Genomic DNA, 49,737 nt, shown 5'->3' on the forward strand with positions numbered 1-49,737 from the left:
TGAGCTGCACAGACGGGTCGCTCAGGCGGCGACGTCCTCGACGGCCTCGTGAAGGCTGCTGCGGGTCTCGAAGTGGCGGTCGAGGCTGGTGATCGCCAGCAGGCGGCTGATCATTCCCGAGTCCACCACGAGGATGAGACGGCCCTGGACGTCCCTCGTACCGGAGAGCGCGCCCACCAGCACGCCCAGGCCCACCGAGTCGCAGAACGGCACCCGGGTCAGGTCCAGTACAAGGCAGGGATGCTCAGAGCTCTCCAGGATCCGGTCGATCTCGGCGGTGAGCCGGGGGGCTACCACCATGTCCAGCTCCCCCTCGGCGCGGACCACCGTACAAGGGCCGTCCTGCCACGTCTGGATGTCGAATGCCGGAACCACGATCATCACCTCCGCACCGTTCCACCTGCCCGGCGGTCCGGAGGTTATGCAATCTGAATCATTTTTTACAGATGTTCTGGGTGGCGGTCCTGGCCGTCGGCGAGGCGGTCGGGGAGGGCGCGGGGGTGGCCTGCCCCGCGGGCTCGTCGACGGTGACCTTCTTGACCCCGGAGTATTCCTGACCGGCGATGACCTCGATCCGGTCGCCGAGATCGTCGATCAGGCGGAGGTCCGCGTCCGGGAGGGCGGCGGCCAGCGTCCTGGCGGAGTCCGCGCGGCCGGGGCCGTACCGGATGACCGTCCGCTTGTGGTCCCTGCGCTGGGTGTCCCCGGCGGACTCGGGGACGAGGAAGCCGGCCTTCAGCAGGTCGTTCCTGGTGCGCGCGCCGAGGCCGGTGATCAGGGTGCCGTTGAGCACCTTGACGGCGATCCGCGAGGGCGGCACGGTCAGCGCGGTGGCCGAGGGGGTCGGCTTCGCGGTGGCCGTCGCCTTGGGCTTGGCGGGCTCGGTCAGGGCCTCGTCCGCGGCGATCCTGCGGAACAGCTCCCGGGCGGCGGGCTTGTCCCACAGGACGGCGGACTCGCCGGTGGGCGTCCGGTAGTCGACATCGGCGATCGGGACGGTGGCGAAGGCCACGTCGTCGGTGGAGACGTCCTTGAGCTGGTCGGCCAGGCCGAGCAGGTCCTTGCGGAGCGCGTCGTCCACCCGCAGCGTGCCGAGGGTGGTGTCGACGAACCGGGCGAGCTTGACCGGGTTGGTCAGGGTGTCGCCGCTCAGCGCCTGGTTGAGCAGGGCGGAGATGACCTGCTGCTGGCGGTCGATGCGGTCGAGGTCGGAGCGGGCGGTGGCGCGGGTGCGGGCGTAGGCCAGGGCCCTGACGCCGTCGAGGGAGTAGGTGCCCGGCTGCAGCGACAGGGCGGTCTTCGGGTCGTTGATCGCGACGGGGGTGCAGACCGAGACGCCGCCGAGCGCGTCGACCACGTTGATGAAGCCCAGGACGTTGACCTCGACGTAGTGGTGGATCGTCAGCCCCGTGACGTTCTGGACGGTGCGCGTGGTGAGCTTGGGCCCGCCGAGCTGGTAGGCGGAGTTGATCTTGTGCTCGCCCTTGCCGGGGATCGTCGTCCAGGTGTCGCGGGGCAGGCTGACCACGGTGACCTTGCGGTGGTCCTCCGACAGGTGGATCACCATCATGGTGTCGGTCCGCTCGCCGGTCTCACGGCCGAGCTTGAGCTGGTTCTGCTGCTTGCGGGTGAGGTCGTCGCGCCTGTCCACGCCGACGAGCAGGATGTTCATCGCGCCGGTGGACTGCGCTCCGGGCACGCCCGCGTCGACGGAGCGGACCTTGTTCGCCGCGTAGCTGGACAGCGACCACGCGGCGCCGGAGCCGGCCAGGACCACCGCGGAGAGCGTGCCCGCGACGATCAGGTTGCGCCGCCGGGAGCGGGGGTTCTTGAGGGGTCTGCGAGCGCGCCGGGGAGTCACCCGGACGTTGCCGTAGGCGTCGCCGCCCACGTGCACACCCGAGTCCTCGTCTTCCGGGTCGCGCATCAGCCCCCCTAGGCTCCATCTGGGTCGATGAGGTACCCGTTCGTACAGTAGCGTGAGCGACGCCATGAAGCAGTTCCCCGACTCGCCCTCGCCGGCGCCGTCTTCCGAGACCCGCGTCTGGCCCCCCATCTCCGTCGTCATCCCGGTGCTGAACGAGGAGCGCCACCTGCGGGAGGCGGTCAGCCAGGTCCTGTCGCAGAAATACGCGGGACCGATCGAGGTCGTCCTCGCGATCGGCCCCTCCAAGGACCGCACCCAGGAGGTCGCCGACGCGATCGCGGCCGAGGATCCCCGGGTGACCGTGGTCCCCAATCCCACCGGCCGTACGCCCAACGCGCTCAACGCCGCCATCGCCGCCTCCCGCAACGGGATCATCGCGCGGGTGGACGGCCACGCCATGCTCCCGGAGGACTATCTCCGGGTCGCGGTGGAGACGCTCGAGGAGACCGGCGCCGACAACGTGGGCGGCGTCATGGCCGCCGAGGGCGTCACGTCCTTCGAGCGGGCCGTGGCCCGCGCGATGACCTCGAAGATAGGCGTCGGCGGCGCGCGGTTCCACACCGGCGGCACCGCGGGCCCGGCCGACACCGTCTACCTGGGAGTCTTCCGCCGGGAGGCGCTGGAGCGGGTCGGCGGCTACGACGAGCACTTCCAGCGGGCCCAGGACTGGGAGATGAACCACCGCATCCGCGAGACGGGCGGCCTGGTCTGGTTCCAGCCCCGGATGCGCGTCTCCTACCGGCCGCGGCCCGACCTCAGGGCCCTGGCCAAGCAGTACTTCCACTACGGCCGCTGGCGGCGCGTGGTCGCCCGCACCCACGAGGGCACGATCAACATGCGCTACCTGGCGCCGCCCACGGCGGTGGTGGCCATGCTGGCCGGGCTGGCCGTCTCGCCCTTCTTCTGGCCGGGCCTGCTGGTGCCGGGCGGTTACGTCGCGGCGATCCTCGCGGGGTCGGCGGTGACCGGCAGCGGCCTGCCCCCGGCCGCGCTGGTACGGCTCCCGCTCGTCTACGCCACCATGCACATCTCGTGGGGCTGGGGCTTCCTGACCAGCCCGTCGAGCCTGGGCAAGTCCGGCTCCTAGGGAGCGCGCCCCGCCCGGCGGGCGGGGCTCCGGCTCTCGGCGGCTCTCGGCGGTCCCGGGCGCCCTGCTGTTCGGTGCCCTGGTGTCGTGGGAAGCCTGATGCTCGGGTGCCGTGGAGCGGGCCGGTGTCGTGGGCGGCCCGCCCGCCGTACCACCCTCCGCTGCTCCGGGACCTACTCCTCCAGCCCCGCGCCGGCTGCCAGGAGCGTCTCGGCGACCAGGACGTCCACGGGGTGGGTGACCTTCATGTTGCGCTCGCTGCCCGGCACGATGCGGATCGGCACGTCGGGCAGATAGCGCAGCACGACGCCGCAGTCGTCGGTGGCCTGCCGCCCGGCGAAGGCGGGGTCGGCGAAGGCCCGCTCGTAGGCTTCGCGGATCACCGGCAGCCGGAAGCACTGCGGCGTCTGGGCGCGCCAGATCCGCGCGCGGTCCGGCACCTCGCTGACGATCTCGCCCTCTCCGCGCGGTCCCGGTGCGGTCACCACGACCGTGTCCGAACTGGGGATCGCCACCTCCACCGCCGGGTGGACCCGCAGCGCCGCCACGCAGTCGGTGATGATGCGCGGCTCCAGCAAGGGCCGGGCGGCGTCGTGCAGGAGCACGTCGCAGTCCTGCCCGTCCAGCGCCCGAAGAGCCCGCCAGGTGGTCTCGGTACGGCTGGCGCCGCCTTCCAGGACCCGGCCGACCTTCGTGAACCCGCTGCGGGCGACGAGCCGCTCCACCTCTCCGGTGAAACCGGGGGTCATCAGCACGAGGACCTCGTCGATCTCCGGCGCGCCGTCGAACGCGGCGATCGCGTGCTCGATGATCGTCCTGCCGCCGATCTCGATGAGCTGCTTGGGCGTGTCCCGGCCGACGCGCTGGCCGACCCCGCCGGCGAGGACGACCCCGACGGAGCGGCGGCGTGGTTCGGGCGAGGCCGGCGCGGAAGAGGCCGGTTCGAGAGAGGTCAAGGCGGGCTTCCTCCGAGCGGGTCCGTGTAGGGCGAGGGTAACGGGTGATCGCCGAGGCCCCGGGCGGAGGCGCCGCCGGCGCCGGACGCGGCCGTCCTCTCCCCGGTCGCGACGCCGTACGGTCTCACTCCCACGGCGCCGTACGGCCGCACTTCCGCGGCGTCGTACGACGCACTCCACATGCCGTACGGCCGCGCTCCCGTGATATCGCGTCAGGATCTCGCTACGCTGGGTGCGCACTCCCCGATTCGCGCGGCGATTTCGCCGGATGCGAAGGAGACACGCTTGCATGACACCACATCTTCCTTATCCGTCCCTCCCGAGTCCGGCACTCCTCGGACGGCCGTCGTCGTGCTCGCCACCACCGCCGCGGCGAAGCTGCGCTGCGCCGACGGCACCCTGCTCGACCGGCTGACCGGCCAGCTCGCGGCCTTCCCGATCCGGGACGTGCACGTGGTGGCCCGCTCCGGCGACTTCGTCCGCTCCGCCGACGGGTCCTACCTGATCGGGTCGGACGGCTCGCAGGGGGTCGCCGACGACCTGCGCAGGATCGCCCGGGTGGCCAGGACGGCCAGCGGCCCGGTCGCCGTGCTGGTGGGCGACCTGGTGGCCCACGACGGGGCGCTCGCGGCGCTCCTGGCCCATCCGTCGCGCGGCACCGGCGCCGTGGTGGCCGCCGACGGCGACGACTCCGGCCCGCTGCGCCCGCCGGTCCGCGTCGAGGGCGGCCGGGTGGTCGCCGCGGGCAGCTCCTTCCACCAGGTCACCGGGGCCAACGGCACCTTCCGGGGTGTGCTGCAGATCGGCGAGACGGACCTGGGCAGCCTCGCGCTGATCGCGGACAGGCTGGCCGGGCTGGCCGACGCGAGCGACCTCGGCGTGATCGACGGCGCCGAGGCCGGGGACCTGCTCCTGGTCGGGCTGGTGCGCGCGGGCGTGACCGTCCGCGCGGCGGGGCTGGGGCGGCTGCACTGCGACAGGGTGGCCGGGCAGGTCGCCGCGGACGCGGCCCTGCAGCGGGTGGCCGAGGTCGACGAGACCCGCGCCCGGCTGGACGAGGCGATCAAGTCCGACGACGGCTTCTTCACCACCTACTTCGTCAGCTCCTGGTCCCGCCACCTGGTCGCGCTGGCGGCCTGGCTGCGGCTGACCCCCAACGCGGTCACCGGGATCTCCGCCGGGCTGGCCCTGCTGGCGGCGGTCTGGTTCTCCGCCGGCACCCGCGCCGCGCTGGTGGCCGGGGCGATCCTGCTCTACCTGTCCTTCGTCTTCGACTGCGTGGACGGCCAGCTCGCCCGCTACACGCGCACCTTCTCCCCGCTCGGCTCGTGGCTGGACGCCACCTCCGACCGGGTCAAGGAGTACACCGTCTACGCGGGTCTCGCCTTCGGCTACGTCGCCGCCGCGGGCCCCGGCGCGACCACGGAGATCTGGGCCCTGGCCGTGGCCGCGATGATCCTCCAGGCGCTCCGCCACATGATCGACTTCTCCTACGCCGACGCCCGCGCCGACGTGGGCCGGGCGCGCGCCGCCCGGACGGGGGCGGCCGTCCCGCTGACCGCCCAGGGTGACACCCGCGGCCCGCTGGTCCCGGCCCAGGCGCAGTCCGCCGAGCAGGAGCACTCCCCGCCGCCCGCGCCGGAGGCCCCCGGCCGCACCGGTGTCGTCGTACGGCTCTCGCGCCGGCTGGAGCAGGACGCCTTCACCCGCTGGATCAAGAAGATCGTCATCCTGCCCATCGGGGAGCGGATGGCGCTGATCGCGGTGACCGCGGCGGTCTTCGACGCGAGGGTGACCTTCGTCGCCCTCCTGGGCTGGGGCGGCCTGGCCGCCCTCTACACGCTGGCCGGCAGGATGGGCAGGTCGTTCGGGTGATGGCGGAGTTCTCCGGGACGCCCAAGCTGTCGGTGCACATGACGCCGGTGCCGCGCGGCGCCGTGGTGGCCTACCGCGACGACGGCGTGGCCTCCCGCGCGATGGGCGCGCTGGTGGCCGGGCAGCTGCCGCCGCTGCCGCCGGTGCTCGTCGGCACCTTCGTGACCGCCGTGCTGCTGAGCGTCGGGGTGGCCGGGACCGACGACGGGCTGGCGGTGTTCGCCCCGGCCGTGGCGCTGCTGCTGGCCGGGCCCGGCAGCTCCCACCCGCACGACGGGCGGCTCGACTGGATGATCCCGCCGATCCTGCGCCTGACCGAGTACGGCTTCGCCGCGATGGCGGGCTTCGCGCACGGGGTGCCGCCGTGGTTGATCTTCCTGTTGCTGGGCGCGCTGGTCTTCCACCACTACGACGTCGTCTACCGGGTGCGCCAGCACGTCTACCCGCCGGCCTGGCTGGCCACGGCCGGTCTCGGCTGGGACGGGCGGATGCTGGTGCTCGCGCTGGGCGGCCTCACCGGGCAGATGACACTGGTCTTCGCCCTTCTCGCGCTCTACCTGTGGGCCCTGTTCGGCTGGGAGAGCCTCACCTGCTGGCTGGCCACTCCGCGCTCCGGAGTGGACTCCGCCGAGCTCGGCGCACACGATTGAGAACGCCCGGCAAACCCCGGATTACACGATCAGGGTCCAAAGGCAACTAACCTTTGGGGCCAGGAGTGCCCGCCGAGGGGCTCATTCGAACGAGGAGTGCACGTTGCTGGGAATGGTGCTGGCCGCCGGGGCCGGACGACGCCTGCGGCCGTACACCGACACGCTGCCCAAGGCGCTCGTGCCGGTCGACGGTGACACCACGATCATGGACATCTCGCTGCGGAACCTCGCGGCGGCCGACCTCCGTGACGTCGTGGTCATCGTGGGCTACCAGGCGCAGGCCGTACACGAGCGCAAGGCCGAGCTGGAGCGGCGGCACGGTGTGAAGCTCACCCTCGTGCACAACGACAAGGCCGAGGAGTGGAACAACGCCTACTCCCTGTGGTGTGCGCGCGACTACTTCGACCAGGGCGTGCTGCTGGTCAACGGCGACACCGTGCACCCGGTCTCGGTCGAGCACACGCTCCTGTCGGCGCCGGCCACCAGCGACATCCTGCTCGCGGTCGACGACGTCAAGAAGCTCGCCGACGAGGAGATGAAGGTCACCCTCGACGGCGACGGTCACCTGCAGCGGATCACCAAGCTGATGGACCCGGCCGCCGCCGCGGGTGAGTACATCGGCGCGACCCTGATCCGCCCGGGCATCGGCGGGCGCCTGGCCGACGCGCTCCAGGCCACCTTCGAGCGCGACCCGCAGCTGTACTACGAGGACGGCTACCAGGAGCTGGTCGCCCGCGGCGAGAAGATCGCGATCGCCCCGATCGGCGATGTCTCCTGGGTCGAGGTGGACAACCACGACGACCTCGCCAAGGCGCGGGAGATCGCGTGCCGATACTAGCCAGGATGCTGCCCGCCCCGCTGACCATGGAGGTGCGGCGGGGCGCCATCGCGCAGCTGGGCTCGCTGCTGGCCGACAGCCGGGTGGCGACCTCCGGCCGGGTGGCGGTGGCGGTGGGCGCGGGCCAGGGCGACCGGATCGCCTCGGTGATCGCGCCCTCCCTGGGGGAGGCCCAGGTCTTCCGGGTGCCGGACGGGTCGGTCGACGCGGCCGTGACGCTGGGCGCCGATCTGCGCAAGGGCGCCTACGAGGCGCTCGTCGGCATCGGCGGCGGCAAGACGATCGACGCGACGAAGTACGCCGCCTCGCTCGCCGGGATCCCGATGGTGGCGGTGGCCACCAACCTGTCGCACGACGGGATCTGCTCGCCGGTGGCGTCGCTGACCCACGAGAGCGGCAAGGGCTCCTTCGGCGTGCCCATGCCGCTGGCCATCGTGGTCGACCTCGACTTCGTGCACGACGCGCCGCCGTCGCTGGTCCGCTCCGGCGTCGGCGACGTGGTGAGCAACCTGTCGGCGATCGAGGACTGGCAGCTGGGCAACGCCGAGCGGGGCGAGCCGATCGACGGCCTGGCCTGTTCGATGGCCCGCACCGCGGCCGAGGCGGTGGTCGGCAGGCGCGACTCGATCGAGTCCGACGCCTTCCTGACCGTCCTGGCCGAGGCGCTGATCCTGTCCGGGATGTCGATGGTCATCGCCGGGTCATCCCGTCCATCCAGCGGCGGGGATCATGAGATCCTTCATGCCGTGGACCAGCTTTTCCCCGGCACCTCCAACCACGGCGAGCTCGCCGGGATCGGTGCCGCCTTCTGCTTCTTCCTCCGCGAGGACCAGCGGAGGCTGACCCAGGCCGTCGACTGCCTGCGTCAGCACGAGCTGCCGGTCACCCCCGTTGACGTCGGGCTGACCGCCGAGCAGTTCACCCAGGCCGTCATGCTGGCGCCCTCGACCCGCCCCGGGCGTTACACGATCCTGGAGCACCTGCGCCTGTCGGAGTCGGAGATCAGGGATCGGGTGGAGGACTATGTCCGGGCCGTCGGTCGCTGAGCTGCGCGCGGTCGCCCAGCCGCCCTCGACCATGGAGCGCGGCAGCGGAGAGCACTGGGCCGGCGTGCTCTACATGCGCAAACTGTCGATCTACGTCACCTGGTTCCTCGCCAAGACGCCGATCACGCCCAACCAGGCCACCTGGCTGATGATCCTGTGCGGCCTGGCGGCGGGCGGCGTCATGGCGCTGCCGGGCCTGTGGGCGGCGGTGGGCGCGGCCCTGCTGGTCCAGCTCTACCTGCTGCTCGACTGCTCCGACGGCGAGCTGGCCCGGTGGACGAGGCGGACCTCCATCACCGGCGTCTACCTCGACCGGGTCGGCCACTACTTCGCCGAGGCGGCCCTGCTGATCGGGCTGGGCTTCCGGGCCTCGGAGACCCTGCCCGACTGGTACACCGTGGCGGGCTTCGCCGCGGCGCTCGGCGCGATCCTGATCAAGGCCGAGACCGACCTGGTCGACGTGGCGCGGGCCCGCTCCGGGCTGGTGGCGGCGACCGAGTCCTCGGCCGAGCAGTTCCGCTCGCGGGGGCTGGGCCTGGCCAGGAAGGCCGCGGCGGCGCTGCGCTTCCACCGGATCGTCCAGGCGGTGGAGCTGTCGCTCCTGGTGGTGGCGGCCGCGGTCTGGGACGCCGTCGGCGGCGGGCTGACCGCGACCCGGGTGCTGACGGTGGCCTGCGTGGCGGTCGCCGTGCTCCAGATGGTCCTGCACCTCGTCAGCATCCTGGCGTCCCGGCGGCTCTCATGAGGAACCGGACGGCGTCCCGGCGCGTCGTAAGTGCGAACATCCCTCGCAGTTCACTGTTCGGTGGGTGTTCGTTGACGGTTCCGATACGCTTGTCCTCTGGTAAATCAGAGACCCGCACCTCCGCCAGCATTTCCCGATCCAGCAGACTCGGTGATCATGAAAGTATGTTCCGCACGTGCTCTCGACGCGTCAAGGCGATGACCCGTTGAAGATCTCGTGCGTCATCCTCACCATGGGCAACCGGGTCCCCGAGCTGGGCCGGGCGGTCGAGTCCGCCCTGAACCAGGACGACGGCGACGTCGAGGTGGTCATCGTCGGCAACGGCGCGGACGTCCCGGAGCTGTCGGTCTCCGTGCCCCCCGGCTCCTCGGCCTCGATCAAGACGGTGCGCCTGGCGCACAACACCGGCATCCCGGCCGGCCGCAACCGCGGCGTCGAGGAGTGCTCCGGTGACGTGGTGCTCTTCCTCGACGACGACGGCTGGTACGGGGCGATGGACGTCGTCTCCCACCTGCGCGAGCGCTTCTCCACCGAGCACGACCTCGCGGTCGTCTCCTTCCGGGTGATGGACCCCGACGGCGGCGTCGGTCAGCGCCGCCACGTCCCCCGCCTGCGGGCGGGGGACCCCGAGCGCTCCTCCCCGGTCACCACCTTCCTCGGCGGCGCCTGCGCGATCAGGCGCTCCGCCTTCCTCCAGGTCGGCGGCCTGCCCGAGCGGTTCTTCTACGCCCACGAGGAGACCGACCTGGCCTGGCGGCTGCTCGGCGAGGGCTACCGCATCGAATACGACGCCCAGACCGTCATGTACCACCCGCAGGTCCCCCCGACCCGCCACGCCGATTTCTACCGCCTCAACGCGCGCAACCGCGTATGGCTGGCGCGTCGTAACCTGCCCTGGTCCCTGGCGGTCCTCTATCTTCTCAACTGGGTGGTCCTCACTCTGCTGCGCGAGCGCTCCCTGCCGGCCCTGCGGGCCTGGTTCAAGGGCTTCGGCGAGGGACTGCGCGAACCCGCGGGGGAGCGCCGGCCCATGGGCTGGAAGACGGCTTGGCGCATGCTCAGACTGGGCCGGCCACCCATCGTCTGAATCGGGTACGGCCGGCGCGAAAGGGTCTCGGCGTGGACGTCTACACCCTTGGCGAGGCTTTCGGCGTCGTCACCAGCGGCCGGATCCGCCACGAGCACGAGGCGCGACTGGATGTGACCGGGGCCGAGCTGCCCGTGGCCGTCGGGATGGCCAGGCTCGGGCACACGGTGAGCTGGCTGGGCAAGGTGGGCGACGACGAGCTGGGCTGCCGGATCCTTTCGGCGCTGCGCGGCGAGGGCGTGGACGTCTCCGACGCCCGGGTGGAGGAGGGCTCCCCGACCGGGATGATCCTGAAGGAGTCGCGCACCGGGCAGGCGGCCAGGCTCACCTACTATCCGACGGCCGTACGGCTGGCGCAGGGCAACGTCCCGGTGGACCGGGTCACCCAGGCCTCCATCCTGCACGTCAGCGGCATCACCGCCGCGCTGAACGCGCGTGACGCCATGAACGCCGCGGTGCGGACCGCGCGGATCGCCGGGGTGACCGTCTCGGTGTCGGTCGACTACGACGAACGGCTCTGGCCCGACCTGCGGGAGGCCGAGGAGGTCCTCAACGTGCTGGCCTGCGCCGCCGACGTCCTGTTCGTCCGGCAGAGCGAGCTGGACCTGGTCAAGCCCGCGCTCACCGGCGACCGGGAGGTCATCGTGAACCGGGGCCTCCGGGGCGCGAGCGTGCGGGTGAACGGCGTGCGGCACGACGCGCCCGGCCTGAACGCGCCCGTGGTCGATCCCGGGGGCTCCGGACCGGCCTTCGTGGCCGGCTATCTCAGCGCGCTGCTGGAGCAGCTGCACCCGGCCGACCGCCTGCGGCGCGGCGCGCTGGTGGCCGCCTTCGCGGCCTCGGGCCCGAGCGACTGGCAGTCGCTGCCCACCCGGGAGGAACTGCCCCTGCTGGAGGTCGACCGATAGCGACCCCGGGCCCCCGGCCCCCGGTCACAGCTCCTTGGCCTCGCCGAAGGACATCGAGGTGCGCGAGACCGTGGCGGACACCAGGGCGCGCTTGGGCAGGCCGAGCTCGCTGAGCTCCTTGGCGACGGGGTGGTTGCCCAGGCGGATCAGGGCCCCGCCGGGGCGGGCCCGCACCCCGCGCGGGGAGAGCGACCAGGGGATGCGGCGGGTGACGCCGTCCAGGTGGCTGTAGGCGTCGAGACGGGCCGTCCTGCCGAGCACGGGGACGCCGGGCTTGATCAGCAGGTCCAGCACCAGGCGGCCGTCCTTGCGCACGATGCAGCGCTTGTACGGCGAGGCCAGGCGCAGGTCGATGCCGGCCATCTCCTTGGGGAAGCCCCAGATGGTCCGGCCGGCCTCCAGGGTGAAGCCCTGGTCGACCGGGAGCCAGTGGACGAAGGTCCCCGCCCCGGCCGTGCGCAGCTCGGACAGGCCCGCGAGCAGGCCCCTGCGCGGCGCGGGACCCGCCTCGGGCGGCCGGACCAGGAAGGTGACCCCGAACTCGTGGTAGGCGTCCAGGTCGCCGTCGGCGTAGTCGATGAACGCCAGCGCGCAGACGGCCCGGCCGGGCAGGACCTCGGCGACGTCCAGTCCCGAGTAGGCGATGACCGCCCGTGCCGCGTCGGCCCGCACCAGATAGGAGGCGGTGCAGACCGTGGCCTGCCGGACCCGCACCGGGATGGTCACGTCGCGGCCTTGGATCAGATGGCGTGCCATGGTTCAAGTAGACCAATCCCACGGCCCGACGTCACGGTTTTACCGGCCCATTCCTCCAGCAGGGCGACGAACTCCCCCGCCTGCTCGGGCCAGTCGTAGCGCTGCGACGCCTCGGCGTGCCCTCGCGCCCCCATCGCCGCGGCGGCCCCGGGATCCTCCCGCAGTCCCAGCACCGCCCCCACCGCCGCGTCCACGTCGCCGAAGGGCACCACGAGGCCGCAGTCCGCCCCGCCGACCAGGGCGGCCGCGGCCGGGAGCGGGGTGGTGACCACCGGCACGCCCCTGGCCATGTACTCCACGACCTTGGCGGGCATCGCCTGCCGGTGGGCGGGGGTGTCGTGCAGGAGCGAAAGGCCGGCCAGGGCTCCCTCGGCCATCCGGAGGGCGTGCCGGTTGGGGACGTACCCGTACCAGTCCAGCACGCCCTCCCGCTGCGCGTCCCGCAGCAGCGGGCGCACGTCCTCGTCGGCGGCGCCGACGAGGTCCAGCCTGATCCCGTGCGGGAGCAGCCGCCGTGCCAGCTCGACCAGCTCCGCCGCGCCCCTGGCCCGGGAGACGCGGCCCACGTAGATCACCCGGTTGCGGCCGGGCACGGCGGGGAGGCGGCGGGGCACGTAGGTGGTGTTGGGGACGACGGGGTGGGGCAGGGCGAACCGCTCCCGGTGGGCCTCCTCGGCCAGGATCAGGTGCAGGCGGCGCTCGGCGCGGGTCTCGGCCCGGCGGACCAGCGCGGACAGCGCCCGCCGCAGGACGGGCGGCAGGCCGGGGTCGGCGGCGATCACGGCGGCGGTGTCCTCGTGCACGTCCCAGACGGTGGCCGGGCGGCGCCTGGGCAGCCGGGACAGCAGCTCGATGTCGTGGACGACCAGCAGGTCGGCGCCCTGGACCCCGCGCTTCAGCGCCCCGCGGGCGGCGTTGAGCGCGCGGCGCCGGTGGCGTCCCGTCGCGCGGGGCACGTCGACGGCCCGGATCCCCGGGTCGGGGGTGACGTTGCAGTCGGTGAAGGGGGCGACGTAGGTGATGTCGTGCCCGGCCTCCAGGAGCGTCCGGATCTGCCGGTGCATGATCCGGGCATCTTCCGGGTGATGAACGATCGTCCCGACACATACCCGCATGCGTGAACCTGCCTTCCGGAAGGGGTGCGGTTCAGCAGCGATGCTAGGTGTGAGCTGGCACGACGGGCGGAAGCGGAAGTGTCGCCCATATGAACGACTCCAGTCCTTTGAGGGGCATCCCGCCCGCCGGGCCCGGTCACCGGGTGGATCCGCCGCCGGAGGACGGCCCGCCGGGGCAGGAGGCGTCGGCGGCGGGCAGGACGCCCCCGACCAGATAGCGGTCGACGAACCTGTCGATGCAGGCGTCACGGGGGGAGAACAGCCCGCCGTACACGGTGTGGCGGAAGGCGCCCCGCAGGGTGACCATGCGGGAGCCGGTCAGGGCCCGGTGCGCGGCCAGCTGCCCCCGGTAGACGGCGCCCGGGTCGCCGGTGGCGCCCACCATCAGGAGCGGGACGTCGTTGCGGACCTCGGTGGGCGGTTCGGCGGGGGAGACCGGCCAGAACGAGCAGGGGGTGAGGTTGCGGGTCAGCGGGCCGAACAGCGGCTCGTCGGCGCGATGGGCCCGGATGTCGCGGTAGTGGACCCGCGGGTCGCGGGAGGCCGCCCGGTCCGCGCACATGATCGCTGTCTGGACTGCGGCGGTCCCGTCGTCCGGGGCGGACAGGCCTTCCAGGACCGCCTCCAGGGTCGGGGTGGGAGTGACCGCGCGCCCGCGTGCGGCCTCGCGCAGAACCCGGACGTCGGCGGCGAAACCGGCGTAGACCTGCGGGCTGTCCCCGGCGGTGATGTGGAACAGCGCCATGGGCAGCAGGCGGCTGTCGACCCGGTGACGGCCGACCCGCAGCGGGGCGCGGCCGGCCGCCCGGTTGATCCGGTTCACGGTGGCCAGCACCTCGGCCGTGGTGGCGCCCAGGCCGTAGCGGCCGTGGCGCGCGGCCGTCCAGGCCGCCCAGTCCCTCAGGAGCGCGTTCAGGGCCGGGCCCTGCGTCCGCGTCAGGCCGGGGCCGTAGCGGGCGGGGTCCAGGACGCTGTCGAGGACGACCCGGTCGGCGCGCCGGGGGAACAGCTGGAGGTAGACCGCACCCAGATAGGTGCCGTACGACGAGCCGAGATAGGAGATCCTCTGTTCGCCGAGGGCGGCCCGGATCACGTCCATGTCCCGGGCGGTGTTGCGGGTGGAGATGTGCGGCAGCACGTCCCGGTGCGCGGCGCAGCGCGACGCCAGGTCCCTGGCCACCGCCGCGCTCCGCTCGAAGGTGCGCCGGTCCGGTCCGGCGGAGCCGACGACGCCGGTGGGCCACCGGCAGTTCAGAGGGGTGCTGCGGCCGACGAACCGGGGGTCCATGCCGATCAGGTCGTAGCGGGCCGCGACGGCGGGCGCGGCCCTCTTGACCTGGAGCACGAGGGACATCGCGGGGACGCCAGGACCTCCGGGGTTGTACAGCAGCGTCCCCCGGCGGCGCCCGGAGTCGGCCGCCTTCAGGCGGGACACGGCCACCGTGACGGTCCGCCCGTCCGGACGGCCGTAGTCCAGCGGTACGGTCACCTCGGCGCACCGGGCCTTCGCCTCGTCCAGTTCCTTGCCGGCGGCGTCGTCGGGACCGGTCCGGCAGCGGTGCCAGGTGATCTCCTGCTCCAGGAACCGCTCCAGCCCCCTGTCCCCGGCCGCCGCCGGCACGCCGTCCCCGCGGGCCGCCCCGGCGACCGCCGGCACGCCGTACCGGTGGGCCGTCCCCGCGGAGGCGGGCGCACCGCTCACGGTCGCACCCGTCAGGGCCGCCACCGCGACCCCGGCCGCGGCCATTCTCCGTCCACGCATCGAATCCCCTTCTCGTACTGTCCGGAACGCGACCGGATCACGGCGCGCGGGCGCCTTCCCGGCCATCCGCACGACCCATGGACCGCGGGCCGCGCGACGACCCGTACGAAGTTAGGCGGCACCGCCGGCCCGGCGCGTCAGCCTCCGGTCGGGTTCACCGGACCCGTGCGCGTCCCCGGGCCCGCGCCGTGCGCCGTCGGCCCGCACGCCTCTGATCAGCGCTTTCTCCCCGGGAGAGTGCGCCGGAGGGGAGGAGGACCTACGACTCCGGGGGGATGCGGCCCGGCGCCGCGCGGGTTCGCGTCCCGCCCGGAATGTCGGGAGCCGACTATCTTGTCGCCATGGTCCGAGCACACCGTCTCCCGCTCGTGCGCGGCGGCACATGAGATACGCCGCCTTCGCCTCCGCGCAGACGACGCGACCGGTACGGAGCCTGCTGCGGGAGGGCGCCCGGCTGCCGCCCGTGGTGTTCGACGCGCTGCTGGCCGTTGTGATCTTCTTCCTGGGCGTCGGCCTCAACGGCGCGGTCTACCAGGGCCCGCCGGGGCCCCTGATCCTCCACACGGCGCTGGCGGTGCCGCTGGCGTGGCGGCGCCGGGCGCCCCTGACGGTGTTCTGCGCGGTGGCCGCCGCGGCCTTCGCCCAGTGGCTGGCCGACATCCAGCTGCTGACCGACGTGGCGCTGCTGGTCGCCCTGTACACGGTGGCCGCGCACTCCACCTGGCGCCGCACCCTCGCCGCCGCGGCCGTCGTCGAGACCGGCATCCTGCTGGCCGCGGCGCGCTGGGCGGCTCCCCAGGGCGGGTTCCTCACCAGCGTCGTCTTCCTGACGGCAGTGGCCGCGGCCGTCGCCGTCACCGGTGTGAACACCCGGATCAGGCGCGCCTACCTCGCGTCCCTGGAGGATCGCGCGGTCCGCCTGGAGCGCGAGCGCGACCAGCGGACCCGGCTCGCGGTCGCCGAAGAGCGGGCCCGCATCGCCCGCGAGGTGCACGACATCGTCACCCACAACCTGTCCGTCATGGTCGCGCTCGCCGACGGGGCGGTCTTCGCGCAGCACAGCTCTCCCGACAGGGCGAGCGCCGCCATGCGCCAGATCTCCGGCACCGGGCGGCAGGCCCTCACCGACATGCGGCGCTCCCTGGGCGTCCTGCGGGCCGACGAGCCGGACGCGCTGCGCCACCCGATGCCGGGCATCGCGCAGCTGGAGTCCCTGGCCGGCCGCATGCGCGCGGCCGGGCTGGCGACCCGCCTCGGCCTGGAGGGCGATCCCGCCCCCGTACCCGCCGCCGCCCAGCTCACCGTCTACCGCCTGGTGCAGGAGGCCCTGACCAACACCCTCAAGCACGCCCCGCCCGGCACCCGTGCCGAGGTCCGGGTCCGCTGCGCTCCCGGCGCGGTCACCGTCGAGGTCACCGACGAGGTCACCGACGACGGCCGTACGGCACGAGCCGCCGGCCCGCCGCCCGGGCGCGGCGTCTCCGGCACGCGGGAGCGGGTCCCCGGGCACGGGCTCTCCGGCCTGCGGGACCAGACCTCCGGGCGCGGCGTCTCCGGCACGGGGGAGCGGGTCCCCGGGCACGGCATCGCGGGCATGCGCGAACGCGCCGCCGCCTATGGCGGGACCCTGGAGGCCGGTCCTCTGCCGGGAGGCGGCTGGCGGGTCTCGGCCACCCTCGGCCTCGGCTCCGTCGCGGACGGTGCCGCGTGACGATCCGCATCCTGCTCGCCGACGACGAGCCCCTGCTCCGCATGGCGTTCACCATGGTCATCGAGGCCCAGCCGGACATGGAGACGGTCGGCGAGGCCGGCGACGGGGCCGAGGCCGTACGGCTCGCCCGGCGGCTGCGCCCCGACGTCGTCCTGATGGACGTGCGCATGCCGGGAACCGACGGGATCGAGGCGACCGGCCGGATCGTCCGGGACTGCCGGCGGACCCGGGTCCTGATCCTCACCACCTTCGACCTCGACGAGTACGCCTTCGCGGGGCTGCGCGCCGGGGCCTCCGGGTTCCTGCTCAAGAACGCCCTGCCGGAGGAACTGCTGGCGGCGATCCGGAACGTCGCCGCCGGCGACGCTGTGGTCTCCCCGCGGATCACCCGCCGCCTGCTGGAGACCTTCGCCCACCAGATCCCCACCGGAGCCGCCCCGGCGGACGACGGGCGGCTGGAGCGGCTCACGGCCCGCGAGCGGGAGGTGCTCGTCGAGGTGGCCCGCGGCCTGTCCAACGCCGAGATCGCCGCCGGGCTGCACCTCGCGGAGGCCACCGTGAAGACGCACCTGGGCCGGATCCTGCTGAAGCTGGGCCTGCGCGACCGGGTGCAGGCGGTGGTCTTCGCCTACGAGAACCGGCTCATCCGCCCGGCGTGAGAGGCGGCGGGCGGGACGAACCCTACCGGGGGAACCGCAGGCTCTCCCCGGCCGGAGGCACGGCCGCCGGCGCCTGAGCGGGGGAGCCCTGCCCCTGGGAGGGGGATGTCTGCGTGGGGGACGTCTGCGTGGGGGACGTCTGCGCGGGGGACGTATGCGCGGGGGACTCTGAGGGACGCCGGTAGAGCCAGACCAGGCGGGGCTCCAGCAGCCACTTGAAGAGCGTGCGGGTCTCCGGCAGGCACAGCACGATGGCCAGCGCCACCGAGCTCGACATGATGGCCATCACGCCCAGCGGCCCGTGCAGCCAGGAGAAGCTCAGCCAGCCCTGGTCCTTGGCGATGAGCACCACGACGCCGTGGAGCAGGTAGGCGTAGAGCGTGCGGGTGCCCAGGTCGGAGAACCAGGTCTCACGACGGGGCACCAGGGCCAGCAGCGCGAACGTCAGCACCAGGGCCGCCACCAGGATGGCCCCGCGCACGCCGAGCCCGATCCACCAGTCGACGCCCATCTTCTTGAAGCTGTAGCGGAAGTAGACCGGCTTGAGGCTGATGTGCGGGGCGATGAAGATCGCCACAGCCACGGCGCCCGCGACCACGACGCCCGAGGTGATCCGTACCCAGAGCGGCTTGAGCAGGTCGAAGTGCTCGGGCTTGAGCATCATGCCCAGCACGTAGAACGGGAGCAGGCCGAAGAAGCGGTCGAGACTGAAGTCGCCGGAGATCTCCGAGAACCCGGCCATCATGTAGATGACCACCGCGACCAGCAGGGGTTGCCGCATCCGGGTCCAGATGGGCGAGGAGATCCGCCACAGCACCAGGGCCAGCAGATACCAGTTCAGCCAGGCCGGGTCGATGATCGTGAGCGTCCACTTCTGGCCCAGCGCGTAGCGGAGCAGCGCGTAGCCGATCTCCACGATCACGTACGGCACCAGCATGGTGTCGACGAGCTTGTTGATCTTCGCGTTGGAGTTCCAGAAGTTCCGGCCCAGATAGCCGCTGATCAGCACGAACGCCGGCATGTGGAAGGTGTAGACGAACAGGTACGCGGACTTGGCCGAGTGCGTGTCCAGCGTGGGCACCAGCGAGTGCCCGACCACCACCATGGCGATCAGGACGAACTTCACGTTGTCGAGGTACGGCTCGCGCTTCTTCCTGACGGGGGGAGCCGGGGGCTCCTCCTCGGGAAGACGGCCGTCGCCGGCGGGGCGCTCCGGCTCGTGCGGCGCGCTCCGGGGAGCGGGCGCCGCCTGCCACTCCTGGCTGCTCTCCCAGTAGGAGAAGGGCCTCTCGCCGGACGGCGCCCGGCCGGGCGCGGGCTGCGGGACCGGGAGCCCTCCGAGATCCAGCGGACCGGACGGCTGGGGCTCCTGATAGGGCGGGTATCCCCACGCGGTGACCTCGCCCGGGGCCTCCTCCTCGCGCCGCCTGCGGCCGCGCCCGGAGACCGTCGGCCCGGAGCCGGGCAGCTCCGGCCACGAGGGCTGGGGCCCGGAGGGGTGGGCGGGCTCGGGTGGCTCCGGCCACGAGGAGTGGGGTCCGGAGGACTGCACGGGATCGGGCATCGGCCACGGGGCGGGCTTCCGGTCCTGCCGGGCGGCGGACCAGCCGGAGACGTCGCCGGGGACGTCGTCGCCGTTGGAGGCCGGGACCGAAAAGGGGGATCGGGTGTCGCTCACGAGGGGAATGCTCAGCTATCTGTCGGAGGCGGAACAGGTCGTCGGACACACTGGCAAGATCCCCGGGGCGCGGCCGTGTGGGACTCGCCTCACCGACCTGCCCACCCTAAACCGCTTCCGCACCACCTGTCGCACGAGCCGAGATGTTTGACCGGGTTAGCGGGAAATTGTGACTCTCCGGTGCCGCGGGCCGCCCGGAGCGGCCCGCGGCACCGGAACCCGTCACTGGCAGGGGTTGGTCGTGTGGTCGATGACCTTGTCCTTGAGCGAGGTGGGGATGCTGGGCACCCGGACGCCCTTCCAGTCGGAGCCGATGACCAGCTGGACGACCGGGCCGGTGAGGGTCGAGGCCGTCGGGGGCGCGGCGGGGTAGGGGGTGATGTCGCCGGGCTTCGTCTTGCCCGCGGCCGGGGTGAGCCGCTCGCCGGAGAGCCGGAGGGTCAGGGTGTCGGCGTGGACGGTCCCGTCGGCGGCGTCCTTCTTGGCGTAGCGCACGCTCGTGGCGGGCACGGGGCCGCCGCCGGCCGCGGAGGCGTTGCCGACGTGGGTGACCACGAAACCCTGGGCGGCCAGCTTGCCGGCGACCTCCGTGGCCAGGCCGGGCTTGCCGGTGCCGTTGATGACCTGGACCCGGACCTGCTCGTTCTTCACCGTCGGCCGCGCCGGGGCGCTGGCGCTGGCCTTGGGGGCGGGGGTCACCTCGACGTCGGTGCGGATCGCCTCGAACAGCTCGTTGGCCTCGGGCTGCTTCCACTCGACCTGCGCGGGCTTGGGCTCGTACGGCTTCCAGGGCACGGTGACCGACGTCATGCTCTTCTCGGTCAGCGACCCGGCGCTGCGGGCGATCTCCAGGATCCGGCTGGTGTCGAGGTTGCGGTCCATCGTCACCGAGGCGGTGGCCGCCTTCAGGAAGTCGTTCAGCTTGCCCAGGTCGGTCAGCAGGGAGGAACTGGTGGCCTGCTTCATCACCTGGGTCATGAAGACCTGCTGCCGCTTGATCCGGTCGGTGTCGCTGCCGTCGCCGAGTGCGTAGCGGGCGCGCACGTAGGCCAGGGCGGTCTCGCCCTTGACGATCTGCTTGCCCTTCTTCAGATCGAGCTTGGCCTTCTTGTCGAAGACGTCCTTGGGCAGGCAGATCTCGACGCCGCCGAGGGCGTCGACGATGCCCTTGAACCCGGAGAAGTCGACCTTGACGAAGTGGTTGATGTGGATCTGGGTCAGCGTCTCGATCGTCTTCCACGTACAGGCGATGCCGCCGTCGTTGAAGGTCGCGTTGATCTGCTTGAGACCGGCCGGGATGATCGCCCCGGTCTTGGGGTTCTTGCACTCGGGGGCCTGGACCATCGAGTCACGCGGGAAGCTGACCAGGGTGACCTTGTCGCGGTTCGGCGAGACGTGCAGCAGGATGATCGTGTCGGTCCGCTCGCCCTGCCCCTGCATGTGCTGGCCGTACCTCTTGTTGTCGTCGCCCTCACGGCTGTCGGATCCGACCAGGAGCACGTTGAGCGCGCCGGTCTCGGGCGGGCGGTTGGCGCCGAGGTCCTTCTCGACGTCCTGGCGTTTGATGTTGCCTTCGATGTCCCGGTAGAACTTGTAGCCCGCCAGCGTGCCGACCACCAGGACGCCGGTCATCACGATGCTGACCCATCCGCCCGCGCTGATCGCGCTCTTGCGCTTGCCGCCGCGGGGCCGCCTGCCGCCCGGCTGTGCAGGCGCCGGTGGCTCGTCGTCGCCCGCGCGCCGCAGGGCCCTGCGACCCGGGTCGGTCGGCTCGATCCGGCGGTCCTTCACGGCGACATGCCGGTGGTCGCTCATGCGATCTCCTCGCTTGGCGGCAACACGCTGCGCTGGTTCAGCTGGCTCATTGCGCCCAAAGAGTAGGTCACGTGGCGAGTGCGGGGAGCCGTGATGAACGGAATTTGGTCATGACCGCCCCCTGCTGCCGTCGTGATAATCCGGTCGCCCAGCATACTCAAATTCGGACATTTCATGGAATGTTCTTGAAAGAAGCCCCCCGGGCCGCCAGGGCCAGGGCCAGGCACGCGACGGGCACCGCGGGCAGGACGTACCGGTAGTCGAACTGCGCCACCGCCGGCGGCATCACGAGCAGCGCCACCGCCGTCGCCCACGGCATCACCCACGGCGCGGGACCCCCCTCCGCCCTGCCCTCTCCGCCGCCCCGCCGCCGCCGTACGGCCGCCAGCACCGGCGGGGCCGTCAGGATCACCAGCAGCACCGTGCCGGGCAGTCTGATCATGTCCTGGTAGGTACGCAGCAGACCGGCGTACGGTTCGACGATCACCGTGGCGATCGGCCCCTGCTCGTAGCGGTGGGCGAACTCCGCCCCCACCGTGGCCGGATAGCGGCCGGGCGGGGGCGGCGGCTGCGCGGGGAAGCGGTAGTAGCCGTAGATCTCCGCGTCCGGATAGACCGGGCGGTTCCAGCTGAAGGTGCGGGCCAGCTCCGACAGCACCGAGCCCGCGTAGTCGAGCGGCTGGCTCCGGATGGCCAGCGACGCGAAGCGCCCGGCCAGCGTGTCGCTCTCCTCGGTGAAGGTGATGCCGGGCAGCTTCACCAGGGGGGAGTCGGCGCTCCAGATGTACTCCTGGGCGGGCGGGCGCCGCTCGGGCGGCCGGGGGTCGCACAGCACGGCCACGTCCGCCGGGGGCCTCATCACCGCGCAGTCGGCGAACGTCATCGTCTTGGAGTAGAGGAAGACCCCGTTCGCGCCCACGATGCCGGCCCGCTCGTAGGTCGCGTAGAACCACGCGCCGTATCCGAGGACCGGCAGCATGGCCGCCGCCAGCGCCACCCCCGCCGTCAGGACCCGCCCGCGCGCCCGGTAGAGCAGCCAGGCCGCGAAGAGCACGATCAGGGGCAGGCCGACGGTCCTGGTGAGCGTCGCCGCCGCCAGCAGCAGCCCGATCCCGGCCGCCCCGGCCACGGCCGCCCGCGACCGGCCTTCGAGGCGCGGGGACACGGCGAGGCAGACGGCCCCCAGGACCAGTACGGTGAACAGGGTGTCGGAGACCAGCAGGTGCTCCAGCTCGATCTGGTAGGCGTCCAGCAGCGCGGGGACCGACGCCGCGGTCGCGATCCGGCCGGGCACGCCCAGCCGCCGGGCGGTCAGATAGACCAGAACGCCCGCGAGGAGGCCCAGCAGATGCTGGACCAGGGCGACGACGGCGAAGCTGTGGAAGGGTTCGAGCAGCCGCAGGAGCATGGAGTACCCGGCCGGGCGGACGAGGTCGGGACGGGGCTTCAGCGCGGTGACCACGTAGGTGTAGGAGTCGGGGAACCAGATGGCCGGCCGGTAGCCCAGCATCGCGACCGCCCGCAGGAGCGTCCCGATCCCCAGCACCGCCAGGAACCACCGGTGCTCCCGGAGCAGCGCCGGGAACCGCCGGTGCTCCCGGACCCGCCACCGCCGTCCCCGCCCGCCCAACCCCGCCCCTTTCGCACGTTGCGCGTACGCTATCGGCTCCGGCCGCCCCCGCGGACCTTCCCGGTGGCCTGCGGCCCCGGCTTCACCGCCGCCTCCGGGCCGGTCACCCCATGGGACCTTCGCCTCCCCGGGACCTTCGCCTCCCCGGGACCTTCGCCTCCCCGGGGCCATCACGGCGGCGGGTGCCGCTACCCTCGGTGGGATCATGACAACCGGCCGGCTGGATCGTGTGCGCGGGCTCTCGGCGGGCCGGGTGCTCGCCGTGGCGTCGGCCGTTCCCGCGCTCGCGCTGGCGGGCTGGCTGCTGGCCGGGCTGCCGCTGCTCATGCTCGGCTGGTTCCGGCCGCAGGTCGTCGTCCCGCTGGGCCTGGCCGCCGCGATCCTTTTGTGCCGGTACGGCCTGCGCCGACTGCCCGAGCCCGCCCCGGCGACCGGGTGGCAGACGGCCGGGGTGCTCGCGATCGCTCTGGGCTCGGGAGTCTTCAGCGCCGTCCTGCACAGCGAGCAGCTGATCGTCCGTCGCGACCCCGCGACCTACGCGCAGTACGCCACCTGGCTGGCCACCCGCGGCTCCCTGCCGATCCCGTACGGCGAGGCGGCCTTCGGCGGCCGGGACCCGGCGCTGCGCTTCGGCAGCGTGGGCTTCTACGACCACGCCGGCGCGGTCGTGCCGCAGTTCATGCCGGGCCCTCCGATGCTCCACGCGATCGGCCACTGGCTGGGCGGGCTGCCGGGGCTGCTGCTGACCCCGCCGGTCCTGGGCGCCCTCGCGGTCCTCGTGTTCGCCGGAACCGCCGCCCGCCTGGCGGGGCCCCGCCTGTCCCCCCCGGCCGCCCTGGCGTTCGCGGTCGGCCTGCCGATCCTGTACACCTCCCGGGCCTCCTTCAGCGAGATCCCGTCCCTCATCATGATCTTCGGCGGGATGTCCCTGCTGCTCGACGCCCGCGCCCGTTTGCGCGCGGCCCGGGACGCCATGGTCGCGGCGGCCCTGGCCGGGCTTGTCTTCGGACTGGCCGTCCTGGTCAGGATCGACGGCCTGCGGGACGTGCTGCCCGTGCTGGTGTACGCCGGACTGCTGATCGCCCTGCGCCGGATCGAGGGCCGGGAGGAGGCTCCCGGTCTCCGCCGGGACGGACTCCCGGAGGGGCCCGGTCTCCGCGGGGACGGGAGACTCGGGGTGCCGTTGCTGGCCGGGCTGCTGGCGGGCGCCGGGCTCGGGCTGCTCGCAGCCGTCGTGCTCGCCGCACCGTACCTCGACTATCTCTCCGGGTCCCTGCTCCCCCTGCTGGCCGTCTGCGCCGCCGTCCTGCTCCTCACCGCGGTCGCCGCCGCCCTCGCCCCCCGGCTCGCGGGCCCGCTCGGGCGCCTGGCCCGGGTCCGGCGGCTGCCCGGCCTGGCGGCGGGCGCGGTCGTGCTCGTCATGGGCCTGTTCGCGGCCCGGCCGTGGCTGCAGACCGTGACCCGCCACGCGACCACCTCCGAGGACCTGCTGACCTCGGACTTCATCGAGAAGACCCAGGCGGCCAACGGGCTGCCGGTGGACGGCTCGCGGCTGTACTACGAGGACGCGCTGCACTGGGTGGCCTGGTACATCGGACCTCCGGCCGTGGTGCTCGCCACGCTCGCGGGAGCCGTACTGGTCCACAGACTGCTCAGGGGGACCGCCTCCGAGTGGCTGCTCCCGCTCATGATCGTCGGCTGGACGACGGTCACCACGCTCTACCGCCCGGCCATCACCCCCGACCACCCCTTCGCCGCCCGGCGGCTGGTCCCGGTGATCATCCCCGGCCTGGTCCTGCTCGCGGTCTGGGGGCTGCGCTGGATCGGGGAGAAGGCGCGGGAGCGGGAGGCCGGGAGGAACGACCGCGACGCCGCCGAGACCACCAGGAAGGACCACGAGGCTGCCCGGACCGAGATCGCCGGGCGCGGGGACCGGTTCGCCGCGCCCCTGCTCCGGCTCGCCGCCTCCCGGACCGGGGCCGTCCTCGGGGTGGTCCTCCTGGTCGTCCCACCGGCCGTGACCTCCATCGGGACCGCCTTCACCCCGGTCGGGCGAGGAGAGCGGGCGGCGGTCGAGGCCATGTGCGCGGCCCTGCCGGAGAACGCCTCCGTACTGCTCGTGGAGCGGGTCACCGCCGACCGGTTCACCCAGCTCGTCCGGGGCGTGTGCGGCCTCCCCGCCGCCGGGGTCGAGGTCCCCCACGGCGAGGACACACCCGCCCCCGCCGACGTCACCCGCCTGATCGGCCGCATCCGGGAGGCGGGCCGCGTCCCCGTCCTGCTCGCCGCCGAGCCCGCCCAGCTCACGCCGTACGGCGCGCCCGTCCAGACCTTGGCCCTGCGCACCCGCCAGGACGAACGCTCCCTGGTCAAGGCCCCCGACGGCACCTGGTCCCTTTCGATCGACGTGTGGATGACAGTCGCCTGAGGGATTTGGGATAGTCGGCTCATGCCGTTTCCCGATCATGGCGAGTCGTCCTCGGGGTATGAGGGGTATGAGGAGCTCTCTTCCGGTGGTGGCGATCCCGATCGGGAGTCGCGGCTCCAGGTGTGGTTGAGGACGCACACGAGGTTGCTGACCGCGTGCGCCGCGGTGCTGGTGCTGATCGGCGCGTCCGTGGCGGGCGGGCGTCATCTCTATGAGCGCTCCCGGGAGCCGTTGCCCCCGCCCGAGGCGCGGGACTCCGGGCAGGTGCGCGTCGTGGTCCACCTGTGCGGGCAGCGGGTGGAGGCGTGGAGCTGCCTGCGCAGGGGCGAGGTCACGGACGCCGACGGTCAGGCGATCGCGGCGCGCATGCGGGCGATGCCCGAGCTGGCGGACGTCACCTTCGTGAGCAAGGAGGATGACAGTCGCAGGTCGCTGGCCTACTACGCGGCCATCGGCGAGCCGGAGCTGGCGGACGAGCTGTTCTTCCACGCCAGCGTCGAGGCCGTGCTCCATCGCAGGGAGGACTTCAAGGGGGTGGCGGACCGGCTGAAGGAGATCCCCGGCGTCGTCGCCGTGTTCCGGGAGCTCCCGGACGCCTGGGAGGGGAAGGCCGATCTCGCCGTCGCGCTGTGCGCGGAGGGGGAACGGCCGGCGCGGGGGTGCCAGGAGGGCCGGACGGCCAGGAGCGGGGCCCCGGCCACCGAGGCGGAGCAGAAGGCCATCCTCGACCGGCTCTGGGACCTGCCCGGCGTCGAGACGGTCTACCTGCAGAAGCGGGAGGACTTCATGCGGCTGAAGCGGCAGTACGAGCCGCAGGACCCGGCCGAGCACACCACCCCGCGGGCGGACCGCACCCGCGCGACCTTCTACGTGAAGCTCGCCGACCCCGCCGGCCGCGCCGCGGTCGCGGAGGCGGTGAAGGGCCTGCCCGGGGTCGGGGGCGTGTACCCCGTCGGGTACTCCTGGTGATGCGGGCGGGCGGTTTGGGATAGTCGTCGCATGTCCTTCCCCGATCACGGCGAGCCGTCCCCGCGGCATGAGGAACTCTCCTTCGGCGGCGGGGACCCGGACCGGGAACCGCGGCTGCGGGCGTGGTGGAGGGCGCGTCCCCGGCTGGCGGCGGTCTGCGCCGCGGTGGCGGTGCTGCTGGCGGCGGGCGGCGCCGGGGGCTGGTACCTCCACCAGCGCTCCCGCGAGCCGCTGCCCCCACCGGCGGTGGCCTTCCCCGAGCAGACGCGGTTCACGGTCCTGCTGTGCGGCGGCTACGGCCCGGGGGAGGGCCTGTGCCCCGGACGGCCGAAGGCCGGCGAGGCCGAGCACCTGGCGGTGGCGGCGCGCATGCGGGCGATGCCCGAGCTGGCCGAGGTCGCCTATGTGAGCGAGGCGGACAACCGCAGGGAGACGCTGGCCCTGTACGCCGCCAGGGGTGAGCCGCAGGAGACGGAGGGGGTGACCTTCACCGCCTATCTCCGGGGCACGTTGCGCCGGAGCGACGACTTCGCCGCGGTGGTCGCGAAGATAACGGCGTTCCCGGAGGTCAGGAGGGTGATCCGGGTGCCCGTGGACTTCTGGGCGGGCAAGGCGGACGTCGCGGTCCATCTGTGCGCGGCGGCGGAGGCGCGGGAGGAGGGGTGCACGGAGAACCGGCCCGGCGGGGTCGAGGGGGCCGCGACCGAGGCGGAGAAGGAGGCGGTCCTGGACCGGATCCGGGAGCTGCCCGGCGTCGAGGCGGTCTATCTGCAGGACCGCGGCCATCTGGCCCGGCTGCTGGGACACTACGGACCGGCGGTCCCGGAGCAGGACCAGCCCATCCCTCCGGAGCGGCTGTACGAGAGCTTCTACGTGAAGTTCGCTCGCCCGGTGGGGACGGCGGAGATCGTCAGGGCGCTGGAGCCCCTGCCCGGCGTCCACAGGGTGTTCCCCGTCCGGAACGACCTGTAGCGCCCCGCGGGCGGCCGGCCGGGAACCCCCGCGGACGGCCGAACCGGACGATGTGGGTACGGTCGCGAGCTGGGCAGAGTATCCTCGCCCGTCGTGAGCACGCCCGAGACCCCCGAGAGTGGACCAGCTGTGGACGCAACGCCGTACGTCACGATCGTCCTGCCCTGTTACAACGAGCAGGACCACGTCATCGACGAGGTCGAGCGCATCTGCCGGGCCATGGACGAAAGCGGCTACACCTACGAGCTCGTGGCCGTGGACGACTGCTCCACCGACCAGACCCTCGCCCGGCTGCAGGAGGCCGCGCCGCGCTTCCCGAACATGCGGATCAGGGCCTTCCACCGCAACGGCGGTTCGGGCACCGTGCGCAGGATCGGCACGCAGGAGGCGCGCGGCGAGATCGTCGTGTGGACCGACGCGGACATGACCTACCCGAACGAGCGCATCCCCGAGCTGGTCAGGATCCTGGAGAAGGACTCCGCGATCGACCAGGTCGTGGGCGCGCGGACCACCGAGGAGGGCTCGCACAAGTTCCTGCGGGTCCCGGCCAAGTGGTTCATCCGCAAGGTCGCCGAGCGGCTGGCCGGGCAGAGGATCCCCGACCTCAACTCGGGCCTGCGGGCCTTCCGCAAGTCGGTCGCCAGGCCGTACCTGCGGCTGCTGCCGCCCGGGTTCTCCTGCGTCACGACGATCACGCTGTCGTTCCTGTCGAACCAGCACGACGTCTACTATCTGCCGATCGAGTACAGCAAGCGGGCGGGCAAGTCGAAGTTCAGCTTCGTCTCCGACGCCTACCGCTACATCCTGCAGGTGCTGCGGATGGTGATGTACTTCAACCCGCTCAAGGTCCTCATGCCCCCCGCGATCTGGCTGGTCGGCATCGGCATCGCCAAGGGGGTCTACGACAACATCAAGAACCCGTTCTACCTGGCCAACAACACGATCATCATCTTCGTGACCGGCCTGCTGATCGGGTCGCTGGCGCTGCTGGCCGACCTCATCGTGCGCTCCAGGAGCGAGTGACCCATGCGGATCGCGATCATCGGGCCGACCTACCCCTACAAGGGCGGCGGGGCCGCGCACACCACCGAGCTGGCCCACCGCCTGGCGGCCGCCGGGCACGAGGTGGTCATCGAGTCGTGGAAGGCGCAGTACCCGTCGTTCCTGTATCCCGGGCAGCAGACCGCGGCCAGCCCCGACGGCGAGCCGTACCCGCGCTCCTTCCGGCGGCTCGACTGGCGCCGCCCGGACGGCTGGGCCGAGTGCGGACGCCGGCTGCGCACCGCGGACCTGGTGATCCTCGTGGTGCTCAGCCCGGTGCAGGTCCCGCCCTACCTCGGCATCCTGTACGGCCTGCGCCGCCGGACCCCGGTGGTGGCGCTGTGCCACAACGTGCTCCCGCACGAGCGCAAGCCGTACGACGCGCCGCTGATGAGGGCGCTGCTGCGCCGGGTGGACGGGGTGCTCGCGCACTCGGAGGAGCAGGCGGCGCTGGCCCGCGAGCTGGCGCCCGCGCCGGTGACGGTGGCGCAGATGGCCCCGCACCTGCCGGCCGGGGCCGCCGCGGGCGTCCTCGGGCGGACCCGGCCGCTGGGGGCTCGGGGCCGGCTGCTGTTCTTCGGGCTGGTCCGCCCGTACAAGGGGCTCGACCTGCTGATCCGCGCGCTGCCCGCGGGCGTCTCGCTGCGGGTGGCCGGGGAGTTCTGGGGCGGCCTGGCGGAGACGGAGGCGCTGATCGCCGAGCTGGGCCTGACCGGCCGGGTGGAGCTGCGGCCGGGATACGTCGCCGCCGAGGACGTGCCGGGGCTGTTCGAGGACGTGGACGCGCTGGTGCTGCCCTACCGGAGCGGTACGGCCAGCCAGCAGGTGTGGCTCGGTCACGAGCAGGGCGTCCCGGTGATCGCCACCCGGGTCGGCACGCTCGGCGACCACGTCACCGACGGTGTGGACGGGCTGCTGGTCGAGCCTGGGTCGGTGGAGGCGCTGCGCGCGGCGCTGGCGCGCTTCTACGAGCCGGGCGAGCCCGAGCGGCTGCGCGCCGGGGTCAAGGCCGTGGACCCCGAGCCCTACTGGGCGGCGTACGTCGAGGCGCTGCTGGGCTCGGCGGGCCCCGCGGGCCCGGCCGCCGGGCGCTGACGGCGGCCCAGCAGGAAGCCGATCCCGGCCCAGGCCACGTCGGTGAAGGTGAAGGCCAGCCGGGAGATCACGGCGGCGACGAGGGCGTTGGCCGTTCCGATCGTCGGCGCGAGGACCAGGACCATCGCGCCCTCGCGCACGCCCACCCCGGCCGGGATGAACGCGAACAGCAGACCGGTGGCCCAGGCGAAGGCGTAGGCCCCGGCGCCGAGCAGATAGAGCGAGAAGTCACCGGTCAGATCGCCCAGGACCAGCCACAGGTGCAGGCCGTACACCAGCCAGCCGATGATCGTCCAGGCCGTGACCTCCAGCAGGGTCCGGCCGGAGAGCACCTCGTCGAAGGGCTCCCGGCGGGCGATCCGCAGCGCCAGGTTCAGGCCCCAGGTGAGGATCCGCGGGTGCAGGCAGACCAGGATCACCGGGATGATCAGCGCGAGGTACCACGTCTCCTCGGCCACCGCCCGGGCGGTGAACGGGAGCGTGGCGGCGGCCAGGCCGACCGCGCAGCCCAGCGAGATCACCAGGCCGATCGAGGTGCCGCCGAAGGTGCGCCGGGGCGGGCAGCCGTGGTCGCGGCCCAGCTCCATCATCGCGGCGTAGGCCCAGACCGATCCGGGGACGTACTTGCCGAGCTGGCCGACGAACAGCACGCGCGCGGCCGTGCGCATCGGGAAGGCGGAGCCGAGCCCGGCCAGGACCCGCTGCCAGGCGATCATCATGATCCCGGCCCCGGCCATCACGACGGCGAAGGCCCCGGCCACCGACCACCAGGACAGCCGGGTGAGCGCGGAGACGGCGTCGTCCCAGTTGCGGGCCAGGCCGTAGCCGACGAAGGCCAGCGCGACCAGCGCCAGCAGAACGCGGAGCAGGCGGCTCGATCGCAGACGGCTGAGCATTGGCCAAGACTACGACGTGGACATTACTCGGCGGTAGGGTTCGGCCGCGCCGGTAGCCTAGGGCCCCGTGAGCACGAAACGAGTGGCGCAGCTTGAGTACTCCGAGTTCCAGGCGGCGATGCTGGACGAGGACAAGCGCCGCAGGAAGGCCGCGAAGATCGTGGCCGTCCTCGGCCACTTCCTCGGCCGGGACGAAGACGTCCTTTCGGGGCTGACCGTCGCCGACATCGGCTGCTCGGCCGGGTTCATCGCCGACGAGCTGGCGAACGCGGGAGCGGCCCGCACCTTCGGCGTGGACATCGACGTGCCCGGCCTGCGCAAGGCGTCCGCGCGCTTCGGCGAGCGGGTCACGTTCGTGTGCGCCGACGGCACCGCCCTGCCCTTCCCCGACGGCTCGATCGACGTGCTGGTCTTCAACCACATCTACGAGCACGTGGTCGACCCCGACGCGATCATGGCCGAGATGCGCCGGGTGCTCAGCGACGAGGGCGTGCTCTACCTGGGGCTGGGCAACCGGCTGGGGATCATGGAGCCGCACTACAGGCTCCCGTTCCTGTCCTACCTGCCGCCCGCCCTGGCCGACCGCTACGTCCGCCTGTCCGGCCGGGCCGACAGCTACTACGAGCGCTACCGGACCCGGCGCGGGCTGCGGAGGATGGCCCGGGGCTTGCGGGTGTGGGACTACACCTTCCCGGTGCTCGCCACCCCGGCGGCCTTCGCCGGCTCGGAGCTGTTCCCGGGCGTGATCGGCCGCGTGGCCGAGGGCGTGCTGTCCCGGCTGCCCCGCGCGGTGCTGCGCGCGCTGCTGCCGGTGGTGCCGACCTACCTGTGGGTGGCGGCCAAGAGCACCCGCCGCCCGGCCGGCCGGCGCCTGCCCCAGCCCCCCGACCCCGTCCAGACCCTGTGAAGCGGCTGATCCGCGTCGCGTTCCTGCTGGTGGCCCTGGGCTTCGGGGCGTGGGCGGTGGCGAGCCAGTGGGACGCCGTGCGCTCCGGGTTCGCCCGGCTGTCGTGGCCGTCGCTCGTGCTGTCCCTGCTCGTGGTCGTGGCGGCGCTGGGCGGCGGGATGATGACGTGGCGGTCGCTGCTGGCCGACCTCGGCTCGCCGCTGCCGCCGAGGCCCGCGGCCAAGGTCTTCTTCGTCGGCCAGCTCGGCAAGTACATCCCCGGCTCCCTCTGGCCGGTGCTCGCCCAGATGGAGATGGGCCGCGAACTGGGCGTCCCCCGCCCGCGCAGCGCCGCGGCGTTCTTCCTGACGATGCCGGTCCAGCTCGGCAGCGGGCTGCTGGTCTCGGCGGTGACGCTGCTGGCCGCCCGGCCGGGCGCCGCGGCGCCGTACGCCTGGATGTTCCTGCTGATCCCGGTGCTCGCGGTGGCGTTCGAGCCCAGGGTGGTCAACGCGGTGATCGGGTTCGGGCTGCGCAGGCTGGGCCGCGAGCCGCTGGAGCGCCCGCTGACCCGGCGCGGCATGCTCACCGCGCTGGGCTGGGCGCTGCTCGGCTGGGCCGCCTACGGCCTGCACCTGGCCGCGATCGTCAACCAGCTCGGCCCCTCGGGCGCCTCGGCGGTGGTGTTCTCCGTCGGAGCGTTCGCGCTGTCCTGGTGCCTGGGGATCATGACGTTCGTGGTCCCGGCCGGGGCGGGGGTGCGCGAGGTGGCCATGGTGGCCGTGCTGGCGCCCCTGATGGACCGCGGATCCGCCATCGCGGCGGCCCTCTGCTCACGCGTCGTGATCATCCTGGGCGACCTCGTCTGCGCGGGCGCGGCGGGTCTGGCGGCCCGGCGCGGCACCCCCACCGGGGACGACGCGGGGAACGATGCGATCCCGGGAAAAGCCGTGTGATTCACCTCACGCTCCGGGGGATTCTGGCAATAGGGTGAATCGCAGAGGGGACTGCCGGTCCCGCGTGCTCGTTGAGGGGAGCGATCCTCCGTGACGCCTCGTGTGCTCGTCGACGCGGCCGCCGTCCCGGCTGATCGCGGTGCGCTGATCAGATACGTCGACGGGCTCCTGGCCGCGCTCGCCCGCGCCGGGGCCGACCTGGCGATCGTGTGCCAGCGCGCCGACGCCGAGCGGTACGCCCGGCTGGCGCCCTCCGCCCGCATCATGTCGGGCCCTCCGGCGATCACCAACCGGGCCGCCCGGCTGGCCTGGGAGCAGACCGGGGTCCCGGTCCTCGCCCAGCAGGCCGGCGCCGACGTGATCCACGCCCCCTACTACTCGATCCCCCTGCGCTCCGGCGTGCCGACCGTGGTGACCGTGCACGACGTCACCTGGTTCACCGACCCCTCCCAGCACGGCTCGGTCAAGGCCTCGTTCTTCCGCAGCGCGACCCGCAGCTCCGTACGGCGCGCCTCCCGGGTGATCGTCCCGTCCAAGGCGACCAGGGACGAACTGGTGCGGGTGCTCGGAGCCGACCCCACCCGGATCGACGTCGCCTACCACGGCGTGGACCCGGCGCTGTTCCACCGGCCGACCCCGCAGGAGATCGGCCACGTGGCCGACCGGCTCGGCCTGCACGGCACGCCGTACGTCGCCTTCCTGGGCGCGCTGGAGCCCCGCAAGAACGTGCCGAACCTGATCCGGGGCTTCGCCAGGGCGGTGGAGGACCTCCAGGACCCGCCCGCGCTGGTGCTCGGCGGCGGCATCCACGACGCCGACGTGGACGCCGCGGTCGGGGAGGTGTCCTCGGCCGTGCGCGTGGTCAGGCCCGGCTACCTGCCCTTCGGCGACCTGTCGGGCTTCCTCGGCGGGGCGCTCGTGGTGGCCTTCCCCTCGCGGGGGGAGGGCTTCGGGCTGCCGGTCCTGGAGGCCATGGCCTGCGGCGCCCCGGTGCTCACCACCTACAGGGCCTCGCTTCCCGAGGTGGGCGGCGACGCGGTGGCCTACACCGAGCCCGACGCCGCCGGCATCGCCGAGGCGCTGCGCGAGCTGCTGACCTCCCCCGAGCGACGGGAGACGCTCTCGGCGGCGGGGACGGCCCGCGCCAGAGAGTTCACCTGGGAGACATCGGCCGAAGCGCACATGCTCGCCTACCAGCGAGCCGCCGAAGAGTGAGCTAACCTCGCGGGATGACGGAGACCTCTTTGCCGGAGCTGGAGGCGATCCTCCTCGTCGGAGGGCGGGGAACGCGCCTGCGTCCGCTGACTCTCGGCACGCCCAAGCCGCTGCTGCCCACGGCGGGAGTGCCCTTCCTCGCCCACCAGCTCACGCAGGCCCGGCAGGCGGGCGTGCGGCGGATCGTGTTCGCCACGTCCTACCGGGCGGAGATGTTCCGCGAGGCCTTCGGTGACGGCTCGGCCTTCGGCCTGACCCTCGAGTACATGACCGAGGAGACCCCGCTGGGCACCGGCGGCGCGATCCGCAATGCGGCCCAGGCGCTGACCTGCGGGCCGGACGCGCCCGTGCTGGTGCTCAACGGCGACATCCTGTCGGGGCACGACACGGCCGACCAGGTGGCCCGGCACATCGCCCGGCGGGCGGCCGTCACCCTGCACCTGACCGAGGTCGAGGACCCCTCGCGGTTCGGCTGCGTGCCGACCGACGACGAGGGCCGGGTGACCGCCTTCCTGGAGAAGACGCCCAACCCGGTCACCAACCGGATCAACGCCGGCTGCTACGTCTTCACCCGCTCGGTCATCGACACGATCCCGCAGGGCGAGGTCGTCTCGGTCGAGCGGGAGACCTTCCCCGGGTTGATCGAGTCCGGTGCCCTGGTGCTCGGCTACGCCGACTCCGCCTACTGGCTCGACGTGGGCACCCCGGCGGCCTTCGTCAAGGGCTCGCGCGACCTGGTCCTCGGCCGCCTGGCCTCACCGGCCCTGCCCGGCCCCGTCGGCGAGCTGCTGGCCCTGCCCGGCGCCGTGATCTCGCCGGAGGCCAAGGTCGACGGGGGGACGACGGTCGGCGCCCGCGCGGTCGTCGAGTCCGGCGCGCAGGTCAGCGGGAGCGTGCTCGGCGACGACAGCGTGGTCTGCTCCGGGGCGACGGTGACCGACTCGGTCGTCGGGCCCGGCGCCCGCATCGCCTCCGGCGCCGTCCTGCGCGACGCGGTGATCGGCGACGGGGCGGTGGTCGGGCCGGGCAACGAGCTCCTGGCGGGCAGCCGCCTCTGGCCGGGCGTCACGCTCCCCGAGTGCGCGATCCGCTTCTCCAGCGACGTCTGAGGGCGAGAAGGTGGACCTCCGGTACGGCGCGGCTCCCCCCGCGGGACCCCGCTGTGCGGGGCCGTCCGGAGAACCGGGGGGCGCCGCCGGGCGGCCCGGGGTCCGGGAGCGGCGCTGGCGGCCGGACGGGCCGCTGGACATCACGCTCATCCTGCACCCGTACCGGCGCGGTGACGGGGACCCCACCTGGCGTGTCACGCCCGACGGGGCGACCTGGCGGATCTGCCGGACCCCCGACGGACCGGGCACGCTCCGGATCTCCCGGTGCGAGGGGAAGGTCCTGGGCTCGGCGTGGGGGCCGGGGGCGGAGTGGCTGCTGGAGACGTTGCCCGCGCTGCTCGGTGCGGGTGATGACCTGTCCGGGTTCGTCCCCAGGCACGAGGTGGTGCGCCGGGCGGTCGGGCGGCACACGGGGCTGCGGATCGGGCGGACCTCACGGGTGCTGGAGGCACTGGTGCCGGCCGTGCTGGAGCAGAAGGTCGTGCTCGCCGAGGCGCGGCGGGCGTGGCGGTGGCTGCTGGCCCGGTACGGCGAGCCCGCCCCCGGTCCCGCCCCCGAGGGCATGCGGGTCTTCCCCGAGGCCGAGGTGTGGCGGTCGATCCCGTCGTGGGACTGGCACCGGGCCGGGGCGGAGGCCGTACGGGCCAGGACGATCGCGAACGCCGCCCGGTACGCGGCGAAGCTGGAGGCCGCCACCGGCAGCGCGGAGCTGGACCGGCTGCTGCGGGCGCTGCCCGGGGTCGGGGTCTGGACGTCGGCGGAGGTGCGCCAGCGCTCGCACGGCGACCCCGACGCGGTCTCGGTGGGCGACTACCACCTGCCGTCGCTGGTCGGCTGGTCGCTGAGCGGGCAGCGGACCGACGACGCCGGGATGCTCCGGCTGCTCGCCCCCTACCGGGGTCACCGCCACCGGGTCGGCCGGCTGCTGGCCCTGACCGGCCGCAGGCCTCCCGCCCGGGGCCCCAGGACGGCCCCGCGCGACTACCGCTCCTTCTGAGCGGATCGGGTCCTCGTAGGATCTGGTCATGGCTCTCGACCCGCGGCGTACCGCCGTCCTGGCCCTGCACTGGCAGGTCAACGTGATCAAGGCGGAGGGGTTCTTCGGCGGGATGCTGGCCGAGCCCGTGGCCCGCAGCGGCGTCGTGGGACGGGCGGTGCGCTTCCACGACGCGGTGACCGCACTGGGCGTGCCCGTCGTGTTCACCCGGTTCACCGTGCCGGAGGGCGAGGGCGGCCTGATCAGGAACACCGGGTTCATGCGGGCCGTCGGCGACGCCCAGGAGGCCTTCCGGCCGGACGCTCCGGGTGCCCAGGTGATCCCCGAGATGCTGGAGCAGGCGGAGGCCGGGCACGTCGCGGACAATTCTCGGCTGTCCGGGGAGCGCCGGCGGCGCCCGGTGGCCGCCGCCGGGCGAACCGGGTGCGGGCGAGCCGGGTCAGCCGGGTGCGGGTGATCCGGGTGCGGACGAGCCTGGTGCCGGGTCAGCCGATTACCGGCGTCGGCCGGCGGGAGGCCGTCCGCTCGCGGGCCGCGAACGCCGGCACGCGACCGTCGCGCGTCCTGATCTCGTAGGGGTCGGGCTCGGCGGGTTGCCAGTCACGGCCGTCGCGCGTGTCCGCCCCGATCAGGGGGGCGAGGGCGGCGATGGCGAACAGGGCGAGGATGAACCAGATCATTTCCGTCTCCTGGGGAGTGGTCCTGCGGTGTGCCTCTAATCTATGCAAGCGCAAGCATTTACGTCTATCGAGACTTTCTTCATTGATTCGTTTAGAGACGCTGAACACTCTGAGTCTACACCGTAGACCCGGCTCCGGAGGAGAGTCCGTCGCGCCGTAGGGTGCGGGCATGAGCGTGAACCCCACCGATGCCGCGATGCGCCGGTCCCTGGCCCGGGCCCGCGACGGAAAGACCCTGGACCCGGCCGAGGCCGCCGTGCTGCTGCACGCGCGCGGCGACGACCTGCAGGCCTTGCTCGGCCACGCCGGGCGGGTCAGGGACGCCGGTCTGGAGGCCGCCGGGCGGCGCGGGATCATCACCTACAGCCGCAAGGTCTTCATCCCGCTGACCCGGCTGTGCCGTGACCGCTGCGGGTACTGCACGTTCGCCACCGCCCCGCACAAGCTCGACAGCGTGTTCATGGGCCCGGACGAGGTCCTGGAGATCGCCCGGCAGGGGGCGGCGATGGGCTGCAAGGAGGCGCTGTTCACACTGGGCGACCGGCCCGAGGACCGCTGGCACCAGGCGCGGGAGTGGCTGGACGCGCACGGCTACGACGACACGCTGTCCTACGTACGGGCGATGGCCGTCCGGGTGCTGGAGGAGACCGGCCTGCTGCCGCACCTCAACCCGGGGGTCATGACCTGGCGCGACCTGCAGCGCCTCAAGCCGGTCGCGCCCTCGATGGGCATGATGCTGGAGACGACCTCGCGGCGGTTGTTCGAGGAGAAGGGGCAGCCGCACTACGGCTCCCCGGACAAGGACCCCGCGGTACGGCTGCGCGTGCTGGAGGACGCGGGACGCTCCAACGTGCCCTTCACCAGCGGCATCCTGATCGGCATCGGCGAGACGGTCGAGGACCGGGCCGAGTCGCTGTTCGCGCTGCGGAGGGTGGCGCGGGAGTACGGCGGGCTCCAGGAGGTCATCGTCCAGAACTTCCGCGCCAAGCCGGACACCGCGATGCGCGGCATGCCGGACGCCGACCTGCAGGAGCTGGCCGCCACGATCGCGGTGGCCCGCCTGGTGCTCGGGCCGAAGGTGCGCCTGCAGGCCCCGCCGAACCTGGTCGACTCCGAGTACGACCTGATGATCCGGGCCGGGATCGACGACTGGGGCGGGGTCTCCCCGCTGACGCCCGACCACGTCAACCCCGAGCGCCCCTGGCCGCAGATCGAGGAGCTCGCCGCCCGCACGGCCGCCTCCGGGTTCACGCTGCGGGAGCGCCTGACGATCTACCCGGAGTACGTGCTCGCCGGCGAGCCCTGGCTCGACCCCCGGCTGAGCGCCCATGTCGCGGCCCTGGCCGACCCCGCGACCGGCCTGGCCCGCGAGGACGCCGAGATCGTGGGCCGCCCCTGGCAGGAGCCGGACGGCGGTTTCGCCTCCGCGGGCCGTACCGACCTGCACACGGCCGTCGACGCCGAGGGCCGCGCCGCCGACCGCCGCGACGACTTCGACCACGTCTACGGCGACTGGGACGCCCTCAGGGAGCGCCTGCCCGCCGCCTCCGGGGTCGCGTTGCGGCTGGGGGAGGTGCGCGAGGCGCTGCGGCGGGCGGAGAGCGACCCGGCGGGGCTGACCGAGGAGCAGGCGCTGGTCCTGCTCGACCTCGCCGGTGACCAGAACGGCGCGGGGGCCGACGACGCGGCCCTGGACGAGCTGTGCAGGATCGCCGACGGCCTGCGCCGGGAGGCCGTGGGGGACGAGGTCACCTACGTCGTCAACCGGAACATCAACTTCACCAACGTCTGCTACACCGGCTGCCGGTTCTGCGCCTTCGCGCAGCGCCGTACCGACGCCGACGCCTACACCCTCTCGCTGGACCAGGTCGCCGACCGGGCGCAGGAGGGCTGGCTGGCCGGGGCGACCGAGGTGTGCATGCAGGGCGGCATCCACCCCGACCTGCCCGGCGACGCCTACTTCGACATCGCCAGGGCGGTCAAGGCCCGGGTGCCGCAGATGCACGTCCACGCGTTCTCCCCGATGGAGGTCGTCAACGGCGCCAGCCGGACGAACATGTCCATCGAGGACTGGCTGACCGCCGCCAGGGAGGCCGGCGTCGACTCGCTGCCCGGCACCGCGGCGGAGATCCTCGACGACGACGTGCGCTGGGTGCTGACCAAGGGCAAGCTGCCCGCCGAGGAGTGGGTGGAGATCATCTCGACCGCGCACCGGCTGGGCATCCCGACGACCTCCACGATGATGTACGGCCACGTGGACACCCACGCCCACTGGGTCCGGCACATCCGGCTCATCCGCCGCATCCAGGAGGAGACCGGCGGGTTCACCGAGTTCGTGCCGCTGCCTTTCGTGCACCACAGCGCGCCCATCTATCTCGCCGGGATCGCCCGTCCGGGACCGACCGCGCGGGAGAACCGGGCGGTGCACGCGCTGGCCCGCGTCCTGCTGCACGGCGCGATCGCCAACATCCAGTGCTCATGGGTGAAGCTCCGCGACGACCTGTGCCGCCAGGTCCTGCAGGGCGGGGTCAACGACCTGGGCGGCACGCTCATGGAGGAGACGATCAGCCGGATGGCCGGCTCGGAGAACGGCTCGTTCAAGACGATCACCGACATCGCGGCGATGGTGGCTCCGACCGGGCGTCCGCTGCGGCAGCGGACGACCTCGTACGGCGTTCCGGACGCGGAGCGACTGGCCGCCGCGGCGGCCAGTGACGGAGTTTGTCAAAGCGTGCGTAACTTCATCCCGCTAGACCGTCTATAACATGTTCTATACAGACTTGCGCTGTGTAAGGGGTTGGTTGGGAGAATCGTCATTCCCCTGACGAGAGGTCCAAGCGTGTCCACCCCCGGTCGGCATCGCGTGGCCGGCGGCGCCGAACGGCGCCGCCGGCAGGTGCGTCAACGTCTCACCCTCGCCGCCGTCGCGCTCACGGTCGCCCTGGCCGGGGCGGGAGTGCTGGCGCTCGACCGGGTGGGCGGGCCGTGCTCGGGGGGCGATTCCGTCCTGGTCGACGTCGCCGCCGCGGTGGACATCGCGCCCACCGCGATGGAGGCGGCCGAGCGCTTCAACGCCGCCAAGGCGGAGGTCGACGGCCGCTGCGTACTGGTACAGGTTACGGAGCAGCCGCCGGCCACCGTGCTGCGGACGCTGATCGGCGACACCGCCGGCGTGCTGCCGGCCCGCCCCGACGGCTGGATCTCCGACTCCTCCGCCTGGATCCGGCTCGCCCGCAAGCAGGGCGCCGACGACCTGGCGGGCACCGAGACCGTGATGGCGACCTCGCCCCTGGTCTTCGCCACCCGCAAGTCCCTCGCCGACCGGTTCGCGGTCGGCGAGACCGACATGAACTGGCGGATGGTCTTCCCGGCCACCACCCGGGGCCGGGTCCAGCCCACCGAGAACGAGCCCGACGTGGTCCGCGTCCCCGACCCGTCGCTCGCCGGGGCGGGAATCGCCACCGTGGCCGCGGCCAGGGACGTGGTCGGCACCGGCCCCGAGGCCGACCGGGCGCTCACCGCCTTCGTCCGCTGGGCGCAGGCGGGGTCCGCGCCCGACTACCGGAGCATGCTCGAAGCGGTCGACGAGCGGTCCTTCTGGAAGCGGCCGGTCGTGATCGTCCCCGAGCAGTCGGTGTGGACCCACAACCGCGCCCCGTCCTCCGACCCGGTGGTCGCCCTCCACCCCCGCGAGGGCACCATCAACCTGGACTATCCCTACGTGGTCACCTCCGCGGACCCGGTCAAGGCGGGCGGGTCGCGGGCCTTCGCCGACTGGCTGCGCTCCGCCGAGACCCAGGACGCGGTACGGCGCGCCGGGTTCCGCTCGGCCGACGGCTCCCTGGGCCCCTACTCGCCCGGACCGGAGATCCCGACCACCTCGCCCCGCACCCGCCCGACCATCCTGCCCGCCACGATCGACGAGGCGCTGGAGGCGTGGAGCAGGCTGGCGCCGCCGACCAACATCCTGGTCCTGGCCGACAGCTCCCGGCACATGGCCGAGCCGATCGAGGGGCAGAAGGGCAAGACGAAGCTGTCGGTCGCCCTCGACGCCGCCCGCCTGGGCCTGCAGCTGTTCCCCAACTCCACCCACATGGGCATGTGGGAGTTCGCCGACGGCAAGGGCTCCGGCGACCGGCGGGAGCAGGTGAAGCTCGGCCCGATCACCGAGCCGGACGGCGGCCAGGTCATCCGGCGCAGCCGCCTGGAGGAGCTCACCCGCACCCTGCGCGCCGACCCCAAGCGCTCCAGCTCCCTCAACGACGCGATCCTCGCCGGGTTCCGCGAGGTGACCGGCGCCTACGACGACAAGATGAACAACACCCTGCTGGTCATCACCGCGGGCAAGGACGACGGCAAGGGCATCTCCGACAGCGGATTGCTCCAGGCGCTGCGTGAGGAGTGGGACCCGCAGTATCCCGTCCAGATCGTCGTCCTCGCCTTCGGCCGCGACCTCGACCGGTCCTCCCTCGCCCAGGTCGCCGCGGTCACCAACGGCTCCCTGCACGTCGCCCAGCAGCCCGGCGAGATCATCGACGTCTTCCTGTCCGCCCTGGCCCGCCGCCTGTGCCACCCCACCTGCCGCCGGGCCTCCTGATCCGGCATGCGATCGGCGTGATCGAGTGATCGACCTCGACCGGCTCCGCCGCGGAGGCGCGAAGGTCAGCGGGTGACGATGAAGTCGGCGGCCTTCCTGGGGGCGCGGTCGCGGGGCGGGGCGGCGGGGCGGCCGATGGCCACGGCGCCCATGGGGTCCCAGGTCGCGGGGAGGTCGAGGACCTCGCGGACCACGTCGCGGCAGAACATCGTGGAGGACACCCAGGCCGAGCCGAGGCCCTCCACCGCCAGCTGGACCAGGAAGTTCTGCACGCCCGCACCCGTGGCGACCACGAACATCTCCCGCTCGGCGGCGTTGCGGCGGCCGTCGCGGTAGGTGTGCGAGCCCTCCATGACCAGGCAGGGGACGGCCAGGTAGGGGGCGTTGCGCAGCACGTCGCCGCGCCTGACCCGCTTGGCGATCGACTCCTCGGAGAAACCGTCGCCGCGCAGGTCGGCGATCCACGCCTCGCGCATCGCGTCGAGCAGCTTCTCCCGCGTCTGCGCCGACTCCAGCAGCACGAACCGCCACGGCGTCGTGTGGTGCGGGGCGGGCGCGGCGATCGCGGCCTCCACGGCGCGGCGGACCTTGGCGCCGTCGACCGGCTCGGGGGAGAACTCGCGGATCGTACGGCGGGCGAAGACCACGTCGCGCGAGCCGTAGCGGAACATGTCCTCCTCGGACTGGCGGACCAGCTCGCGGATGCCCGGGCCGTCGTCCTCGGTGGTGTACTCGGCCATGCCCCGGATCACCGCCACCGGGGTCTGCGCCAGCTTGCCCTTGACGAGGTCGCCGGCCGCGGCGAACTCGTCGGCCACCGCGGTCAGGGTGACCTCCAGCGCGTTGCCGTGGTCGTCGGACAGGCCCCGGTAGTCGAGCATGGGCGGCACCCCGGCGACGCCGACGGCCATGTCGGTCTGGCCGTTGCGCCACGGGCGGCCGAAGGTGTCGGAGACGACCACCCCGACCGAGACGCCGAGCCCGTCGCGGATGCCCGCGCGCAGCGTCCTGGCGGAGGCGTCGGGATCGGCGGGGAGCAGGACGACGGTTCCCGGCTCGGTGTTGGAGGCGTCGACCCCGGCCGCGGCCATGACGAAGCCGTGGGAGGTCTCCGCGATCACCGTCTCGCCCCGCCGGGCCACGACCCGCACGGTCTCGTCCGTGATCGCCTCGGCACGGGCCGTGTCCCGGCGGACGCGGCCCTCGGTCTTGCTGATGACCTTGGAGGTGACCACGAGGATGTCGCCGTCGCGCAGGTCCGGACGGGCCGCGGAGATCAGTGCGCCGAGGTCGTCGCCCTCGCGGACCTCGGGGATGCCGTCGATCGCGAAGACCTCGATGCGGACCTCGGCGGGGACGTCGGCCTGGAAGCGCCGGATCCTGCTCATCGCGCCTCCTCCCCGGCCCGGCCCTGCCGCTCCGAGAGCCGCACGGCGAGGTCGACGGCGGCGCGGGCGATGCCGGCCGCGGCCCCGGCGTCGTGCATGATCAGGGGACGGGCCTCCACCACGACGCCGTCGAGGCCGACCCCGGCGTCCTGCTCGGCGACCAGCCAGCCGTCCACCAGCGGCGAGCCGTACAGCTCCAGCACGGCCTGGGCGGTGGTGTCCACGCCGATCGCGGTCAGGCAGGCGTCGGCCATCCCGCGGACCGGGGCGCCGCCCACGATGGGCGAGACGCCGACGACGGTCTTGCGCTCCAGGGCCTCGCGGATGCCCTTGATCTGCAGGATCGTGCCGATGCTGACCACCGGGTTGGACGGCGGCAGGATCACGACGTCGGCCTCGTCGATCGCCTGCAGCACGCCCGGGGCGGGGCGGGCCTCGTCGGCGCCCACCAGGAGGATCTGCTCGGCCGGGACCGCGGCGCGCAGCCGTACCCACCATTCCTGGAAGTGCACGGCCCGGCGGCCCTGCTCGTCATTGATCACGACGTGGGTCTCGGTCCGGTCGTCGCTCATCGGGATCAGCCGCACCCCCGGCTTCCACCGGTCGCACAGCGCCTCGGTGACCTGGGACAGGGGGTATCCGGCGTCGAGCATCCGGGTGCGCACGATGTGGGTGGCGAAATCGCGGTCGCCCAGGCCGAACCACTGCGGCTCCATCCCGTAGGCGGCGAGCTCCTCCTTGACGACGTGCGTCTCGTCGCTCCGTCCCCAGCCCTGCTCCTCGTCGATGCCGCCGCCCAGGGTGTACATCACCGTGTCGAGGTCGGGGCAGACCCGCAGGCCGAACAGGGTGATGTCGTCACCGGTGTTGCCGATGACGGTGATCTCGGCGTCGGGGGACGCGGCGAGCAGGCCGCGCAGGAAACGGGCACCGCCGATTCCGCCGGCGAGGGACACGATGCGCATGGCGACCAGTCTTCCACCCCGGACGAGGGGTCCGGTCGAAGGGGTTGTGCCCGACCGGGGCCCATCTTTTCTCGATCGTTATGCGGGCCGTCTGCGCTGGCAGCGTCATCTCGGTAGATGCCGGAAGTATCCCTCTCTTGGGGGTAGTGGGATACTTACGTGGTTGAAGTGCTTCCTGGGTCTACCGACGCCAAAGTCGGCCATGTGCAAAACTTGGCCCGGGTTTACCCGAGGACCCTATGGGGGTAATTGTGATCAACGTCGACGCCGGTCGGCTCCGGGAACCGGCCGCGTGGCTCATGGTCGCCGCGGCGTGCTTCGGCACGCTGTCCGACGTCAGGCAACTGCTCTTCGGGGACGCGTTCGGGGCGTCCTTCGCCGGACGCGCGGCCCTGTACCTCCCGCAGCTCGTCTCGCCGGTGATCTGGGCCCTGCTCGTCGGCGCGGTGCTGCTGGCGAGCAACTTCGGCCCGCCCATCGCGAGGCTGAAGATCCTCGTCTACGTGGCGGCGGGCACGCTCGCGGTGTCGGTGGTCTTCGGGTTCATCGGGCTGCTGGGCGGGCTGTTCAGCGGATCCTCCGGGTTCCTGGAGAAGATCGAGTTCCTGCTGGAGGGCCTGCCGCTGCTGGCACTGAGCGCGCTCGCGCTGCTCTATCTGCTGCCGAAGGCCGTCCCCTCCGGTCCCCGGGCGACCGAGTTCCACCCCCAGAGCTTCCGCCCCGACGGAGGGTTCGGCGGCGGGCACCCGCAGCAGCCGCCCTCCTCGCCCATCCCCTCCTACGCCCCCGGCGCCGCCTCGCAGGCGCCGCCCGCTCCGGGGCAGGCCCCCTTCGTTCCCGGGCAGGCTCCCTTCGCCCCGGCGCACGACCAGGCTCCCTTCGCCCCGGCCCATGACCAGGCGCCGCAGGCCCCGTACGGCGCGCAGGCCCCGCAGGAGCCCTCCGCGCCCGCTCCCTCCGCGCCCTACAGCCCGCCGGCCCTCCCGCCCGCTCCGGCTGACGCCTACGCCTCCCAGGCCTCTCCCGCGCAGGCCCCGTACGGCACCCCCGCCGACGACCGGTCGTACGGCGCGCCCGCCGGTTACGGCCAGGCCCCGGCGCAGTCCTACGCCGAGCAGCAGGCCCAGTCCTACGCCGAGCAGTCCTACGCCGAGCAGTCCTACGCGTCGCCCGCCGAGCCGCAGGCCCCGGTCTACGGTGCGCCCGCCGAGCAGTCCTACGCCGCGCCAGCCGAGCAGCAGCCGGCCCAGCACGCGGAGCCGCAGACCTACACCCCGAGCCCGTACGTCGCGGCGGACGTCCAGCCGTCGGCTCCGGCCAGGCCGTACGAGCCGCCGCTGAGCTCCTACGAGCCCCCGGCCCACGCCTACGCCGCGCCCGCGGAGCAGCAGGCCCCGCCGGTTCAGCCGGTCCAGTCGCAGGGGTACGTCCCCTCGTCGACGGAGCCCCAGCTGTCGTCCTACGGCCAGGCCGAGCCGCAGCAGGCGGGGTACGGCCAGCAGGGGAGCGCGCAGCCGTACACCCCGTCTCCGACCGAGCCGCAGCTGTCGTCCTACGGCCAGGCCGAGCCGCAGCAGCAGTCGTACACTCCGGCCGACAGCCACCCCGGCCTGCCCTTCGACGGTCAGGCGCAGGCATCCTTCCCGGCGCCCCCGGAGAACTACGGCCAGCCGCTGACGGGTTACTCCGGAGCGGAGTTCGCGCGGCAGGCCGAGCAGGGGCCGCATTATCCGGATCCGGTGGACGCCCGTTCCCAGCAGATCGCCCAGGCCTACCAGCAGGCCGAGAGCTACCAGCAGACCCAGGGTGGCGGGACCGAGCCGCAGCTGCGGGTGCCGGAGTACGGCGCGCCCGGGTACGACGACCCCTTCGGGCACCCGCAGGCCTCGCAGAGCGCCCCGCAGTGGGAGACCCCGCAGGCCTCGCAGAGTGCACCTCAGTGGGAGACGCCCCAGAGCTCGCAGAGTGCACCTCAGTGGGAAACTCCGCAGATGTCACAGAGCGCCCCGCAGTGGGAAACGCCCCAGAGTTCACAGAGCGCCCCGCAGTGGGAGACCCCGCAGGCCTCGCAGAGCGCTCCGCAGTGGGAGACGCCCCAGGCCTCGCAGAGCGCGCCCCGGTGGGAGCCGCCGGCCGCCGACGCGACGCTCAGGTTCGACCCGGCCGCCTACCAGAACGACCCGCTCAACGCGCCCGGCCCGGTCGGCCACGCCGCGGCGCCGCAGAGCTGGGACTCCCAGCCGCCCATCGACCCGACGGCGATCTACACGCCCGAGCGTCCCGGACAGGTAACGAGCGGGGAAAACAGTGACAGAGAAAGGGTGGGCCCCGGTCAGGAGCAGAACACGTCCTGGTACGGTTCCGACCGCAGGGAGCACTGAACACCCCGGGTGATCGGCCGCGATCACCTGGGAAGGTGCCGTCGTCGCAGGCACGCGACGTGATAAACCGGGGAGAGCGGGTCTTTCCCCGGATACCGGCATGCCGCTTGACGCCACACCGGCAGCACGCGTGTAATTACAAGCGTGTTGTTACGTCTTCCTCCAGGTGGGTAAGGGGGGGACGTTCATAAGGGGGGCTCCATATGCGGGCGGGCGGCAGGGAGGTGTGCAGTGACCGACCTGGTCATCGCACAGGACAGCAGCGCTGAAGAGCAGCTTGGCTGGCAGGAACGCGCGCTGTGCGCGCAGACCGACCCGGAGGCGTTCTTCCCGGAAAAGGGGGGATCGACCCGGGAGGCCAAGAAGGTGTGCCGCTCCTGTGAGGTGCGTGCCGAGTGCCTCGAATACGCGCTCGAGCACGATGAACGGTTCGGGATCTGGGGCGGGCTCTCCGAACGGGAGCGCCGCAGGATCAAGCGTCAGGCCGTCTGAGGCGACGACGCCGAATAAGGAAATCCGAGACGCCCTCCGGGGCGCCTGACGATATCTCGATGAGGTCACGCGGTCGTAGCCGCGTGGCCTTTTTTCGTTGGGGGGATATTGGCGGATATAAGGTGCCGTATCGTAGTCGCCCTGATCACCCCCCTTCTGAACTCCGGGACGCATGTCCAGCACCGACCCCCGCTCTCCCCGCCACATCGTCACCGCGATCGTCGTCGCCCACGACGGAGCCCGCTGGCTGAGGGAGACGCTCGACGCGCTGCTCCGGCAGACCCGCCCGGTGGACCGGGTCGTCGGAGCCGACAACGGCAGCCGTGACGGCAGTGCCGCGCTGCTGACCGAGGCCCTCGGCCCGAACGCCGTGCTCTCCCTTCCCCGCTCCACCGGTTTCGGCGAGGCCGTCGCCGAGGTGCTCGACCGGCTGGAGCCGGCCGGGGGGCGCGAGTGGATCTGGCTGCTCCACGACGACTGCGCCCCGGACGCGCGGGCGCTGGAGACCCTGCTGTGGGCCGCCGACCAGGATCCCAAGGCGGCGGTGCTGGGCCCCAAGCTCCGCGACTGGCTGGACCGGCGCCTGCTGCTGGAGGTCGGCGTCACCGTCGACCGGACCGGCCGCCGCGACACCGGGCTGGAGGCCCGCGAGTTCGACCAGGGACAGTACGACGGCATCCGGGACGTGCTGTCGGTCTCCACCGCCGGGATGCTGATCCGCCGCGACGTCTGGGACGAGGTGGGCGGGCTCGACCCCTTCCTGCCGATCTTCCGCGACGACCTGGACCTGTGCTGGCGGGTCAGGTCGGCCGGGCACCGGGTGCAGAACGTCACCCGGGCCGTCGCCTGGCATGCCGAGGCCGCCCACCGGCGCCGGCGCCGCATCACCGTCAGCGGTGACCACCCCCGCCGCCTGGACCGCCGCAACGCCATGTTCGTGGTCCTGGCGAACCTGCCGCCGCGGCCCCTGCTGTGGGCGCTGCTGCGCAACATCGCCGGCTCGTTCTTCCGCGCGATGCTGTTCCTGGTGGCCAAACAGCCCGCCAACGCGTTCGACGAGATCGTCGCGCTCGGCTCCATCCTCGCCCATCCGGTGCGGATGTTCAGGGCGCGCCGGGCGCGCGCCAGGGGCAGGAAGCAGAACCACGCCGCGATCCGCAGGTTGCTCACCCCGCCGGGGGCGGGCTACCGGCGCCTGGCCGACCGGGTCCAGAGCTATCTGGCCGGATCGGGGTTCGTGGAGTCGGCCGGACGGCACCACGCGATGGCCGCGGCGGAGGACGGGGAGGAACTGCTCACCGACGACGCCGGGACGATGCGGCGCGTCCTGCGCAACCCGGGCGTCCTGCTGTTCATCGCCCTCCTGCTGGTCACGCTGGTCGCCGAGCGCGGCCTGATCGGCGGCGCCCGGCTGGGCGGCGGCGCGCTCGTGCCGGTGAGCGGCGGATCGGCCGACCTGTGGCGGCTCTACACCGAGGGCTACCACACGGCCGGGCTGGGCGGCGACGGCTGGGCCCCGCCGTACGTGGCGGTGCTGGCCTCGCTGTCCACGGTGCTGTTCGGCAAGACCTGGCTGGCGGTCTCGGTGCTGCTGCTCGGCTGCGTCCCGCTGGCCGGGGTCTCCGCCTACGCGGCGACCCGCTCGATGGTCCCCGGCAGGTGGACCCGCGTCTGGCTGGCGTCCTCCTACGCCCTGCTGCCCGTCGCCACCGGGGTGGTCGCGGCCGGGCGGCTCGGCACCGCGGTGGTCTTCGTCCTGCTGCCCGTCTACGCGGCGCTGGCCACCGGGATCCTCACCGCCGAGCCGCGCAGGGCCCGCCGCGCCGCCTGGGCCCTCGGGCTCGCCCTGGCGATCGGTACGGCCTTCGCCCCGCTGGTCTACCCGCTGACCCTGCTGCTGGGCGCCCTGGCCGCCCTGGCCTTCCCCCGCAGGGGCGTCGGCGTCTCGATGGCCGTGGCGTTCGGCGTGCCGGTGGCGTTGCTGCTGCCCTGGCTGGCCGAGGTGGCCGCCGAGCCCGGCCGGCTGCTGCTGGAGGCGGGCCTGCACCAGCCCTCCCTGACGGACTCCGCGCTGCCCGCCGCCTCGCTGCTGCTGCTCAGCCCCGGAGGGCCGGGCATGCCGCCGCTGTGGGTGACCGGCGGCCTCATCGCCGCCTGCCTCGCCGCGCTGCTCATGCGCCGCAACCGGATGGTCATCGCGATCGGCTGGGGTGTGGCCCTGTTCGGCGTGCTGGTGGCCATCCTGGTCAGCCGTACCCAGGTCACCTCGATCAACGGCGACACCGAGGCGCCGGCGTGGCCGGGCGTGCCGCTGGCCTTCGCCGCCACCGGGATGCTGGTGGTGGCCGCCCTCACCGCCGACCGTGTCGCCGAGTTCCGCGCGGCCGGAGGACTGCGCCGCGTCGCCGCCCTGCTGGTCGTGCTGGTCGCCTTCTCCACCCCGCTGCTCGCGGCGGGCATGTGGGTCACCCGGGGCGTGCCCGGCCCGATCAGCGGCGAGACGCGTGACGTGGTGCCCGCGCTGGTGGCGGCCAGGTCCACGGGCGGCGAGCGGACCCTGCTCCTGCGCTCGGACGGCGGCGGCCTGACCTTCACGGTGCTGAGCGGCCGCACGCCGATGATCGGCGAGGCCGACATCCCCACGCCCGCCGGTCCCCGCGACCAGGTCGGCGTCGCCGCGGCCGGGCTGGTCTCGGGGCGCGGCGGCGACGACGCCCGGGTGCTCGCCGCCCACGGCGTGCGGTTCGTGGTGGTGGTGCGCCCGGTGAGCCCCGAGGTCGGCCACGCCCTGGACTCCCAGCCCGCGCTGGTCAGGATGAGCCTCTCCCGCGACCTGGGCGTATGGCGGCTGACCCAGCCCGTGGCGGTGCCGCCCACCCCCGAGGGCGACCCCTGGCACGCCCGCTGGCTGTGGGCCCAGGCGGCTATGGTGCTGCTGGTCCTGGTGCTGGCCGCGCCCGGTTCGCGCGCCGCCGACCGCGAGGTCGTCCCGCTGGAACTGCCCGAGACCGCGAGGGAGCTGGCGACCCGGTGAAGTCCCTGATCGAGAACCGGTTCGGCCTGCTCGTCCTGGTGCTGGTGGCGCTGCTGGCGCTGTACGGCACGGCCTCGGCGACCCGGCCGAGCCCGGCGGCGCAGCAGCCCCCCGGCCCCCGCAAGGTCCCCGTCGCCTCCGTGACGACCGTCTGCCCCGATCCCGCCGGAGCCCAGGTGGGCGTCGTCACGCCGGCGGACGGCGAGATCACCGGCCCGGGCGCGACGACGGTCACGGCGGGGGAGAAGGTCCTGGGCACCGTGGACGCCCCGGGGCGACCCTGGTACGACGAGATCCCCGCCAAGACCGGCCCCGTCACGGTGGCCGCCACCGGCAGCGCCGCCGCCGGCCTGGAGGCGGCCCAGACCCGCAGGGAGACCTCGGGGAGCATGCGCGGCCTGGCCGGGGCGCGATGCGCGGAACCGGCCGCCTCCACCTGGCTGGTCGGCCCGGGACCCGCGGCGGCCGAGGTCACGCTGCACCTGACCAACGCCGACCTCGCCCCGGCCGTGGTGGAGATCCTCGTCTACTCCGGCGAGGGGCCGGTGACCGGCGACACCTCGGGCACCGTCACCGTCGGGCCCGGAGAGAGCCGCGCGGTCAACCTCAAGGAGCTGGCCCCCTCGCCGCTCGTCATGGCGGTCGAGGTCCGCACCGTCTCCGGCCGGGTCGCCGCCGCGGCCCGCGCCGTCATGAACGGCGGCAAGGGCGTCGACTGGCTGCCGGCCGCGGCGCCCCCGGCCACCAGCGTCGTCGTGCCGGGCGTGCCCGGAGGCGGAGGAAAGCGAGAGCTGCTGGTCGCCTCACCGGCCGAGGCCGACACCCTGGTCGAGGTCAGGGCCCTGACCCCGGACGGCACCTACGCGCTCAAGGGCCGCGAGCTGGTCGAGGTGCCCGCCGGCTCGGTCGCCACGGCCGACCTGTCCACCGGCGTCGGCGGCCAGCCCGCCGCGCTCGTGCTCACCTCGGACAGCCCCATCGTGGCCGGGCTGATCGTCACCGGGACGGGCAAGAGGCCCGACGTGGCCTTCACGGCCGGAGCGCCCCCGCTCGACCTGGGGAGCGTCGTGGCCGACAACCGCACCGGCAAGGACAGGAGCTCCCGGCTGCTGCTGGCCGCCCCCGAGGCGGCGGGCCGGGTGAGCGTCCAGATCCTGCCGCGCTCGGGCGAGCCGCCAGAGCCGCTTCAGGTGGACATCGCCCCCGCCCGGGTCAAGGAGGTCAAGCTCCCCAAGACCGACGGCGCCTTCGCGGTGGTGGTGCTGCCGCTGCCGGGCTCGGGGCCGGTGTACGGCGGGCGGGTGATGGACGAGAAGCTCAAGGACGGGCTCGCGCTGACCGTCCAGCCCCTGGCCACGGCCCGCATGTGGGCGCTGATCCCGCCGATCACC

40 protein-coding genes are annotated in these 49,737 nt (G+C 73.2%); 27 read left to right on the forward strand and 13 right to left on the reverse strand.

All coding sequences use genetic code 11. The features are described from left to right. Window positions 1-21: 21 nt before the first annotated feature. Both Pta02_RS14220 and Pta02_RS14225 read right to left on the reverse strand, forming a co-directional pair. On the reverse strand, window positions 22-375 hold the full coding sequence (locus Pta02_RS14220) for an STAS domain-containing protein (protein ID WP_203875274.1): 354 nt from the start codon (window positions 373-375) through the stop codon (window positions 22-24). Window positions 376-433: 58 nt separating this feature from the next. Then, window positions 434-1,927 (reverse strand): LCP family protein, encoded by a 1,494-nt coding sequence (locus Pta02_RS14225; RefSeq protein WP_203875275.1) that lies wholly within the window; start codon window positions 1,925-1,927, stop codon window positions 434-436. Between the two features lie 64 nt (window positions 1,928-1,991). Here Pta02_RS14225 and Pta02_RS14230 point away from each other — a divergent pair, with 64 nt between their 5' ends. After that, entirely contained in the window at window positions 1,992-3,014 is a 1,023-nt protein-coding gene (locus Pta02_RS14230; protein ID WP_203875308.1) for a glycosyltransferase family 2 protein, read from the forward strand. Between the two features lie 173 nt (window positions 3,015-3,187). On the opposite strand, the gene Pta02_RS41190 is transcribed toward Pta02_RS14230, so the two are convergent. After that, window positions 3,188-3,970: an IspD/TarI family cytidylyltransferase gene (locus Pta02_RS41190; RefSeq protein ID WP_307837468.1), complete on the reverse strand. Its 783-nt coding sequence runs from the start codon at window positions 3,968-3,970 to the stop codon at window positions 3,188-3,190. 285 nt (window positions 3,971-4,255) lie between these two features. On the opposite strand from Pta02_RS41190, the gene Pta02_RS14240 reads away from it, so the two are divergent. The 7 genes from Pta02_RS14240 to Pta02_RS14270 all read left to right on the forward strand — a co-directional run bounded on the left by Pta02_RS14240 (window position 4,256) and on the right by Pta02_RS14270 (window position 11,119). After that, on the forward strand, window positions 4,256-5,845 hold the full coding sequence (locus tag Pta02_RS14240) for a CDP-alcohol phosphatidyltransferase family protein (RefSeq protein ID WP_203875277.1): 1,590 nt from the start codon (window positions 4,256-4,258) through the stop codon (window positions 5,843-5,845). Further along, window positions 5,845-6,495 carry a DUF5941 domain-containing protein gene (locus Pta02_RS41900; RefSeq protein ID WP_203875278.1) on the forward strand — a complete coding sequence of 217 codons (651 nt, stop codon included), beginning with the start codon at window positions 5,845-5,847 and terminating at the stop codon, window positions 6,493-6,495. The genes Pta02_RS14240 and Pta02_RS41900 overlap by 1 nt, the downstream gene beginning before the upstream one ends. Window positions 6,496-6,598: 103 nt before the next feature. Beyond that, on the forward strand, window positions 6,599-7,333 hold the full coding sequence (locus Pta02_RS14250) for a phosphocholine cytidylyltransferase family protein (protein WP_203875279.1): 735 nt from the start codon (window positions 6,599-6,601) through the stop codon (window positions 7,331-7,333). Window positions 7,334-7,338: 5 nt separating this feature from the next. Next, a complete protein-coding gene (locus tag Pta02_RS14255; protein ID WP_203875309.1) occupies window positions 7,339-8,379 on the forward strand; it encodes an iron-containing alcohol dehydrogenase family protein in 1,041 nt (346 codons plus the stop codon). Beyond that, entirely contained in the window at window positions 8,357-9,124 is a 768-nt protein-coding gene (locus Pta02_RS14260) for a CDP-alcohol phosphatidyltransferase family protein (protein WP_203875280.1), read from the forward strand. The genes Pta02_RS14255 and Pta02_RS14260 overlap by 23 nt, the downstream gene beginning before the upstream one ends. Window positions 9,125-9,329: 205 nt before the next feature. Further along, window positions 9,330-10,211, forward strand: coding sequence for a glycosyltransferase family 2 protein (locus tag Pta02_RS14265; protein WP_203875310.1), 882 nt, complete (start codon window positions 9,330-9,332; stop codon window positions 10,209-10,211). Window positions 10,212-10,243: 32 nt separating this feature from the next. Further along, complete coding sequence (locus tag Pta02_RS14270) at window positions 10,244-11,119, forward strand: sugar kinase (protein ID WP_203875281.1); 876 nt, start codon at window positions 10,244-10,246, stop codon at window positions 11,117-11,119. 24 nt (window positions 11,120-11,143) lie between these two features. Here the strand turns inward: Pta02_RS14270 and Pta02_RS14275 are convergent, their stop codons facing one another. From Pta02_RS14275 to Pta02_RS14285, 3 genes are all read right to left on the reverse strand, one after another. Next, complete coding sequence (locus Pta02_RS14275; protein WP_203875282.1) at window positions 11,144-11,875, reverse strand: acetoacetate decarboxylase family protein; 732 nt, start codon at window positions 11,873-11,875, stop codon at window positions 11,144-11,146. Then, window positions 11,860-12,990 carry a glycosyltransferase family 4 protein gene (locus Pta02_RS14280; protein WP_203875283.1) on the reverse strand — a complete coding sequence of 377 codons (1,131 nt, stop codon included), beginning with the start codon at window positions 12,988-12,990 and terminating at the stop codon, window positions 11,860-11,862. The genes Pta02_RS14275 and Pta02_RS14280 overlap by 16 nt, the downstream gene beginning before the upstream one ends. A 136-nt stretch (window positions 12,991-13,126) precedes the next feature. Beyond that, window positions 13,127-14,752, reverse strand: a complete 1,626-nt coding sequence (locus Pta02_RS14285) for an alpha/beta hydrolase (protein WP_203875284.1) — start codon at window positions 14,750-14,752, stop codon at window positions 13,127-13,129. A 382-nt stretch (window positions 14,753-15,134) separates the two neighbouring features. On the opposite strand from Pta02_RS14285, the gene Pta02_RS14290 reads away from it, so the two are divergent. Next, window positions 15,135-16,463: a sensor histidine kinase gene (locus Pta02_RS14290; RefSeq protein ID WP_203875285.1), complete on the forward strand. Its 1,329-nt coding sequence runs from the start codon at window positions 15,135-15,137 to the stop codon at window positions 16,461-16,463. Continuing rightward, the gene (locus Pta02_RS14295; RefSeq protein WP_203875286.1) at window positions 16,460-17,122 is read left to right on the forward strand and encodes a response regulator; all 663 of its coding nucleotides are present in this window, start codon (window positions 16,460-16,462) and stop codon (window positions 17,120-17,122) included. Before Pta02_RS14290 ends, Pta02_RS14295 begins: the two co-directional genes overlap by 4 nt. 22 nt (window positions 17,123-17,144) lie before the next feature. Here the strand turns inward: Pta02_RS14295 and Pta02_RS14300 are convergent, their stop codons facing one another. The 3 genes from Pta02_RS14300 to Pta02_RS14310 form a co-directional block, all read right to left on the reverse strand. After that, the gene (locus Pta02_RS14300; protein ID WP_203875287.1) at window positions 17,145-18,800 is read right to left on the reverse strand and encodes an acyltransferase family protein; all 1,656 of its coding nucleotides are present in this window, start codon (window positions 18,798-18,800) and stop codon (window positions 17,145-17,147) included. A 222-nt stretch (window positions 18,801-19,022) separates the two neighbouring features. Next, window positions 19,023-20,615: an LCP family protein gene (locus Pta02_RS14305; protein WP_203875288.1), complete on the reverse strand. Its 1,593-nt coding sequence runs from the start codon at window positions 20,613-20,615 to the stop codon at window positions 19,023-19,025. A gap of 172 nt (window positions 20,616-20,787) precedes the next feature. After that, the gene (locus Pta02_RS14310; protein ID WP_239130519.1) at window positions 20,788-22,245 is read right to left on the reverse strand and encodes a hypothetical protein; all 1,458 of its coding nucleotides are present in this window, start codon (window positions 22,243-22,245) and stop codon (window positions 20,788-20,790) included. A gap of 205 nt (window positions 22,246-22,450) precedes the next feature. Between Pta02_RS14310 and Pta02_RS14315 the strand changes: the two genes are divergently transcribed. The 5 genes from Pta02_RS14315 to Pta02_RS14335 all read left to right on the forward strand — a co-directional run bounded on the left by Pta02_RS14315 (window position 22,451) and on the right by Pta02_RS14335 (window position 28,750). Continuing rightward, entirely contained in the window at window positions 22,451-24,673 is a 2,223-nt protein-coding gene (locus Pta02_RS14315) for a hypothetical protein (protein ID WP_203875289.1), read from the forward strand. Between the two features lie 126 nt (window positions 24,674-24,799). Continuing rightward, on the forward strand, window positions 24,800-25,642 hold the full coding sequence (locus tag Pta02_RS14320; RefSeq protein WP_203875290.1) for a permease-like cell division protein FtsX: 843 nt from the start codon (window positions 24,800-24,802) through the stop codon (window positions 25,640-25,642). Between the two features lie 30 nt (window positions 25,643-25,672). Beyond that, window positions 25,673-26,614 carry a permease-like cell division protein FtsX gene (locus Pta02_RS14325; protein WP_203875291.1) on the forward strand — a complete coding sequence of 314 codons (942 nt, stop codon included), beginning with the start codon at window positions 25,673-25,675 and terminating at the stop codon, window positions 26,612-26,614. A gap of 93 nt (window positions 26,615-26,707) precedes the next feature. Continuing rightward, window positions 26,708-27,637 carry a glycosyltransferase family 2 protein gene (locus tag Pta02_RS14330; protein ID WP_203875292.1) on the forward strand — a complete coding sequence of 310 codons (930 nt, stop codon included), beginning with the start codon at window positions 26,708-26,710 and terminating at the stop codon, window positions 27,635-27,637. 3 nt (window positions 27,638-27,640) lie between these two features. Then, on the forward strand, window positions 27,641-28,750 hold the full coding sequence (locus Pta02_RS14335) for a glycosyltransferase family 4 protein (protein ID WP_203875293.1): 1,110 nt from the start codon (window positions 27,641-27,643) through the stop codon (window positions 28,748-28,750). On the opposite strand, the gene Pta02_RS14340 is transcribed toward Pta02_RS14335, so the two are convergent. Then, complete coding sequence (locus Pta02_RS14340; RefSeq protein WP_203875294.1) at window positions 28,681-29,646, reverse strand: lysylphosphatidylglycerol synthase transmembrane domain-containing protein; 966 nt, start codon at window positions 29,644-29,646, stop codon at window positions 28,681-28,683. The genes Pta02_RS14335 and Pta02_RS14340 overlap by 70 nt on opposite strands. A 67-nt stretch (window positions 29,647-29,713) precedes the next feature. Between Pta02_RS14340 and Pta02_RS14345 the strand changes: the two genes are divergently transcribed. The 6 genes from Pta02_RS14345 to Pta02_RS14370 all read left to right on the forward strand — a co-directional run bounded on the left by Pta02_RS14345 (window position 29,714) and on the right by Pta02_RS14370 (window position 35,266). Continuing rightward, window positions 29,714-30,553 carry a class I SAM-dependent methyltransferase gene (locus Pta02_RS14345; protein ID WP_203875295.1) on the forward strand — a complete coding sequence of 280 codons (840 nt, stop codon included), beginning with the start codon at window positions 29,714-29,716 and terminating at the stop codon, window positions 30,551-30,553. After that, a complete protein-coding gene (locus Pta02_RS14350) occupies window positions 30,550-31,488 on the forward strand; it encodes a lysylphosphatidylglycerol synthase transmembrane domain-containing protein (RefSeq protein ID WP_203875296.1) in 939 nt (312 codons plus the stop codon). The genes Pta02_RS14345 and Pta02_RS14350 overlap by 4 nt, the downstream gene beginning before the upstream one ends. Before the next feature lie 90 nt (window positions 31,489-31,578). Continuing rightward, window positions 31,579-32,703: a glycosyltransferase family 4 protein gene (locus Pta02_RS14355; protein WP_239130521.1), complete on the forward strand. Its 1,125-nt coding sequence runs from the start codon at window positions 31,579-31,581 to the stop codon at window positions 32,701-32,703. A 14-nt stretch (window positions 32,704-32,717) separates the two neighbouring features. Continuing rightward, the gene (gene manB / locus Pta02_RS14360) at window positions 32,718-33,812 is read left to right on the forward strand and encodes a mannose-1-phosphate guanylyltransferase (protein ID WP_203875297.1); all 1,095 of its coding nucleotides are present in this window, start codon (window positions 32,718-32,720) and stop codon (window positions 33,810-33,812) included. A 133-nt stretch (window positions 33,813-33,945) separates the two neighbouring features. Then, window positions 33,946-34,809, forward strand: coding sequence for a DNA-3-methyladenine glycosylase family protein (locus Pta02_RS14365; protein WP_203875313.1), 864 nt, complete (start codon window positions 33,946-33,948; stop codon window positions 34,807-34,809). A gap of 28 nt (window positions 34,810-34,837) precedes the next feature. Next, window positions 34,838-35,266, forward strand: coding sequence for an isochorismatase family protein (locus tag Pta02_RS14370; RefSeq protein WP_203875298.1), 429 nt, complete (start codon window positions 34,838-34,840; stop codon window positions 35,264-35,266). A 28-nt stretch (window positions 35,267-35,294) separates the two neighbouring features. On the opposite strand, the gene Pta02_RS14375 is transcribed toward Pta02_RS14370, so the two are convergent. Next, the gene (locus Pta02_RS14375) at window positions 35,295-35,489 is read right to left on the reverse strand and encodes a hypothetical protein (RefSeq protein WP_203875299.1); all 195 of its coding nucleotides are present in this window, start codon (window positions 35,487-35,489) and stop codon (window positions 35,295-35,297) included. A gap of 169 nt (window positions 35,490-35,658) precedes the next feature. Here Pta02_RS14375 and Pta02_RS14380 point away from each other — a divergent pair, with 169 nt between their 5' ends. Continuing rightward, window positions 35,659-38,253, forward strand: a complete 2,595-nt coding sequence (locus tag Pta02_RS14380; protein WP_203875300.1) for a bifunctional FO biosynthesis protein CofGH — start codon at window positions 35,659-35,661, stop codon at window positions 38,251-38,253. Between the two features lie 75 nt (window positions 38,254-38,328). After that, on the forward strand, window positions 38,329-40,086 hold the full coding sequence (locus tag Pta02_RS14385; protein WP_203875301.1) for a substrate-binding and VWA domain-containing protein: 1,758 nt from the start codon (window positions 38,329-38,331) through the stop codon (window positions 40,084-40,086). Between the two features lie 65 nt (window positions 40,087-40,151). Here the strand turns inward: Pta02_RS14385 and Pta02_RS14390 are convergent, their stop codons facing one another. Then, window positions 40,152-41,474, reverse strand: a complete 1,323-nt coding sequence (locus tag Pta02_RS14390) for a coenzyme F420-0:L-glutamate ligase (protein ID WP_203875302.1) — start codon at window positions 41,472-41,474, stop codon at window positions 40,152-40,154. Next, window positions 41,471-42,439 (reverse strand): 2-phospho-L-lactate transferase, encoded by a 969-nt coding sequence (gene cofD, locus Pta02_RS14395; RefSeq protein WP_203875303.1) that lies wholly within the window; start codon window positions 42,437-42,439, stop codon window positions 41,471-41,473. Before cofD ends, Pta02_RS14390 begins: the two co-directional genes overlap by 4 nt. Before the next feature lie 239 nt (window positions 42,440-42,678). Between cofD and Pta02_RS14400 the strand changes: the two genes are divergently transcribed. The 4 genes from Pta02_RS14400 to Pta02_RS14415 all read left to right on the forward strand — a co-directional run. Next, entirely contained in the window at window positions 42,679-44,820 is a 2,142-nt protein-coding gene (locus tag Pta02_RS14400; protein WP_203875304.1) for a sulfite exporter TauE/SafE family protein, read from the forward strand. A 231-nt stretch (window positions 44,821-45,051) separates the two neighbouring features. Further along, entirely contained in the window at window positions 45,052-45,312 is a 261-nt protein-coding gene (locus Pta02_RS14405; protein ID WP_203875305.1) for a WhiB family transcriptional regulator, read from the forward strand. Window positions 45,313-45,484: 172 nt separating this feature from the next. Further along, entirely contained in the window at window positions 45,485-48,346 is a 2,862-nt protein-coding gene (locus Pta02_RS14410) for a glycosyltransferase family 2 protein (protein ID WP_203875306.1), read from the forward strand. Further along, window positions 48,343-49,737 (forward strand): DUF5719 family protein (locus Pta02_RS14415; protein ID WP_203875307.1); only part of this gene is annotated, 1,395 nt, incomplete at its 3' end. The genes Pta02_RS14410 and Pta02_RS14415, both read left to right, overlap by 4 nt.

This window comes from Paraplanobispora takensis (assembly GCF_016863195.1).
Lineage (GTDB): Bacteria > Actinomycetota > Actinomycetes > Streptosporangiales > Streptosporangiaceae > Planobispora > Planobispora takensis.

What these genes read in the sequence shown, in the direction of transcription:
- Pta02_RS41900 (WP_203875278.1), top strand. Translation starts at nt 5,845, where the DNA reads ATGGCGGAGTTCTCCGGGACGCCCAAGCTGTCGGTGCACATGACGCCG.
- cofD (WP_203875303.1), bottom strand. Translation starts at nt 42,439, where the DNA reads ATGCGCATCGTGTCCCTCGCCGGCGGAATCGGCGGTGCCCGTTTCCTG.
- Pta02_RS14340 (WP_203875294.1), bottom strand. Translation starts at nt 29,646, where the DNA reads ATGCTCAGCCGTCTGCGATCGAGCCGCCTGCTCCGCGTTCTGCTGGCG.
- Pta02_RS14370 (WP_203875298.1), top strand. Translation starts at nt 34,838, where the DNA reads ATGGCTCTCGACCCGCGGCGTACCGCCGTCCTGGCCCTGCACTGGCAG.
- Pta02_RS14225 (WP_203875275.1), bottom strand. Translation starts at nt 1,927, where the DNA reads ATGCGCGACCCGGAAGACGAGGACTCGGGTGTGCACGTGGGCGGCGAC.
- Pta02_RS14260 (WP_203875280.1), top strand. Translation starts at nt 8,357, where the DNA reads ATGTCCGGGCCGTCGGTCGCTGAGCTGCGCGCGGTCGCCCAGCCGCCC.
- Pta02_RS14315 (WP_203875289.1), top strand. Translation starts at nt 22,451, where the DNA reads ATGACAACCGGCCGGCTGGATCGTGTGCGCGGGCTCTCGGCGGGCCGG.
- Pta02_RS14290 (WP_203875285.1), top strand. Translation starts at nt 15,135, where the DNA reads ATGAGATACGCCGCCTTCGCCTCCGCGCAGACGACGCGACCGGTACGG.
- Pta02_RS14325 (WP_203875291.1), top strand. Translation starts at nt 25,673, where the DNA reads ATGTCCTTCCCCGATCACGGCGAGCCGTCCCCGCGGCATGAGGAACTC.
- Pta02_RS14400 (WP_203875304.1), top strand. Translation starts at nt 42,679, where the DNA reads ATGGGGGTAATTGTGATCAACGTCGACGCCGGTCGGCTCCGGGAACCG.
- Pta02_RS14275 (WP_203875282.1), bottom strand. Translation starts at nt 11,875, where the DNA reads ATGGCACGCCATCTGATCCAAGGCCGCGACGTGACCATCCCGGTGCGG.
- Pta02_RS14380 (WP_203875300.1), top strand. Translation starts at nt 35,659, where the DNA reads ATGAGCGTGAACCCCACCGATGCCGCGATGCGCCGGTCCCTGGCCCGG.
- Pta02_RS14375 (WP_203875299.1), bottom strand. Translation starts at nt 35,489, where the DNA reads ATGATCTGGTTCATCCTCGCCCTGTTCGCCATCGCCGCCCTCGCCCCC.
- manB (WP_203875297.1), top strand. Translation starts at nt 32,718, where the DNA reads ATGACGGAGACCTCTTTGCCGGAGCTGGAGGCGATCCTCCTCGTCGGA.
- Pta02_RS14305 (WP_203875288.1), bottom strand. Translation starts at nt 20,615, where the DNA reads ATGAGCGACCACCGGCATGTCGCCGTGAAGGACCGCCGGATCGAGCCG.
- Pta02_RS14335 (WP_203875293.1), top strand. Translation starts at nt 27,641, where the DNA reads ATGCGGATCGCGATCATCGGGCCGACCTACCCCTACAAGGGCGGCGGG.
- Pta02_RS14390 (WP_203875302.1), bottom strand. Translation starts at nt 41,474, where the DNA reads ATGAGCAGGATCCGGCGCTTCCAGGCCGACGTCCCCGCCGAGGTCCGC.
- Pta02_RS14255 (WP_203875309.1), top strand. Translation starts at nt 7,339, where the DNA reads ATGCTGCCCGCCCCGCTGACCATGGAGGTGCGGCGGGGCGCCATCGCG.
- Pta02_RS14285 (WP_203875284.1), bottom strand. Translation starts at nt 14,752, where the DNA reads ATGCGTGGACGGAGAATGGCCGCGGCCGGGGTCGCGGTGGCGGCCCTG.
- Pta02_RS14410 (WP_203875306.1), top strand. Translation starts at nt 45,485, where the DNA reads ATGTCCAGCACCGACCCCCGCTCTCCCCGCCACATCGTCACCGCGATC.
- Pta02_RS14230 (WP_203875308.1), top strand. Translation starts at nt 1,992, where the DNA reads ATGAAGCAGTTCCCCGACTCGCCCTCGCCGGCGCCGTCTTCCGAGACC.
- Pta02_RS14280 (WP_203875283.1), bottom strand. Translation starts at nt 12,990, where the DNA reads ATGCGGGTATGTGTCGGGACGATCGTTCATCACCCGGAAGATGCCCGG.